The sequence below is a fragment of the Mycobacterium sp. IEC1808 genome (assembly GCF_002101935.1).
In the GTDB taxonomy this organism is placed as follows: domain Bacteria; phylum Actinomycetota; class Actinomycetes; order Mycobacteriales; family Mycobacteriaceae; genus Mycobacterium.
Genome location: NZ_LQPV01000044.1, coordinates 57,012 through 113,995, shown reverse-complemented (window position 1 = coordinate 113,995; position 56,984 = coordinate 57,012). Strand labels below are relative to the sequence as shown.

General features: G+C 69.5%; 54 protein-coding genes (2 of these 54 cut by a window edge). 18 read left to right on the top strand and 36 right to left on the bottom strand.

Going from position 1 to position 56,984, the window contains the following annotated elements; genetic code table 11:
• From ribD to fmt, 4 genes are all read right to left on the bottom strand, one after another.
• On the bottom strand, positions 1–767 hold the 5' portion of the coding sequence (gene ribD / locus AWB92_RS22320) for a bifunctional diaminohydroxyphosphoribosylaminopyrimidine deaminase/5-amino-6-(5-phosphoribosylamino)uracil reductase RibD (protein WP_085189533.1). The gene continues 265 nt to the left of window position 1, outside the view; the window shows 767 of its 1,032 coding nt (coding positions 1–767); its start codon is at positions 765–767; its stop codon lies off the left edge, out of view.
• Positions 764–1,462 carry a ribulose-phosphate 3-epimerase gene (gene rpe / locus AWB92_RS22315; RefSeq protein ID WP_142282244.1) on the bottom strand — a complete coding sequence of 233 codons (699 nt, stop codon included), beginning with the start codon at positions 1,460–1,462 and terminating at the stop codon, positions 764–766. Before rpe ends, ribD begins: the two co-directional genes overlap by 4 nt.
• 79 nt (positions 1,463–1,541) lie before the next feature.
• Complete coding sequence (locus tag AWB92_RS22310) at positions 1,542–2,915, bottom strand: rRNA small subunit methyltransferase B (protein WP_173817469.1); 1,374 nt, start codon at positions 2,913–2,915, stop codon at positions 1,542–1,544.
• Complete coding sequence (gene fmt, locus AWB92_RS22305) at positions 2,912–3,841, bottom strand: methionyl-tRNA formyltransferase (protein WP_085189531.1); 930 nt, start codon at positions 3,839–3,841, stop codon at positions 2,912–2,914. The genes AWB92_RS22310 and fmt overlap by 4 nt, the downstream gene beginning before the upstream one ends.
• 100 nt (positions 3,842–3,941) lie before the next feature.
• Between fmt and AWB92_RS22300 the strand changes: the two genes are divergently transcribed.
• Positions 3,942–4,769 carry a class I SAM-dependent methyltransferase gene (locus AWB92_RS22300; RefSeq protein WP_085189529.1) on the top strand — a complete coding sequence of 276 codons (828 nt, stop codon included), beginning with the start codon at positions 3,942–3,944 and terminating at the stop codon, positions 4,767–4,769.
• Positions 4,770–4,784: 15 nt separating this feature from the next.
• Here the strand turns inward: AWB92_RS22300 and AWB92_RS22295 are convergent, their stop codons facing one another.
• From AWB92_RS22295 to AWB92_RS22285, 3 genes are all read right to left on the bottom strand, one after another.
• Positions 4,785–5,273: a MarR family transcriptional regulator gene (locus tag AWB92_RS22295; protein ID WP_068100593.1), complete on the bottom strand. Its 489-nt coding sequence runs from the start codon at positions 5,271–5,273 to the stop codon at positions 4,785–4,787.
• 122 nt (positions 5,274–5,395) lie between these two features.
• Positions 5,396–7,360 (bottom strand): primosomal protein N', encoded by a 1,965-nt coding sequence (locus AWB92_RS22290; RefSeq protein WP_085189541.1) that lies wholly within the window; start codon positions 7,358–7,360, stop codon positions 5,396–5,398.
• Between the two features lie 63 nt (positions 7,361–7,423).
• Entirely contained in the window at positions 7,424–8,206 is a 783-nt protein-coding gene (locus tag AWB92_RS22285) for a lysoplasmalogenase (RefSeq protein ID WP_085189527.1), read from the bottom strand.
• Between AWB92_RS22285 and AWB92_RS22280 the strand changes: the two genes are divergently transcribed.
• Both AWB92_RS22280 and AWB92_RS22275 read left to right on the top strand, forming a co-directional pair.
• A complete protein-coding gene (locus AWB92_RS22280) occupies positions 8,205–9,158 on the top strand; it encodes an alpha/beta hydrolase (protein ID WP_085189525.1) in 954 nt (317 codons plus the stop codon). The two genes, AWB92_RS22285 and AWB92_RS22280, sit on opposite strands and share 2 nt — an antisense overlap.
• Positions 9,159–9,183: 25 nt before the next feature.
• Complete coding sequence (locus AWB92_RS22275) at positions 9,184–10,146, top strand: alpha/beta hydrolase (protein ID WP_085189522.1); 963 nt, start codon at positions 9,184–9,186, stop codon at positions 10,144–10,146.
• Here AWB92_RS22275 and AWB92_RS22270 read toward each other — a convergent pair.
• Entirely contained in the window at positions 10,143–11,222 is a 1,080-nt protein-coding gene (locus AWB92_RS22270) for an AraC family transcriptional regulator (protein ID WP_142282243.1), read from the bottom strand. The genes AWB92_RS22275 and AWB92_RS22270 overlap by 4 nt on opposite strands.
• A gap of 15 nt (positions 11,223–11,237) precedes the next feature.
• Between AWB92_RS22270 and AWB92_RS22265 the strand changes: the two genes are divergently transcribed.
• Both AWB92_RS22265 and AWB92_RS22260 read left to right on the top strand, forming a co-directional pair.
• On the top strand, positions 11,238–12,623 hold the full coding sequence (locus AWB92_RS22265; RefSeq protein WP_085189518.1) for a cytochrome P450: 1,386 nt from the start codon (positions 11,238–11,240) through the stop codon (positions 12,621–12,623).
• The gene (locus AWB92_RS22260) at positions 12,620–14,116 is read left to right on the top strand and encodes an NAD(P)/FAD-dependent oxidoreductase (RefSeq protein ID WP_085189516.1); all 1,497 of its coding nucleotides are present in this window, start codon (positions 12,620–12,622) and stop codon (positions 14,114–14,116) included. The genes AWB92_RS22265 and AWB92_RS22260 overlap by 4 nt, the downstream gene beginning before the upstream one ends.
• Before the next feature lie 4 nt (positions 14,117–14,120).
• Here the strand turns inward: AWB92_RS22260 and AWB92_RS22255 are convergent, their stop codons facing one another.
• Complete coding sequence (locus AWB92_RS22255) at positions 14,121–15,746, bottom strand: GMC oxidoreductase (protein ID WP_085189514.1); 1,626 nt, start codon at positions 15,744–15,746, stop codon at positions 14,121–14,123.
• Between the two features lie 157 nt (positions 15,747–15,903).
• On the opposite strand from AWB92_RS22255, the gene AWB92_RS22250 reads away from it, so the two are divergent.
• From AWB92_RS22250 to AWB92_RS31125, 3 genes are read left to right on the top strand one after another with little or no spacing between them, the layout of a single operon-like run.
• Complete coding sequence (locus AWB92_RS22250) at positions 15,904–17,094, top strand: alkane 1-monooxygenase (RefSeq protein ID WP_241523546.1); 1,191 nt, start codon at positions 15,904–15,906, stop codon at positions 17,092–17,094.
• Positions 17,058–17,624, top strand: a complete 567-nt coding sequence (locus tag AWB92_RS22245) for a pyridoxamine 5'-phosphate oxidase family protein (protein WP_085189510.1) — start codon at positions 17,058–17,060, stop codon at positions 17,622–17,624. Before AWB92_RS22250 ends, AWB92_RS22245 begins: the two co-directional genes overlap by 37 nt.
• Before the next feature lie 57 nt (positions 17,625–17,681).
• Positions 17,682–19,409 carry a PE family protein gene (locus AWB92_RS31125; protein WP_085189508.1) on the top strand — a complete coding sequence of 576 codons (1,728 nt, stop codon included), beginning with the start codon at positions 17,682–17,684 and terminating at the stop codon, positions 19,407–19,409.
• 8 nt (positions 19,410–19,417) lie between these two features.
• Here the strand turns inward: AWB92_RS31125 and metK are convergent, their stop codons facing one another.
• From metK to mihF, 5 genes are all read right to left on the bottom strand, one after another.
• Complete coding sequence (gene metK, locus AWB92_RS22235; RefSeq protein ID WP_085189506.1) at positions 19,418–20,629, bottom strand: methionine adenosyltransferase; 1,212 nt, start codon at positions 20,627–20,629, stop codon at positions 19,418–19,420.
• Positions 20,630–20,719: 90 nt separating this feature from the next.
• A complete protein-coding gene (gene coaBC / locus AWB92_RS22230) occupies positions 20,720–21,967 on the bottom strand; it encodes a bifunctional phosphopantothenoylcysteine decarboxylase/phosphopantothenate--cysteine ligase CoaBC (RefSeq protein ID WP_085189504.1) in 1,248 nt (415 codons plus the stop codon).
• A 13-nt stretch (positions 21,968–21,980) separates the two neighbouring features.
• Entirely contained in the window at positions 21,981–22,304 is a 324-nt protein-coding gene (rpoZ, locus tag AWB92_RS22225; protein WP_067114083.1) for a DNA-directed RNA polymerase subunit omega, read from the bottom strand.
• Positions 22,305–22,384: 80 nt separating this feature from the next.
• A complete protein-coding gene (gene gmk, locus AWB92_RS22220; protein ID WP_193791420.1) occupies positions 22,385–23,011 on the bottom strand; it encodes a guanylate kinase in 627 nt (208 codons plus the stop codon).
• A gap of 60 nt (positions 23,012–23,071) precedes the next feature.
• Complete coding sequence (gene mihF / locus AWB92_RS22215) at positions 23,072–23,386, bottom strand: integration host factor, actinobacterial type (protein ID WP_036355303.1); 315 nt, start codon at positions 23,384–23,386, stop codon at positions 23,072–23,074.
• A gap of 459 nt (positions 23,387–23,845) precedes the next feature.
• Between mihF and AWB92_RS22210 the strand changes: the two genes are divergently transcribed.
• Positions 23,846–24,268 carry a TOBE domain-containing protein gene (locus tag AWB92_RS22210; protein WP_085189502.1) on the top strand — a complete coding sequence of 141 codons (423 nt, stop codon included), beginning with the start codon at positions 23,846–23,848 and terminating at the stop codon, positions 24,266–24,268.
• Between the two features lie 154 nt (positions 24,269–24,422).
• Here the strand turns inward: AWB92_RS22210 and pyrF are convergent, their stop codons facing one another.
• The 8 genes from pyrF to AWB92_RS30110 all read right to left on the bottom strand — a co-directional run bounded on the left by pyrF (position 24,423) and on the right by AWB92_RS30110 (position 33,433).
• Complete coding sequence (gene pyrF, locus AWB92_RS22205; protein WP_085189500.1) at positions 24,423–25,250, bottom strand: orotidine-5'-phosphate decarboxylase; 828 nt, start codon at positions 25,248–25,250, stop codon at positions 24,423–24,425.
• The gene (gene carB, locus AWB92_RS22200) at positions 25,247–28,600 is read right to left on the bottom strand and encodes a carbamoyl-phosphate synthase large subunit (protein ID WP_085189498.1); all 3,354 of its coding nucleotides are present in this window, start codon (positions 28,598–28,600) and stop codon (positions 25,247–25,249) included. Before carB ends, pyrF begins: the two co-directional genes overlap by 4 nt.
• Positions 28,600–29,718 carry a glutamine-hydrolyzing carbamoyl-phosphate synthase small subunit gene (gene carA, locus AWB92_RS22195; protein ID WP_085189495.1) on the bottom strand — a complete coding sequence of 373 codons (1,119 nt, stop codon included), beginning with the start codon at positions 29,716–29,718 and terminating at the stop codon, positions 28,600–28,602. Before carA ends, carB begins: the two co-directional genes overlap by 1 nt.
• Complete coding sequence (locus AWB92_RS22190) at positions 29,711–30,226, bottom strand: transporter (RefSeq protein WP_085189493.1); 516 nt, start codon at positions 30,224–30,226, stop codon at positions 29,711–29,713. Before AWB92_RS22190 ends, carA begins: the two co-directional genes overlap by 8 nt.
• Positions 30,223–31,515, bottom strand: a complete 1,293-nt coding sequence (locus AWB92_RS22185; RefSeq protein ID WP_085189492.1) for a dihydroorotase — start codon at positions 31,513–31,515, stop codon at positions 30,223–30,225. Before AWB92_RS22185 ends, AWB92_RS22190 begins: the two co-directional genes overlap by 4 nt.
• Entirely contained in the window at positions 31,512–32,456 is a 945-nt protein-coding gene (locus tag AWB92_RS22180) for an aspartate carbamoyltransferase catalytic subunit (protein ID WP_085189490.1), read from the bottom strand. Before AWB92_RS22180 ends, AWB92_RS22185 begins: the two co-directional genes overlap by 4 nt.
• Positions 32,453–33,010: a bifunctional pyr operon transcriptional regulator/uracil phosphoribosyltransferase PyrR gene (pyrR, locus tag AWB92_RS22175; protein ID WP_085189488.1), complete on the bottom strand. Its 558-nt coding sequence runs from the start codon at positions 33,008–33,010 to the stop codon at positions 32,453–32,455. The genes AWB92_RS22180 and pyrR overlap by 4 nt, the downstream gene beginning before the upstream one ends.
• 135 nt (positions 33,011–33,145) lie before the next feature.
• Positions 33,146–33,433, bottom strand: a complete 288-nt coding sequence (locus AWB92_RS30110) for a hypothetical protein (protein ID WP_173817467.1) — start codon at positions 33,431–33,433, stop codon at positions 33,146–33,148.
• A gap of 412 nt (positions 33,434–33,845) precedes the next feature.
• Here AWB92_RS30110 and AWB92_RS22165 point away from each other — a divergent pair, with 412 nt between their 5' ends.
• The 3 genes from AWB92_RS22165 (at position 33,846) to AWB92_RS22155 (ending at position 36,699) form a co-directional block, all read left to right on the top strand.
• A complete protein-coding gene (locus AWB92_RS22165) occupies positions 33,846–35,051 on the top strand; it encodes a serine hydrolase domain-containing protein (protein WP_085189484.1) in 1,206 nt (401 codons plus the stop codon).
• 4 nt (positions 35,052–35,055) lie between these two features.
• Entirely contained in the window at positions 35,056–35,595 is a 540-nt protein-coding gene (locus AWB92_RS22160) for a GNAT family N-acetyltransferase (protein ID WP_085189482.1), read from the top strand.
• Between the two features lie 192 nt (positions 35,596–35,787).
• Positions 35,788–36,699, top strand: coding sequence for a trypsin-like peptidase domain-containing protein (locus AWB92_RS22155; protein ID WP_142282241.1), 912 nt, complete (start codon positions 35,788–35,790; stop codon positions 36,697–36,699).
• Positions 36,700–36,706: 7 nt separating this feature from the next.
• Here the strand turns inward: AWB92_RS22155 and AWB92_RS22150 are convergent, their stop codons facing one another.
• From AWB92_RS22150 to AWB92_RS22120, 7 genes are all read right to left on the bottom strand, one after another.
• Entirely contained in the window at positions 36,707–39,388 is a 2,682-nt protein-coding gene (locus AWB92_RS22150; protein ID WP_173817468.1) for a fumarate reductase/succinate dehydrogenase flavoprotein subunit, read from the bottom strand.
• Positions 39,388–40,128 carry an ABC transporter ATP-binding protein gene (locus AWB92_RS22145; RefSeq protein ID WP_085189476.1) on the bottom strand — a complete coding sequence of 247 codons (741 nt, stop codon included), beginning with the start codon at positions 40,126–40,128 and terminating at the stop codon, positions 39,388–39,390. Before AWB92_RS22145 ends, AWB92_RS22150 begins: the two co-directional genes overlap by 1 nt.
• Complete coding sequence (locus AWB92_RS22140; protein ID WP_085189474.1) at positions 40,125–40,979, bottom strand: ABC transporter permease; 855 nt, start codon at positions 40,977–40,979, stop codon at positions 40,125–40,127. Before AWB92_RS22140 ends, AWB92_RS22145 begins: the two co-directional genes overlap by 4 nt.
• Positions 40,976–42,364 (bottom strand): ABC transporter substrate-binding protein, encoded by a 1,389-nt coding sequence (locus AWB92_RS22135; protein ID WP_085189472.1) that lies wholly within the window; start codon positions 42,362–42,364, stop codon positions 40,976–40,978. The genes AWB92_RS22140 and AWB92_RS22135 overlap by 4 nt, the downstream gene beginning before the upstream one ends.
• Complete coding sequence (locus AWB92_RS22130) at positions 42,364–42,591, bottom strand: ferredoxin family protein (protein ID WP_085189470.1); 228 nt, start codon at positions 42,589–42,591, stop codon at positions 42,364–42,366. The genes AWB92_RS22135 and AWB92_RS22130 overlap by 1 nt, the downstream gene beginning before the upstream one ends.
• On the bottom strand, positions 42,588–43,337 hold the full coding sequence (locus AWB92_RS22125; RefSeq protein WP_085189468.1) for a GntR family transcriptional regulator: 750 nt from the start codon (positions 43,335–43,337) through the stop codon (positions 42,588–42,590). The genes AWB92_RS22130 and AWB92_RS22125 overlap by 4 nt, the downstream gene beginning before the upstream one ends.
• A gap of 182 nt (positions 43,338–43,519) precedes the next feature.
• Complete coding sequence (locus tag AWB92_RS22120; RefSeq protein WP_085189466.1) at positions 43,520–44,764, bottom strand: MFS transporter; 1,245 nt, start codon at positions 44,762–44,764, stop codon at positions 43,520–43,522.
• 292 nt (positions 44,765–45,056) lie between these two features.
• Here AWB92_RS22120 and AWB92_RS22115 point away from each other — a divergent pair, with 292 nt between their 5' ends.
• The 3 genes from AWB92_RS22115 to AWB92_RS22105 all read left to right on the top strand — a co-directional run bounded on the left by AWB92_RS22115 (position 45,057) and on the right by AWB92_RS22105 (position 47,917).
• Positions 45,057–45,920: a hypothetical protein gene (locus AWB92_RS22115; RefSeq protein ID WP_085189464.1), complete on the top strand. Its 864-nt coding sequence runs from the start codon at positions 45,057–45,059 to the stop codon at positions 45,918–45,920.
• Positions 45,921–45,928: 8 nt separating this feature from the next.
• Complete coding sequence (locus tag AWB92_RS22110; RefSeq protein WP_085189462.1) at positions 45,929–46,597, top strand: response regulator transcription factor; 669 nt, start codon at positions 45,929–45,931, stop codon at positions 46,595–46,597.
• A 66-nt stretch (positions 46,598–46,663) separates the two neighbouring features.
• Complete coding sequence (locus tag AWB92_RS22105) at positions 46,664–47,917, top strand: hypothetical protein (protein ID WP_085189460.1); 1,254 nt, start codon at positions 46,664–46,666, stop codon at positions 47,915–47,917.
• 14 nt (positions 47,918–47,931) lie between these two features.
• On the opposite strand, the gene AWB92_RS22100 is transcribed toward AWB92_RS22105, so the two are convergent.
• Positions 47,932–49,281, bottom strand: coding sequence for an ATP-binding protein (locus AWB92_RS22100; protein ID WP_085189458.1), 1,350 nt, complete (start codon positions 49,279–49,281; stop codon positions 47,932–47,934).
• A 115-nt stretch (positions 49,282–49,396) separates the two neighbouring features.
• Between AWB92_RS22100 and AWB92_RS22095 the strand changes: the two genes are divergently transcribed.
• Positions 49,397–49,750 (top strand): hypothetical protein, encoded by a 354-nt coding sequence (locus AWB92_RS22095; protein ID WP_085189456.1) that lies wholly within the window; start codon positions 49,397–49,399, stop codon positions 49,748–49,750.
• A gap of 27 nt (positions 49,751–49,777) precedes the next feature.
• Here the strand turns inward: AWB92_RS22095 and AWB92_RS22090 are convergent, their stop codons facing one another.
• The 6 genes from AWB92_RS22090 to AWB92_RS31120 all read right to left on the bottom strand — a co-directional run bounded on the left by AWB92_RS22090 (position 49,778) and on the right by AWB92_RS31120 (position 55,163).
• On the bottom strand, positions 49,778–52,609 hold the full coding sequence (locus AWB92_RS22090; RefSeq protein ID WP_085189539.1) for an aminotransferase class I/II-fold pyridoxal phosphate-dependent enzyme: 2,832 nt from the start codon (positions 52,607–52,609) through the stop codon (positions 49,778–49,780).
• An 18-nt stretch (positions 52,610–52,627) separates the two neighbouring features.
• Complete coding sequence (locus AWB92_RS22085) at positions 52,628–53,062, bottom strand: DUF6636 domain-containing protein (protein ID WP_142282240.1); 435 nt, start codon at positions 53,060–53,062, stop codon at positions 52,628–52,630.
• A gap of 46 nt (positions 53,063–53,108) precedes the next feature.
• Entirely contained in the window at positions 53,109–53,498 is a 390-nt protein-coding gene (locus AWB92_RS22080; protein ID WP_085189452.1) for an antitermination protein NusB, read from the bottom strand.
• The gene (gene nusB / locus AWB92_RS22075) at positions 53,495–53,953 is read right to left on the bottom strand and encodes a transcription antitermination factor NusB (protein ID WP_085189450.1); all 459 of its coding nucleotides are present in this window, start codon (positions 53,951–53,953) and stop codon (positions 53,495–53,497) included. Before nusB ends, AWB92_RS22080 begins: the two co-directional genes overlap by 4 nt.
• A 9-nt stretch (positions 53,954–53,962) precedes the next feature.
• Positions 53,963–54,526 carry an elongation factor P gene (efp, locus tag AWB92_RS22070; RefSeq protein ID WP_068105036.1) on the bottom strand — a complete coding sequence of 188 codons (564 nt, stop codon included), beginning with the start codon at positions 54,524–54,526 and terminating at the stop codon, positions 53,963–53,965.
• 124 nt (positions 54,527–54,650) lie between these two features.
• Complete coding sequence (locus tag AWB92_RS31120) at positions 54,651–55,163, bottom strand: PE family protein (protein WP_085189448.1); 513 nt, start codon at positions 55,161–55,163, stop codon at positions 54,651–54,653.
• 174 nt (positions 55,164–55,337) lie between these two features.
• Between AWB92_RS31120 and AWB92_RS30720 the strand changes: the two genes are divergently transcribed.
• Complete coding sequence (locus AWB92_RS30720; RefSeq protein WP_085189446.1) at positions 55,338–56,567, top strand: PE family protein; 1,230 nt, start codon at positions 55,338–55,340, stop codon at positions 56,565–56,567.
• Positions 56,568–56,657: 90 nt separating this feature from the next.
• Positions 56,658–56,984: the beginning of a PE family protein gene (locus AWB92_RS30715; RefSeq protein WP_085189444.1), read on the top strand. 1,482 nt of this gene lie beyond the right edge of the window; 327 of the gene's 1,809 nt are visible here — the first part of the coding sequence; its start codon is at positions 56,658–56,660; its stop codon lies beyond the right edge, outside the window.

Here is a 56,984-nt window from a genome sequence, read left to right as displayed (position 1 = left end):
TCATGGGTGCGAATCACCATGGTGCGCGAATCGTCGTTGAGAACCCTTGCCTCCGGCGGTATTTCGCGCATGCCCACCACCACTCGCAGCGGTTGGCGGGCGGCCAGCGTGCCGTCGGCCAGCCGCGCGGTCAGCGCCGGGTCGTCGGCCAGCACCGTACCGGTGCCGACCACGATCGCGTCGGCGATTGCACGCCTGCGATGCAGGTCCAACCGGGACGCCTCGCTGGAGATCCACTGGCTGGTGCCGTCGGCGGCGGCGCTGCGGCCGTCGACGCTGCTGGCGTACTTCCACGTGACGTGCGGCAGCCCGGTGCGCACCTTGTGCAGCCACTCGCGGAGCGGCCCGGCGGCCACCTGATCCGCCAGGATCCCCGCCCGCACCTGCACACCGGCGGCCTGCAGCCGCCCCGCGCCCCCGCCGGCGATCGCGTTCGGGTCGCCAACGGCGTAGATGACCGTGCCGACCCTGGCCTCGATCAGGGCGTTGACGCACGGCGGCGTCTTGCCGTAGTGATTGCACGGCTCGAGGGTGACGAACGCGATGCCGCCCGCGGCCAGACCGCCGGCCCGCCGCAACGCCAACACCTCGGCGTGGTCGCCGCCCGCGGGCTCGGTGGCACCGACGCCGACGACGTGCCCTTCGGGGTCGACGATCACGCATCCGACCGGCGGATTCGGGTAGGTGGTGCCCTTGACCTGGTAGGAGTGTTCGATCGCCAGGCGCATGGCCGCGTCGAGGCTGTCGACCGACTGGGGCTGGTTCATGCGCGCAAGTGCGGGGATGCGGCCGCGGCCTGTCGCCGCAGCGCCTCGACCGCGGCCTCCGGGTCTTCCGCCCCGTAGACCGCCGACCCGGCGACAAAGCAGTCCACGCCGGCTTCGGCGGCCTGCTCGATGGTGTCCTCGTTGATGCCGCCGTCGATCTCGACCAGGATGGTCAGCTCCCCCGCCTCGATCAGCTTGCGCACGGCGCGGACCTTCCCGAGCACCTCGGGGATGAAGCTCTGGCCGCCGAAACCGGGCTCGACCGACATGATCAGCAGGGTGTCGAAGTGCGGCAGGATTTCGAAGTAGGGCTCCAGCGGTGTGCCCGGTTTCACGCTGATCCCGGCCTTTGCGCCGGCGGCGCGGATGTCGCGGGCCACGCCGACGGGATTGTCGGTGGCCTCGGCGTGGAACGTGACGTTGTAGGCGCCCGCCTCCGCGTAGGGCGGCGCCCAGCGGTCCGGATCCTCGATCATCAGGTGGCAATCCATCGGGATGGTGGTGGTGGCCAGCATGGCCTCCACCACGGGCAGGCCGATGGTCAGATTGGGCACGAAGTGGTTGTCCATCACGTCGACGTGCAACCAGTCGGCACCGCGCACAGCGGCCGCTTCGTCGGCGAGTCGGGCGAAATCGGCGGCGAGGATCGACGGGGCGATCAGCGGTCCCGCGCTACTGCGAGGCATGAGCGCCACATTACTGAGCCAGGGGCCCAACCTCACTTCAGGCGCGGCGCAGCGCGGCGGCAGCCGTGTCGTTTTTGTCGCCGCCGCGCTACCCCGCCACGCGGCGCAGCGCCGCGGCGAACATGGCGTCGGTGCCGTGCCGGTGCGGCCACAGCTGCACCGAATTTGCCTCCCCGAGCCCGGTGACGGGGTCGAACAGCGGCCGGGTGTCCAGCGCCGACACCGGATGACGCCGCAGCGCGTCGCCAACCACCCCGACGGTTTCCGCGAGGTGCGGCGAACAGGTCGCGTACAGCACCACGCCGCCGGGCCGGGTCAGCGCGATCGCGGCGGCCAGCAGCTCGCGTTGCAGCTTGGCCAGCGCCGGCACGTCGGCGGGCCCGCGGCGCCACCGGGCCTCCGGGCGGCGGCGCAACGCGCCCAGCCCGGTGCACGGCGCGTCGACGAGCACCCGGTCGAAGCCGGGCTCGAGGCCGCTCTCCCGCCCGTCGACCCGCAGCACGTCGACCGGCAGCCCGCGGGTGTTCTCCTCGACCATCTCGGCGCGGCGCGGCGCCGGCTCCACCGCCGTGACACGGGCGCCCGACTCCGCGCCGAGCGCGGCAAGCAGCGCGGTCTTGCCGCCCGGACCGGCGCACAGGTCCAGCCACCGCCCGTTGTCGCCGTCGACCGGCGCCAGCGTCAGCGCGCGGGCCACCAGCTGGCTACCTTCGTCCTGGACCAGCGCGGTGCCGTCGCGCAGGGGCGCCAGCCGCCCGGGATCCCCGCCCGGCAGGTACACCGCGTACGGCGAATACCGGCCGACGGAGCCACCGACGGCCTCGGCCAGCTCGGCGGCGGCCAGCACGCCGGGGCGGGCGGCCAGGTGCACCTGGGGCCGCGCGTCGTCGCTTTCCAGCACCGCGTCGAGCTCGGCGGCGGCCGCGCCCAGCGCGTCGGCGAAGGCCTGGGCGACCCAGCGCGGATGCGCGTGCACGAACGCGGCGTGCCCGATCGGATCCCGCGACGGGTCGGGGGCCAGCTCGTCGACCCAGGACTTCTCGTCCCGCCTCGCGATGGTGCGCAGCACACCGTTGACGAAACCCGCTCGGCCCGAATCGAATTCGATCCCGGCCTGCTCGACCGTGGTGGACACCGCGGCGTGTGCGTCGACCCGGGTGCGCAGCAGCTGGTAGGCGCCGAGCCGGAGCAGGTCGAGCAGCACCGGGTCGATGGCTTCCGGCGGTCGCCCCGCGGCCGCGCCGATGATCGCGTCGAGCAGGCCGCGGGCGCGGCAGGTGCCGTAGGTGAGCTCGGTGGCGAAAGCGGCGTCGCGGCCGGTGATTCCGCGTTGGCGGAGCACCGCGGGCAGGGCCAGGTTGGCGTACGCGTCGCGCTCGCTGACGGCCCGCAGCACCTCGAACGCGGCGGCGCGCGCCGGGTCCAGCGGCCGGCGCCTCCTGGGGCGCCCCCGGTTGTTCACGACGCCCGGGCTGCGGCGTCGAGGCGGGCGCCGCGCGCCCAGTCGACGGCGTTCATGAACTTCTTGCCCGGCGGCTGAATCTGGCCCAGCCGCACCGCTTCCGAGCCCGTGCCGATCCACACGTTCTTGCGGTCCGCGTGAATGACGCCGGGCTCCAACGGCATTGGGCCCGAGTCGATCTGCACGGGCCCGACCTTGATGCGCAGGTCGCCGATCAGCGTCCAGGCGCCCGGGTTGGGCGTGACGGCGCGGATCCGGCGCTCCACCACGGGCGCGGGCAGCTCCCAGCGCACCCGGGCCGCTTCCACCGTGATCTTCGGCGCCATACTGACCCCATCGGCCGGTTGCGGCCGCGGCGTCAGCGTCCCGTCGGCGATGCCGTCCAGCGTGGCCGACAACAGCGCCGCCCCCGAAAGGGCAAGGCGCTCAAGCAGATCGCCCGCGGTGTCGGTGGGCCGGATCGTCTCGGTGACGACGCCGTACACCGGTCCCGAGTCCAGGCTCGGCTCGATCCGGAAGGTGGTCGCCCCGGTGATGGCGTCGCCCGCGGCGATCGCGGCCTGCACGGGCGCCGCGCCGCGCCAGGCAGGCAGCAGCGAGAAGTGCAGGTTGATCCAGCCGTGCGGTGGCACCGCGAGCAGGCCGTCGCGCAGCAGTGCGCCGTAGGCCACCACCGGGCAGCAGTCCGGCGCCAGCTCCGACAGCTCGGCGACGAACTCCGGTGAGTTGGGTCGCGCCGGGCGCAGCACCGGGATGCCGCGCTCGAGCGCCTCGCGGGCCACCGGTGACGGCTCCGGCTTGCCGCGCCGCCCGGATGCGGCGTCGGGCCGGGTCAGCACCGCGACCACGTCGTGCCGGGGCGAGTCGATGAGGGTGCGCAGCGCGGGCAGCGCGGGTTCGGGGGTGCCGGCGAAGACGAGGCGCACCGCACAAGTGTAGGAAGCACCGGATCTCCGCAGGACATGGCCAGGTTCCACACAGTTGCATCCGTATATTGTTTCTTATGACTACTATTCAGGAGGCTCGATGACGCTCGACACCGTGGACGCCAACACCCCAGACGACCTTGCGGCAACACATCGCGCCATGTGGGCGCTCGGGGACTACGCCCTGATGGCCGAGGAGGTGATGGCGCCGCTGGGCCCGGTCCTGGTCGCCGCGGCGAGTATCGGGCCGGGAACCCGGGTGCTCGACGTGGCCGCCGGCTCGGGCAACATCTCGCTGCCCGCCGCCGCGACGGGCGCCGACGTCGTTTCCACCGACCTCACGCCCGAGTTGCTGCGGCGGTCCCAGGCGCGCGCGGCGGCGCTGGGGCTGACTCTTGACTACCGCGAGGCCAATGCGCACGCACTGCCGTTCGGCGACGGCGAGTTCGACGCCGTCATCTCGGCGATCGGCGTGCAGTTCGCGCCCGATCACCGGCGCGCCGCCGACGAACTGGTGCGGGTTTGCCGGCCGGGCGGGACAATCGGCGTGATCAGCTGGACCCCCGAGGGCTTCTTCGGCCGGATGCTGGCCACCATCAGGCCGTACCGGCCGAGCCTGTCGCCCGCCGTGTTCCCCGCGGCGCTCTGGGGCCGCGAGGGCTACGTCGCCGGGCTGCTGGGCGACCGGGTCGGTCGCGTCACGACGCTGCGACGCGACCTGATGGTGACCCGGTTCGACAGCCCCGAGGACGTACACGAGTACTTCAAGCACCACTACGGCCCGACGATCGAGGCGTACGCCAACATCGGCCACAACCGGGTGCTGGCCGCCGAGCTCGACGCCCAACTGGTCGAACTCGCGCGCCGGTACCTGCGTGACGGCGGCATGCGGTGGGAGTACCTGCTGGTCACCGCCGAGCGGCGGTGAACTGCTAGAGGTCTGCTAGAGGTCGAGGTCGGCGTCCAGGTGGACGTCGGGCTCGCCGCCGGCGGCGGTGAACGCGGTCAGGGCCCGTACCAGCCCGTGACGCTCCGGCGGCGGCATCTTCTCCACGATGGTCGCGATCTCGGCGCGCCGGTAGGCGGTGACCCGGCGCACGACCTCGCGTCCGCGCTTGGTCAGCGCGGCGAGCAGCTCGCGACGGGAGGTGGGATGCGGCAGGCGGTCGATCAGCCCGGCGGCGACCAGCCGGTCGACCATCCGGCCGGTGGCCGACGGCTGCACACCCAGCAGGCTGGCCAGCGTGGCCAGGTTGACCGGCCCCCGATTGGACAGGATCACCAGCGTCCGGAACTGCGGAATGGTGATGGTCTCGTCGACCTGGCTGATCGAGCGCGCCGAAATGGCCACCAGCAAACGCGAGGCGGTCAGCAGCGCGTCAGTGATCACGTCCAGAGACTCGTCCGCTGCCGTCGAGTTGTCCGCCACCATCGAGCCCCTCCTCCGGACATGCTCCCGGTCCACCAGCAAAGCGTTGGAAGTGTAACAGCCTTCCAATGTCGAGCTCAGAGATTGTTTCCCACGAATACTATCGCCACAACGCAGATTCGGCGCTATCCGATGTGCAGCGGATCGATCTGCACCCGCACCGGCTCATGGTCTCCCCGCGCGCTGAGCACGCCGACGGCGCTGCGCAGGGCGGCCGCGAGCGCCAGGCCCTGCGCCCGCTGGACGCGCACCAGCATGCGGGTCACCGGCGCGCCGGCGGGGGTGCCGGCCGGGCGGCGCACGCCCGGCGGCAGGTCCACCGGGCCCAGCAGGTCGGCGCGGAAATCCTCCCGCCCGGGCAGCCGAGCCTGTTCGAGCAGCGCCGCGACGGCGCCCGCCGTTCCGTCGACGGCGGCGATGTGCACACTGGGCGGCAGCCCGACCTCGGCGCGCGCCGTCAGTTCGGCTTCCGCGTGCCCCACCGGATCCCAGCGGATCAGCGATTGCGCTGTGGGAATGGAGGATTCGGCGACCAGCATCACCACGCCGCCCTCGCCGCGGGCGCGCACCAGCGCGGCCGCGCTCATCCAGCGCCACAGGGCGTCCTCGGCGGCGCGCAGGTCTTGCCGGCCCAGCAGCGCCCAGCTGTCCAGCAGCAGCGCCGCCCCGTACCCGTCGGTCGCGCGGGGCTCGGCGCCGGGGGTGGCGACCACCAGGGCCGGGCGGGCGGCGACCTCCGCCACGACGGCGTCGCCCGCCGAGGTGACGACCGGCGTGCCGGCGAAGGCGCGGCCGAGTTCCTCGGCGGTGCGGCGGGCCCCCACGACGACGGCGCGCACCGCGTCCGATCCGCATCGTGCACACCGCAGCGCCGGTTCGGCGCGGCCGCACCACCGGCATACGGCGCCGGGTCCCCTCTCCTGCAACGCCAGCGGTCCGGTGCACTGGCGGCATCGGGCGATCGCGCGGCAGCGCCCGCAGGCCAGCGACGGGATATACCCGCGCCGGGGCACCTGCACCAGCACCGGCGCCCCGGCCTGAAGCGACGAGCGGGCGGCGCGCAGCGCGATGGACGGAATGCGCGCGGTGCGCGCCGCCGGGTCGCGTTCGTCGGCGTAGCCCGTGTCGTCCAGGGCGATCACCCGCGGGGTGCGGGCCCGCACCACCGGGCGCGCGGCCACGATGTCGTGCGCCCATCCGCTGCGCACCAGCGCCTGGGCCTCGGCGGTCCGCGCGTAACCGCCGATGAGCGCCGCGCAGCGGGCCTGGTGCGCGCGCAGCATCGCCACCTCCCGAGCGTGCGGGTACGGCGCCCGCGGCTCGGCGAGGGTGTCGTCCGCGTCGGCCCACACCATGACCAGGCCCAGATCGCTCAGCGGCGCGAACACCGCGCTGCGGGTGCCGATCACGAGGCGCGCTCTGCCGCGCAGCGCCGCCAGCCACCGCCGGTAGCGCGCGGCCGGGCCCAGCCCCGCCGACAGCGCCACCACGCACTCCTTGTCGATCCGGGTCGTCGCCGCCGCCCACAGCGTGTCCAGGTCGCGCTGGTCGGGCACGATCGCCAGCGCCGCCCGTCCCGTCCGGATGGTCTGGGCGGCGGCCTCGGCGAAGCGGTCCGCCCAGGACTCGCCGGGCAGCGCCTGCCAGACGGCCCGCGCGGCACGGGATTCGGCAAGCGCCCCCAGGAACTGCCCGCCGCGGCCGTAGGCCTGCCACGCCGACGGGTCGACGGCCGCCGGAAGCGGCGGCGCGGGCAACGGGAGCGTCGCCGCGGGCTCCCGCTCCACCCGGGCATGCCGGGCCGGCACCGCCAGGCGCAGCACGTCGGGCCGGGTGCCGGCGTAGCGCGCGGCGACCGCGTCGACCAGGCGCCGGATCTCCCGCGTCAGCACCGGTTCGGGCGACACGACGCGATCCAGCCAGCCCAGCTTGCCGGTGTGATCGGTGTCGTTGCGGCGCTCCAGCAGGAACCCGTCGACCAGCCGGCCGTGGAACCGCACCCGCACCCGGACCCCCGGCTGGGCGTCGTCGGACTGCTCGGCCGACACCAGGTAGTCGAACTCGCGGTCCAGGTGCGGCACCGAGAGCATGGGCAGCACTCGGGCGATCGGCTCGACCTCGGGAGTTGCCTTGTCAGCCAACGGGATCGACAACTAGCCTTCGTCGGGCTCGGACTCGTAATCCGACTCATACCCGGTCTCGTACTCGTACTCGTACTCGTAGTCGGTTTCGTAATCCGGTTCCTCGCGCCCAAAGAAGAACCCGGCCGTGATCAAGACCTGGGCGGCGGCGTACAACCACCAGATCGGGACCGCCAGCGCGTCGTTGTACAGGATGAACCGGCCGATGGCGATCATCGTGTCCGACGCTGCAAAACACACTGCCCCCACCGCGGTCCAGATCGTCGGCAGGTCGGCCAACAGCGCCATGCAGACCATCGCGGTCAGCACGATCATGTAGAGCGTCACTGGAATGGTGAGCTTGTCGCGGGCCAGGTGCGGCCAGAACCACGTCAGCAACGACAGCGAGACCAGACACATGAAGGCGACGGCGGCGAGGCGCACCCGGGAGGTGCGGGCCAGCGGAATCAGGGCACCCAGGAAACACAAGTGCGCCAACAGGAATGCGGCCAGCCCCAGCCCGAACGACATCGACCACCACGGGATCGCCAACAGCCAGTCGCCGACGGCCGACATCAGCAGCGCGGGCATCAGCCAGCGTCGCTCGCGGACGATGGGGTGCGCCGCCGCGGCGACGGTGAGCAGCAACGCCATCGACGCCTTGAACGGCGGCTGCAGCACCCAGTGCCCCGTCAAACCCGTTCCCGGCGGCGACCGCAACGCGACCACGGTCAGGTAGACCCCGTAGGCGAGGCCCGCCCAGCCGGCCACCACCCAACCGCCGGACACCAGGCGAGGTGCGTACGGTACTTCCATGCCCAGCTTGGACACCACCGACGAGAACCCGGGTATCGACCCCATTCTGCTGAAGGTACTGGATGCGGTTCCGTTCCGGTTAACAACCGACGATGGTGTCGCGGCGGCGCGGCAACGGTTCCGCGATCTGCCGCGCCGGCAGCTGCATCCCGAGCTGCGGGTCGAGGACCGGTCCATTCCGGGTCCCGCGGGCCCCATCGGCATCCGGATCTACTGGCCCTCGGCCGATCCCGGGCACGCCGCGCCCGTGGTGCTGTTCTTCCACGGCGGCGGCTGGGTTGTGGGCGACCTCGATACCTACGACGGCACGGCTCGCCAGCACACGGTGGGCGCCAACGCGATCGTGGTGTCCGTCGACTACCGCCTGGCGCCTGAGCACCGCTACCCCGCCGCTGTCGAAGACGGTTGGGCCGCAACGTTGTGGGTGGCCGAGCACGGCGCCGAGCTCGGCGCCGACACCACGCGGATGGCGGTCGCCGGGGATTCGGCCGGCGGGAACATGGCCGCAGTGCTCGCGCAACGGAGCCGCGACGAGGGCGGCCCACCGATCGCGTTCCAGTTGTTGTGGTATCCCGCCACGATGTGGGACGCGTCGCTGCCGTCCTTCGCCGAGAACGCCACCGCGCCGATCCTGGACGCGAAGGGAGTCGCCGCGTTCTCGCGTTGGTACGCAGGCGAAGTCGACCTGGCCGACCCGCCGCCGGCCATGGCGCCCGGGCGGGCGAAGAACCTGGCCGACCTGCCGCCGGCCTACATCGGCGTCGCCGGTCACGACCCGCTGCGCGACGACGGCATCCGCTACGGCGAGCTGCTGGCCGCGGCCGGCGTCCCGGTCGAGGTGCACAACGCGGAGACGATGGTGCACGGCTTCCTGGGCTACGCCGGGGTGGTGCCCGCGGCCACCGCCGCGCAGGACAAGGGGCTCGCGGCATTGCGGAATGCGCTGCATTAACGGCCGGGAAGCGTACGGTGAACGCATGATTGAGCCGACCGTCGCCCGACCGGGCATCGATCCGACTTTGAAGGCGCTGCTCGACATGTTCCCGATGACCTTCAACGCCGCCGACGGCGTCGAGGTCGCGCGATCGAGGCTGCGGCAGCTCAAGGTGCCCCCGGAACTGCTGCCGGACATCAGGACCGAGGAGCGGATGATCGGTTACGGCGACCTGACCGACATTCCGGTGCGGATCTACTGGCCGGACGGCGACGCCGAGGCCCTGCCCGTAGTCGTCTTCTACCACGGCGGCGGGTTCTCGCTCGGCGACCTGGAGACCCACGACCCGGTCGCGCGCGCCCACGCCGTCGGCGCCGAGGCCATCGTGGTGTCGGTCGACTACCGGCTGGCCCCCGAGCATCCCTTCCCCGCCGGCGTGAACGACTGCTGGGCCGCGCTGCAATGGGTCGCCGAGTACGCGGCCGGATTGGGGGGCGACCCGGATCGCATTGCGGTGGCCGGGGATTCGGCGGGCGGCAACCTCGCCGCGGTGATGGCCCATCTGGCCCGGGACAATGGCGGCCCGAACCTGGCCTTCCAGTTGCTGTGGTACCCGACCGTCACCGCCGACCTGTCGCTGCCGTCGCACACCGAGAACGCCTACGCGCCCATCCTGGACCGCGACGTCATCGAGGCCTTCCTGTCCTGGTACCTGCCCGACCTCGACATCACCGACCCGAAGGCGCTGCCGGTCACGCTGGCCCCGGCCAACGCCGACGATCTTTCCGGTCTGCCGCCCGCCTTCATCGGGACCGCCGAACATGATCCGCTGCGCGACGACGGCTTCCGCTACGCCGAACTGCTCAACGCCGCCGGCGTGCCCGCCGAACACAGCAACGAGCCCGACCTGGTGCACGGCTACGCCAGCTTCTCCCTGGTCATCCCGGCCGCCGCCGAGGCCACCAACCGCGGGCTGGTGGCGCTGCGCAAGGCGCTGCACGGCTAGCGCGAATACTCGCTGGGCGCAACGCCGTACCAACGCCTGAAGGCGTGCGAGAACGTCGACACCTCCGTGTAGCCCAGCCTCGTCGACACCTCCTCCACCGTCAGCCCGACGTTGCGCAGCAGGTCCACCGCCACGGTGGAGCGAGCCTCGTTCAGCAGGGCCCGAAACGACGTGCCCTCCTCGGCCAGCCGCCGGCGCAGCGTGCGCGGGTGGATGTCGAGTTCGCCGGCGACCTCGGGAAGCGTTGGGAACACGCCGGAATCGCGGAACAGCTTGCTGCGCACCAGCGCAGTGATGCCGCGGCGGCTCTCGCTGCTCTGCATCAGCACGTCGCACTGCGCCATGCACATCTCCAGCGTGTGGCGGTCCGCCTGCGGCAGCGGCTCGTCGAACATGGCCCGCGGGAAGTGCAACCGGTTGTGCGCTCGGCCGAACCTGACGTCGTGCACCGGCACCAGCTCGAGCAGCGGCCGCAGCAGCTCCTCGTCGACTGCCAGCTCCGCCGTCACCTCCTCGGCATATTTCTCGGCCACCGCCATCGCGAAACTTGCTGTGGTCGTGATGATTCCGGCGATGTCGCGCTCGATGAAGAAGCCCCGCACGTCGGCGGGCAGGTGGCTGGCGTCCAGTTCGATCACGCAGTCCTTGGCAGTTTCGAACAGCGTCAGGCGGATGTGCATGGTGGTGAGCGCGAAGTAGCGCATCGAGATGGAAAACAGTTCGCGAAGGGTGCCACAAGACATCACGGCAAACCCGAACAGCCCCAAGTGGGTCAGCGTGGACCGGCTGCCGACGTCCACGCCGATGCCCCGGTGATCCGGAACGCGGGCCAGCAACCGGCGCACCGCCGCGATCTCGTCGACCGCGCTCACCATGGCGTCCGGCTTGTCGAGGTCGGCCGGCTCGATCGCGGTGCCCGCCAACACGTCGGCCGTCGAAACCCCGCGCTCGTTGGCCACCTCGCACAACACCCGGGTCGCGTGCACCGGGTGGCTCAGCGTTGGAGGGTGTGCCATCGCGTGTCCTAAAATCCCAACTCCCTGTCCGATAATCTCATTACTAGCCGCCCGCGTCATCCATACAGTTGAGGCATGGCGACCCTCAGCGCGCAGCGCCCGGCCGCGGGACCGGCCACCCGGCTGAACTCCTGGACGATGACCCGCGAGGCCCTCACCATCGGATTCGACGTGAGCAACGGGTTCATGGGCCGGGTACGCGGCAGCGACATCGCCCGATTCCGTTGCGCCGGAAGGCGATTCGTCTCGATCAGCCACCCCGACTACGTCGATCACGTGCTGCACGGCGCCCGCCTGAAATACGTCAAGTCGAACGAATACGAGCCAATCCGGGCCACCGCGGGCATCAACCTGCTCACCGACGAGGGCGATTCCTGGGCGGCCCACCGCGGCGTGTTGAACCCGACCTTCGCCCGGCGCCACCTGAACGGCATCGTCGACCTGATGATCGACCCGATCACCGCCGTCACCGACGCGCTGGAACCCGGCGCGCAGTTCGACATCCACCACACGATGGTCGAGGCGACGCTGCGCGTGGTCGCCAATTCCCTGTTCAGCCAGGACTTCGGGCCCCTGGTGCAGAGCATGAACGACCTCGCGACGCGCGGCCTGCGGCACGCCGAGCGGCTGCAGCGACTGGGGTTGTGGGGGCTGATGCCGCCCCCGGTCTACGACGTGCTGCACCGGTTGGCGTTCTCGGGGGTCCGCCTGCCACCGCCGTTGCGCGACATGCAGGACATCACGCTGACCCTCGACCGCGCGGTCAACGACGTGATCGACCACCGACTGCGCCACCCGAGCGAGTCCCCCGACCTGCTCAACGTGCTGCTGCGCGCCGACGGCGGAAGTTGGCCGCGCCAGCGGGTGCGCGACGAGGCCCTGACGTTCATGCTCGCCGGGCACGAAACCACGGCGAACGCGATGTCGTGGTTCTGGTACCTGATGGCGCTGCACGCCGACGCCCGCGACCGGATGCTCGCCGAGATCGACGAGGTACTGGGCGCGCGCCGCCCCTGCGCCGAGGACCTGGGCCGGCTGCCCTGGACCACCGCCTGCCTGCAGGAGTCGCAGCGCTACTTCTCAGCGGTGTGGATCATCGCGCGCCGGGCCATCGAGGACGACGTCATTGCGGGACATCGCATCCGGCGCGGCACCACCGTCGTCATCCCGATCCACCACATCCATCGCGACCCGCGCTGGTGGCCCGACCCGGAAACGTTCGACCCCGACCGGTTTTACCGGCCGACGGACCGGCCGCGCTCCGCGTATCTGCCGTTCGGCGGCGGTCGGCGCATCTGCATCGGGCAGAGCTTCGCGCTGATGGAGATGGTGCTGATGGCGGCCATCATGAGTCAGCGCTTCACCTTTGACCTCGCGCCCGGCGCCGCGATAGAACTCGAGGCAACGCTGACCCTGCGGCCCAAGCGCGGGGTACCCGTCATCGGAAGCAGGCGCGCATGAGCTCAGCACGTATGAAGAGGCCGGACTACGAGACCCTGATCGTCGGCGCCGGATTCTCCGGCATCGGCGCCGCGATCAAGCTGGACAAGGCGGGCATGTCCAACTACCTCGTGATCGAGGCCGGCGACGGGGTCGGCGGCACCTGGTACTGGAACACCTATCCCGGCATCGCCGTGGACATTCCGTCGTTCTCCTATCAGTACTCGTTCGAGCAGAGCCCGCGCTGGTCGCGAACCTACGCACCGGGCAACGAGCTCAAGGCGTACGCCGAACACTGCGTCGACAAATACGGCATCCGGTCGCGAATCCGGTTCAACACCAAGGTTCTTGCCGCCGAATTCGACGACGAAAACCATCTGTGGCGGGTGCAGACCGATCCGGGCGGGGAACTGACGGCCCGGTTCCTGATCAGCGCCTGCGGGGTGCTGACCGTGCCGAAGCTGCCCGACATCGACGGCGTGGACTCCTTCGCCGGCACCACCATGCACACCGCGCGCTGGGACCACCACCAGGACCTCACCGGCAAGCGGGTCGCGATCATCGGCACCGGCGCGTCGGCCGTGCAGGTCATCCCCGAGATCGCGCCGATAGTCTCGCAGCTCACCGTGTTTCAGCGCACCCCGATCTGGTGCTTTCCCAAGTTCGACGTCCCGCTGCCCGCCGCGGCGCGCTGGGCGATGCGGATGCCCGGGGGCAAGGTCGTGCAGCGGCTGCTGAGCCAGGTTTTCGTCGAGCTGACGTTCTCGCTCGCGGCGCAGTACTTCACGGTGTTCCCGCTCGCGCGCAGGATGGGGTCGGCCGGCAAGCGCTATCTGCGCCAGCAGGTCAACGACCCCGTGGTGCGCGACAAACTCACCCCGCGCTACGCCGTCGGCTGCAAGCGGCCCGGCTTCCACAACGACTACCTGGCCACGTTCAACCGCGACAACGTGCGGCTGGTCACCGAGCCGATCGACAAGATCACGCCGGACGCGGTGGCCACCACCGACGGTGAACACCACGAGGTCGACGTCCTGATCCTGGCCACCGGCTTCAAGGTGATGGACACCGACAACGTGCCCACCTTCTCGGTGACCGGGAGCGGCGGGGTGTCCCTGAGCCGGTTCTGGGACGAAAACCGCCTGCAGGCCTACGAGGGCGTCAGCGTCCCCGGATTCCCCAACCTGTTCACCGTTTTCGGCCCCTACGGCTACGTCGGCTCGTCGTATTTCGCCCTCATCGAGACGCAGACGCACCACATCATGCGCTGCCTCAAGCGGGCCGGCCGCGACGGCGCGACCCGCGTCGAGGTGACCGAGGAGGCCAACGCCCGGTACTTCTCCGAGATGATGCGCAAGCGCCACCGGCAGATCTTCTGGCAGGACAGCTGCAAGCTGGCCAACAGCTACTACTTCGACAAGAACGGCGACGTCCCGCTGCGTCCGGCGACCACGTTGGAAACCCAATGGCGCAGCCGGCATTTCGACCTCGACGACTATCGCTTCACCGCGTGAAGGGTCAGGCGCGCCCCTGCAGGATCCCTTCGATGTTGCGCTCCGCGAGCGCGGTGATGGACATGAACGGGTTGCAGCCCAGGTAGCCGGGCAGCAGCGACGCGTCGTTGACGTACAGCTTGTCGTAGCCCTTCACCCGGCCATATCCGTCGGTGGCCCTGCCCCGGACCACGCCACCCATCGGGTGAACGGTGTTGGGCGCGAACGCCGTTCCCTCGAAGAGATCGTCGCGGTAGTCCACGCCGTTGGCCTGCGTCACCTTGTCGAAGACGAACCGGGCCTTCTCACGCAGGTGATCCGTGTGACCCTGCGGCCAGTCGATCGAGATCGAGTCCTTCGTCCGGTCGTAGCTGATCTCCGCGCGGTCCCCGGTCCGCACCATGACGTAGTAGCCCAGTGCGAGCGTCTCCACGGGAAGCGGAAGCGAGAACATGCTCGCGTACACCGGGTTGTCGGGATCGTCGCGGCCGTCGAGGTTGATCATCCCCAGCAGGGACTGCTGGGTGCCGGCCGGATCGCCGGGTTGCAGCATGTGGGAGACCATGATGTCCCCGTTGTTCCCGTATCCGCGGCCGATCTCGTCGTTCAGGTGGGGCAGCGTCCCCCTCTCGCGGGCGCGCAGCAACAGCTCGGTGGTGCCGAGCACGCCGGCGCCCAGATGCAGCTGGTCGCAGCCGATTTCCGCGCGAGCGAGCTCCTTGCCGAATCGGTCGATCTCGCGGGTGGACACCACGTATTCGCCAGAGCGCTCGCGGCGGATGCCGGTCACCTCGGTGAGGGGCTTGAGGGTGGCCTTGCCCGTCGCCAGCGCGGCCGCGATGTAGGTCGCATCGACGCTGCCGACCCGCCCGTAGTTGTTGCCGTACTGTTGCTCGAAGTTCAACGCCGAGCGCGGAACTTGGTCGGCCTCTTCGGATTTCATGTAGTCGAACGAATACGCGCTGCCGTTGTAGTCCACCTTGTAGCCGGCCGCTTCGGCGTACCGCCGTCCGACCCTGGCGTACTGGAACCACGGCGTCTGCTCGAACCAGTCCATGTCGCGGTAGCTGATCCGCAGCATGGACTTGGCGCGTTCGATGTAGGTGCCCAGGAACGCGTCGGGGTCGATGTCCGGGAAGGCGGTGCGGACCTGGTCCGGCGTCGGGATCGCGGCGATCGCGGCGTTGACCATCGAGCCACCGCCGACGGCCGTCCCGCGGAACACCGTGTGCGCGCCGTGGACCGCCTTGTCGCAGATTCCGGCCTGGACCGGTTGCGTGGACGGCGTGTGCTCGGCCACCTGGGCGATCGACACGCCCCGATACGACGGCACCAGGCTGGGCGGGACCGACGTGAACCACCCCGCGCGGTTGTCCGCGGGCACCATCCGCGAAAAGCGCTTGCCGTCCGCGTCCGGGGTGTTCCACCACCTACCCTTCTCCAGGATCAGTGTTTGGACGCCGGCCTGGGCGAGCCGCAGGGCCGACACCCCGCCGCCGTACCCGCTGCCGACCACAATGGCCTGGTAGTGGGGTCGCAGGGCGGCGGTTGCGTAGGCGTTCCGGATGCCGAACTCCACCGCCCCCGCGCCGAGGGCGCCGGCCGTGACGCCCGCGGCGGCACCCAGGAAGCGTCTCCGCGAGAAAGCCATTTACTAGGCCGCCTCTCCGATCGTGCGGATTTATAACGAACTGTGATTTAACTAACCCGGGTCTAAGCATACCTTCGGTACGTGAAATGCGCTACTGTACGTATCCATGACAGGTTTTCCGCTGCGAATTGGACTTCCTGCATGTATTGGTACGGATGTGCCATTTCGGGCCGCGGGCTGGACGAGGCCCAAGCGCTACCTCTGGCTGCTCGCGGCGGCCGTCCCGGCGCTTCTATTCCCGTCCTGGCTGGCGGTGCGCGTCACCGGGCTCGGCGTGTTCTGGTGGACCGTTCCCATCCTGGCGTTCGTGATCATTCCCATCGTCGACCATCTGGTCGGGCCCGACTCGCAGACCCCCGGCGAGAGCGTGCTGGCCTGGCTGGCGACCGACCGGTTTTACCGCTGGGCCACCTACCTCTACCTGCCCAACCAATACCTCTCACTGGTCTTCGCCTGCTGGCTGTGGAGCGGCGGCGGTTGGCTCACAATGGGTTTCGTCGACAAGCTGGGGCTGATGACGACCGTCGGCCTCATCGGCGGACTGGCCATCAACGCCGCCCACGAATTGGGGCACACGCGCGAGCGATCCGAACGACGGTTGAGCAAGGTCGCGCTCGCACAGACCTGCTACGGGCATTTCTACGTCGAACACAACCGCGGACACCACGTCCGGGTGGCGACCGCCGAGGACCCCGCCAGCGCCCGATTCGGCGAGGGCCTCTACGCGTTCCTGCCCCGGTCGGTGACCGGGGGCCTGCGCTCCGCCTGGCGCCTCGAGGCGGCTCGGCTGGCCGGGATCGGCAAAACTCGCTGGACGCTGAACAACGACATACTCAATGCGTGGCTGATCAGCGCCGCGCTGTTCACGGTGCTTTCGGTCTGGTTCGGTCCCGTCGTGCTGCCGTGGCTGATCGTCCAGGCGATCGTCGGCTTCAGCCTGCTCGAGACGGTCAACTACATGGAGCATTACGGGCTGCGACGCCAGCTGCTGCCCAACGGCCGCTACGAACGGGTGCGCCCGGCGCACAGCTGGAACAGCAGCACGGTGATCACCAACGTCCTGCTCTTCCACCTACAGCGACATTCCGACCATCACGCGAACCCGCTGCGTCCCTACCAGGTGCTTCGCCACGTCGATGACGCACCGCAGCTGCCCAGCGGCTACAGCGCCATGCTGCTGCTGGCGCTGATCCCGCCGCTGTGGCGGCGGGTGATGGATCCCCGGGTGCTCGACTTCTACGGCGGCGACATCAGTTTGGCCGCGCTAAAACCCGGCGACAGCGCGGGGCCGACGACGCTACGCTTTCCCGCGTGGCAAAAGAGTTTTCGCGCATCGATGAGTCGCTGACCGACTTCATTTCGGCTCAGGCCGTATTCTTCGTCGCCACGGCGCCCTCCGAGAGCGGCCGAATCAACCTCTCCCCCAAGGGCTATCGCGACACCTTCGCGGTGCTGGACGAGCACACCGTCGCGTACGTCGATCTGTTCGGCAGCGGCGTGGAAACGATCGCCCACCTGCGCGACAACGGGCGCATCACGATCATGTTCTGCTCGTTCACCCGCAACTCGCGGATCCTGCGGCTGTTCGGCACCGGGCGCGTCGTGCGCCCGGATGACGCCGAATTCGCGGGCCTGCTAACGCGTTTCGGCGACCAGCACGCCGGCGTCCGCGCCGTCATCGTCGTCGACGTCGAACGCATCGCCGACGCCTGCGGGTTCGCGGTGCCCTACTACGAGCTCGTCGACGAACGGCCGGTGCTCGACGCCCACCACGCGCAGGCCTCCGACGAGAAGTTCGCGCACCTGGTCAACCGCAACCGGCGCAGCATCGACGGGCTGCCCGCACTCGAGGCCGACCATCCGCTGCCCCGACCGTAACGCTTTTCCCGCTCCTGCCGATGTTGAGCAGGCGGGGGTGACGGAAAGGGACCGACGATGTCGTTTGTGTTCGTCACACCGGAGCTCGTCAGCGCGGCCGCGACGGACATTGCCGGCATCGGGTCGACGATCAGCGCCGCCAACGCCGCCGCGGCCGCTACGACCACTCAGGTGCTGGCCGCCGGCGCGGACGCGGTGTCGGCGGCCGTCGCATCGGTGTTCTCCGGCCATGCCCAGGCCTATCAGGCGCTCAGCGCACAGGTGGCGGCGTTTCATCAGGGGTTCGTCCAGAACCTGGCCGCGAACTCCGCGGCGTACGCCGGCGCCGAGACCCAGGGCCTGTCGGGGCTCGGCAACAGCAACCTGGGCGGCGGCAACAACGGCAACAACAACGTGGGCGGCGGCAACGTCGGCGACGGCAACCTCGGCGCCGGGAACCTCGGTGGCGGCAACGTCGGCAACGGCAACTGGGGCAGCTCCAACGTGGGCATGGGGAACCTGGGCAACAACAACCTCGGGGTGGGCAACTACGGCAACAACAACATCGGCATCGGGCTCAACGGCAACAACCTGGTCGGCCTCGGCGGCCTCAACGCCAATGGCAGCGTCGGAAACCTCGGCTGGGGCAACGCCGGCGACAACAACATCGGCCTGGGCAACACCGGCAACAACAACATCGGCCTGGGGCTCACCGGCAACAACCAAATCGGCGTCGGCGGCACCTATTACGACACCGCGACGGGTCAGTTCACGTTCGGTGGGCTCAACTCCGGCAGCGGCAACGTCGGGCTGTTCAACTCCGGCACCGGCAACGTCGGCGTGTTCAACTCGGGCAGCGGCAACACCGGCCTGTTCAACAGCGGCGCCCACAACTGGGGCCTGTTCAACTCGGGCCACGCCAACACCGGCATCGGCAACACCGGCAACACCAACACCGGGCTGTGGAACGCCGGCTACTCCAACGCGGGCGTGTTCAACTCCGGCCTGCAGAACGTGGGCGTCGGAAACCCCGGCGACAGCAACGTCGGCTCGTGGAACGCCGGCCAAAACAACATCGGCGACCTCAACGGGTCGAACGGCAGCATCGGCTACCTCAACGGCGGTTACAACAACATCGGCGTCGGCAACTCCGGCGCGTACAACATGGGCAGCTTCAACGGTGGCGACCAGAACGTCGGCGACTTCAACACGGGCTGCGACAACACCGGATCGTTCAATTCGGGCAACACCAACACCGGGTTCTTCAACGCGGGCAACACCAACACCGGGCTGTTCAACAGCGGCAACCTGGACACCGGCTGGGGCCACACCGATGACCTGACCGGCGTGGTGAGCAACTCGGGCTTCGGCAACACCGGCACGGGCAATTCGGGCTTCTTCAACACCAGCGATTTCAACTCGGGCTTTTACAACACGGCCAGCGGCGGCCTCAACTCGGGCTTCGGCAACAGCGGCGCGGGCGGCAACGATATGGGCTTCTTCAACTCCGGCACCGGCCAATTCGCCGTGGGCTTCGAAAACTCGGGCAGCGGCAGCTTCTACACCGGCATCGCCAACGCCGGCACGGGCGACTACAACACCGGCATCGGCAATTCCGGCGTCAACGGCAACCACACGGGCTTCTGGAACACCGACTCGGGCGTCGGCGGCAACACCGGGTTTTTCAACTCCGGTCTGGGCAACAACACCGGCTTCTTCAACACCGGCGGCGGCTACCCCTTCGACCAGGGCAACACCGGTTTCGCCAACTTGGGCGTCGGCGAATCCGGTTTCCTGCGCCTCTGACGGGCCGTCTAGATCGCGCGCTTGAGCTCGTCGACCATGTTGAGCTGCTCCCACGGCAGCTCGATGTCGGTGCGCCCGAAGTGCCCGTAGGCGGCGGTCTGCGCGTAGATCGGGCGCAGCAGGTCCAGGTCGCGGATGATGGCGCCGGGCCGCAGGTCGAACACCTCGGGCACGATCTTCTCGATCTTGACCGGGTCGACGGTCGCGGTGCCGAACGTCTCGATGAACAGCCCGACCGGGGCCGCCTTGCCGATGGCGTAGGCCACCTGCACCTCGACCCGCTCCGCCAGCCCGGCGGCCACGATGTTCTTGGCCACCCAGCGCATCGCGTACGCCGCCGACCGGTCCACCTTGGACGGATCCTTACCGGAGAATGCGCCGCCACCGTGGCGGGCCCACCCGCCGTAGGTGTCGACGATGATCTTGCGACCGGTCAGGCCCGCGTCGCCCATCGGGCCGCCGACGACGAACTTGCCGGTCGGGTTCACCAGCACCCGGGTCGCCGACGAGTCCAGGGTGTCGTGTGCCAGCTCGTCGAGCACGGCGTTGAGCACGTGCGTGCGGATGTCGGGGTCCAGCGTCTGCTCCAGGTCGATGCCGTCGGCGTGCTGGGTGGAGACCACCACGGTGTCCAGCCGCACCGGGACGTCGTCCTCGTAGGCGATGGTGACCTGGGTCTTGCCGTCGGGGCGCAGGTATCCGAGCGTGCCGTTCTTGCGGACTTCGGTCAGTTTGCGTGACAGGCGGTGCGCCAGCGCGATGGGAAGGGGCATCAGCTCCGGGGTGTCGTTGATCGCGTAGCCGAACATCAGGCCCTGGTCACCGGCGCCCTGGGCGTCCAGCGGGTCGGCGGCGCCCTCGACGCGCGTCTCGTGCGCGGTGTCGACGCCCTGGGCGATGTCGGGCGACTGACGGCCGATGCCGATGTTCACCCCGCAGGACGCCCCGTCGAAGCCCTTCTCCGACGAGTCGTAGCCGATGTCGAGGATGCGGGCGCGCACCGTGTTGGTGATGTCGGCGAACGCCTCCTTGGCCGACGTCGTCACCTCACCCACCACGTGCACCTGCCCGGTGGTCACGAGCGTTTCCACCGCCACCCGCGAGCGAGGGTCCCCCGCCAGAAGCGCGTCGAGGACCGAGTCGCTGATCGCGTCACAGATCTTGTCGGGATGCCCTTCGGTCACCGACTCACTGGTAAACAGACGACCCTTTTCGCTCACAGTCCCGATCCTTCCAATAATTAGTTAGTCGAATTATATCTTCTGGCATCATCCGGCACCCGTGCGGGCGCCGTAGCGAAGTAAACCCTGCTACCCGCTGTGGCCGTGCAGGAACGCGACGATTGCGTCCACGATACGACTGGCCATCAGCGTCTTGGAGCCGTGTGGCAGCGCCGACTCGGCGCCGTCGGATGCCAGCAGCCAGCCGTCGTTGCTGTCCACCTCGAACGCCTTGTTGTCACCGACGGCGTTGACGACCAGCAGGTCACAACCCTTGCGCCGCAGCTTTTCTCGCGCGTGGAACAAAACGTCGCCGTTGGCGTCGCCGGTCTCGGCGGCAAAACCCACGATGGCCCGCATGTTGGGCAGCTGCCCGTGTGTGCGGGCCCGCACCGCGCCGGCGAGCACGTCGTCGTTGCGGACCAGCTCGATCGTCGGCTCCTCGGCGACGTCCGGGCCCTTTTTGATCTTCGCGGTGGCAACCCGCGCGGGCCGGAAGTCGGCGACGGCCGCCGCCATGACCAGCACGTCCGCCTCGGGGGCGTGCTTGGACACCGCCTCGCCGAGCTGCTCGGCCGAGCTGACGTGCACCACGTTGACGCCGGCGGGGTCGATCAGCCCGGCGGTGTGCCCGGCGATCAGGGTGACCTCGGCGCCGCGTTGGGCGGCCACCCGCGCCACCGCGTAGCCCTGCTTTCCCGAGCTGCGGTTGCCGATGAAGCGCACCGGGTCGATCGGCTCGCGGGTGCCGCCGGCGGTGACCAGCACCCGGCGGCCGGCGAGGTCGTAGGGCAGGGCGTCGTGGCGTTCCAGCAGCAGCTGGGCCAGCGTGGTGATCTCCTCGGCCTCGGGCAGCCGTCCGGCGCCGCTGTCGGTGCCCGTGAGCCGTCCGTAGGCGGGTTCCAGCACGACGGCCCCGCGGCGCCGCAATGTGGCCACGTTGTCGACGGTGGCCGGGTGCAACCACATCTCGGTGTGCATCGCCGGGGCGAACAGCACCGGGCACCGGGCGGTCAGCAGGGTCGCGGTCAGCAGGTCGTCGGCGCGGCCGGAGACGGCCCTGGCCAGTAGGTCGGCGGTGGCGGGCGCCACGACGACCAGGTCGGCCTCCTTGCCGAGCTGGACGTGCGGCACCTCGGGCACGTCGTCGAAGACGCCGGTGCGCACCGGCTGGCCGGACAGCGCCTCGAAGGTGGCGGCGCCCACGAAGCGCAGCGCGGATTCGGTGGGGATGACGCGGACCTGGTGGCCGGCTTCGGCGAGCTGCCGTACGACGGTGCATGCCTTGTAGGCGGCGATGCCCCCGGAAACTCCTACGACGACCCGCTTGCTCTCCACCGCGCCCGGCCCGTTACTCGCCCTCGGTGTGCTCGAGCAGGTCGGCGTGGATCTCGCGCAGCGCGATGGACAACGGCTTTTCCTGCAGACCCGGCTCGACGAGCGGGCCGACATACTCGAGGATGCCCTCGCCGAGCTGGTTGTAGTAATCGTTGATCTGACGGGCCCGCTTGGCCGCGTAGATGACCAGGGCGTACTTGCTGGACACGCGGTCCAGCAGCTCGTCGATGGGAGGGTTGGTGATGCCCAGCGGGGTGTCGTAGGCGCCCTGGCCGCCTGCCGACGGGTCGAACTGGTCCACGGCGGTCAGCGACGCGTCGGACTGCGGAATGCTCACGTAAGTCAGTCTCCTGGCGGATAGAGCCGTGCGGTACGGCTAGAGAACTTCGATGCTTGAATCTGGTCTGGTCAGGCGGTTCATGCCGGGCCCGGCGCAGTTCCCACCAGCAAGGATACCAATTCGGCGCACGCAGACTCCAATCGACTGTTGACGACCACCTCGTCGAAGTCGTTTTGCGCCGCCATCTCGGTGCGGGCGGTGTCGAGGCGGCGCCGGATGGCCTCCGGTGTCTCGGTGCCCCGGCCGATCAGCCTGGCCTCCAGGTCCTCCCAGCTGGGCGGCGCCAGGAACACCGTGAGCGCCTCGGGCATCGCCTTCTTGACCGCCCTGGCGCCGGCCAGGTCGACCTCGATGAGCACGGGCAGCCCGGACGCGGTGGCGGCCCGCACTGGCTCGGCCAGCGTGCCCGACCGGTGCAGCCCGCCGTGGATCTCGGCCCACTCGAGCAGGGCGCCCTCGTCGATCAGCTGTTGGAAGCGGGCGGGGGTGACGAAGTGATAGTCGACGCCGTCGACCTCGCCGGGCCGCGGGGCCCGGGTGGTGGCCGAGACGCTGAACTGCAGGTTGGGGATCCGCTCACGCAGACACCGGACCACCGTCGACTTGCCGACCGCGGAGGGACCGGACAGCACGACCACACGCCCCCTGCCTGGCGGCTCAGGGCGTGCCCCCCGTGCGACGTCCGGCCCCCCGCCGGCGCTCACTGGCGCTCCCGGGTCGGTACCCCCAACAGGCCGTTCGGCCTGCATGGTCGCGGTATCGGGTTAGGAGCCGAACTTTTCCAGCAGGGCCTTGCGCTGCCGGTCCCCGAGGCCGCGCAGGCGGCGGGTGGGGGCGATCTCCAGCTCGGTCATGATCTCCTGCGCCTTGACCTTGCCCACCTTCGGCAAGGCCTCGAGCAGCGCAGACACCTTCATCTTGCCGAGGACTTCATCGCTTTCGGCGTCCTTGAGCACCTGGGTGAGGTTGGTGCCACCGCGCTTGAGGCGATCCTTGAGCTCTGCTCGCGCTCGACGTGCGGCGGCCGCCTTCTCCAACGCGGCCGCGCGCTGCTCGTCGGTCAACTGGGGAAGGGCCACGATTCCTCCGTATCTGATCAATCGCTAATCGATCTCGTTTTGTCTCTGCCGGGTACTTCAGCCAGCGGAGATGACCGTACTCAGCCTTCCTGACGAAATCTAACCCGACCCCCTCGTTAATTGTGCAAATGTGCAGCGTGAGCCGCCCGGGCGAGCCCCGAGGGGCCTCGCCGGGGCGGGCCCGACCGCGCCCCGATCCGGTCGCGAGGACGCCCCTACGACCCCCCGAATAGGGCACTCTACCTGCGGTTTTGCGCCATACAGCCGGCCGGGGCCGCGGCGGCCGCGGACGATACCGACGGCGAGGGCCGACGTCCGCGAGCCGGGGTGCCGGGGATCACCAGATTTTTCGTGGCGTGTCGCGCGTGTCGCGGCCCACTGGCCCAGCCGCAGGTCGGCGGCGGCTACGCAGCGATATGCCAGCTAACACCCAGCCAAATATCAGTTACGATCGAAATCGTGCCGAACCTGCGCATCCGTCAGGCGGCTGAACTGCTGGGAGTCAGCGACGACACCGTCCGTCGCTGGATCAACCAGGGCACGTTGTCGGTCACCCACGACTCGGCGGGACGCAAGGTCATCGCCAGCGAGGACTTGGCCGAATTCTCCCGGGCAAACGCGCCCGCCCCGCCTCCCGACCCGCTGAGCATCGGCAGCTCGGCCCGCAACCGGTTCGTCGGCCTGGTCACCAGCGTCCTCAGCGACACTGTGATGACGCAGGTCGAGATGCAGTGCGGTCCCCACACCGTGGTCTCACTGATGAGCACCGCGGCGGCCGAGGAGCTGAAACTGCGCCCCGGCAGCGTCGCGGTGGCCGTCGTCAAGGCCACCGCCGTGATTGTGGAAACCGCCCGGCCCAGCGCGGCCGTGGCGTCGGAGTGAGTGTGCACTGACGGCTTTTGGTGTGCGCTCAGGGCTTTTGGCACTGAGGGCTTTGAGTGTGCACTGAGGGCTTTTGGTGTGCGCACAGGGCGGAAAACCGGCCGGATTCGCGCCCTCAGCTCACACCGAAAGCCAAGGATTCACACCCAAGCGCCTACAGCGCCGCGAGGTACGCGACAGCGTCCAGCATCCGTTCGCCGGCCGCGCGCAGGTCCGAGACGCTGGGGCCGGCCCGCAGCACCTCACGCGCCACCGCGGGCAGCAGCTGGCCCGGTGCGGCCTTGCCCAGGCCGGCGAGCGCCTCGGGCCGTCCCCCCTGCGCCCCGACGCCGGGCACCAGCACGGGTCCGCCCAGCTCGCTTACGTCGGGCGCCTCGAAGACGGTCGCGCCGAGCACCACGCCGACGTATCCGGGCTCGGTCGGGTTGGCGGAACGGTTGACCACCGCCGCCTGGTCGGTGATCAGCTGGGACACCGTGCGGCCGTCGAATTCGGCGCGCTGCACGGTGCCGCCCTCCGGGTTGGACGTCGCCGCGAGCACGAACACCCCCCGGTCGTTGGCGGCGGCGGCCTCCAGCAGCGGCCGCAGCGAACCGAACCCCAGATAGGGCGAGGCGGTCACCGCGTCCGCCGCCAGGGGCGAGTCGCCGGCCCAGGCCGCGGCGTAGGCGGCCATCGTCGTCCCGATGTCGCCCCGTTTGGCGTCGGCGAGCACCAGCACCCCGGCCGAGCGCAGGGCGGCGATGGTGCGTTCCAGCACCGCGTACCCGGCGGCGCCGTAGGCCTCGAAGAACGCCACCTGCGGCTTGACGACCGCGAATCCGGAGAACGCCTCGACGCACACGTCGCAGAACGCGGCCAGGCCATCGGCGGTGGTGGGCAGGTCCCAGGCCCGCAGCAGCTCGGGGTGCGGGTCGATCCCCAGGCACAGCGGCCCGCGGCTGAGCTTCGCCTCGGCCAGCCGGGTGCCGAACCCGGTCACTGGGCGCCACCCGCGGGCGCGATCGCGCTGTGCAGCTCCTGCAGCGAGCGCACGCCGATGTCGCCGCGGATGCCCGCCTCGATGCCCTGCACCGCGGCCGACGCGCCCTGCACCGTGGTGACGCACGGGATGTTGACCGACACCGCGGCCGAACGGATTTCGTAGCCGTCGATGCGCGGGCCCGAGTTGCCGAACGGAGTGTTGATCACCATGTTCACCTCGCCGGCCTTGATCGCGTCGACGGCCGACATCGCGGGGCGCCCGGGCTGCGGCGGCTCGAAGTGCTTGCGGACCTCGTCGCAGGGAATCCCGTTGCGGCGCAACATTTCCGCGGTGCCCTCGGTGGCCAGCACCCGGAAGCCCAAGTCGGCCAGCCGCTTGACCGGGAACACCAGCGACCGCTTGTCCCGATTGGCCACCGACACGAAGATCGTCCCGCCGGCCGGCAGCGACCCGTAGGCGGCGGTCTGGCTCTTGGCGAAGGCGCTGCCGAAGTCGCGGTCGATGCCCATCACCTCGCCCGTCGATTTCATCTCCGGGCCGAGCAGGGAATCGATTGCGGCCCCGTCGACGCGGCGGAAGCGGTGAAACGGCAGCACGGCCTCCTTGACCGCGATCGGGGCCTGCGGCGGCGCGTGCGCACCGTCCCCGTTCGCGGCCAGTAGGCCCTCGTCACGAAGCTGGGAAATGGTGGCGCCCAACATGATCCGGGCGCACGCCTTGGCGAGCGGGATCGCGGTCGCCTTGGAGACGAAGGGCACCGTGCGGCTGGCCCGCGGGTTGGCCTCGAGCACATAGAGCACGTCGTCCTTGAGGGCGTACTGGACGTTGAGCAGCCCGACGACGCCGATGCCGTGGGCGATGGCCTCGGTGGCGCGGCGGACCTTCTCGATGTCGCTGCGGCCCAGCGTGACCGGGGGCAGCGCGCAGGCCGAGTCGCCGGAGTGGATGCCGGCCTCCTCGATGTGTTCCATGATGCCGCCGATGTAGACCTCGGAGCCGTCGCACAGGGCGTCGACGTCGATCTCCACCGCGTCCTCGAGGAAGCGGTCGACGAGCACCGGGTGCTCGGGCGAGAGCGCGGTGGCGCGGGTGATGTAGCCCTCCAGCGTCTCCTCGTCGTAGACGATCTCCATGCCGCGGCCGCCCAGCACGTACGACGGCCGCACCAACACCGGGTAACCGATGTCCTCGGCGATACGGCGGGCCTGCGCGAAAGTCGTTGCCATGCCGTACTTCGGTGCCGGCAACCCGGCGGCGGCCAGCACGTCGCCGAACGCGCCGCGGTCCTCGGCCAGGTCGATGGCCTCCGGCGGCGTACCGACGATCGGGACCCCGGCGTCGAAGAGCCGTTGCGCCAACCCGAGCGGTGTCTGGCCGCCCAGCTGCACGATCACGCCCACCACTCCGGGCCCGCCGGAGGCCGACTGCTGTTCGGCGCGGAACACCTCGAGGACGTCCTCGAAGGTCAGCGGCTCGAAGTACAGCCGGTCGGCGGTGTCGTAGTCGGTGGACACCGTCTCCGGGTTGCAGTTGACCATCACGGTCTCGAAACCGGCCTGGCTCAACGTCGTTGCCGCGTGCACGCAGCTGTAGTCGAATTCGATGCCCTGGCCGATGCGGTTGGGACCCGAGCCCAGGATCAGCACCTTGGGCCGCTCGGTCTGCGGGGCCACCTCCGTCTCGGCGGCGGGGTCCAGCTCGTAGCTGCTGTAGTGGTAGGGCGTCTTGGCCTCGAACTCGGCCGCGCAGGTGTCCACCGTCTTGTAGACCGGGTGGATGCCGAGGCGCTCGCGCAGCGAGCGCACCCCGTTCTCGCCGGCCAATTCCGGCCGCAGCGCAGCGATCTGGCGGTCCGACAGCCCGCTGTGTTTGGCCCGGCGCAGCAGGTCTGCGTCGAGCACCGGGACGTCCACCAGCTCCGCGCGCAGCTTGCCCAGCTCGCCGATCTGGGCCAAAAACCACGGGTCCACGCCGCTGGCCTCGGCGACCTCCTCGATCGAGGCGCCCAGCCGCAACGCCAGTTCGATGTCGTAGAGCCGGCCCTCGGTCGGGGTGCGCAGCCGGTCGAGCACCTCGTGCATATCCCCGTCCGGGTCGGGCTTCGTCCAGAAACCCGCGCGGGTGGTCTCCAGCGAACGCATCACCTTGCCGAGCGCCTCGATGAAGTTGCGGCCCAACGACATCGCCTCGCCGACGGACTTCATGGTGGTGGTCAGGGTGGGGTCGGCGCCGGGGAACTTCTCGAACGCGAACCGCGGCGCCTTGACGACGACGTAGTCGAGCGTCGGTTCGAAGCAGGCCGGCGTCTCCTTGGTGATGTCGTTGAGGATCTCGTCGAGGGTGTAGCCGATGGCCAGCTTGGCGGCGATCTTGGCGATCGGGAAGCCGGTGGCCTTAGAGGCCAGCGCGCTGGACCGCGATACCCGCGGGTTCATCTCGATCACGATCAGCCGGCCGTCGACCGGGTTGATCGCGAACTGGATGTTGCAGCCGCCCGTGTCGACCCCGACCTCGCGCAGGATGGCGATGCCGAGGTCGCGCATGCGCTGGTATTCGCGGTCGGTGAGCGTCATGGCGGGTGCGACGGTGACCGAGTCCCCGGTGTGCACACCCATCGGGTCGAAGTTCTCGATCGAGCAGACCACGACCACGTTGTCGTTGCCGTCGCGCATCAGCTCGAGCTCGAATTCCTTCCAGCCGTATATCGATTCCTCGATCAGCACGTTGGCGCTGGGGCTTTCGGCCAGGCCGGCGCCGGCCATCCGGTCGACCTCCTCGACGGATCGCGCCATGCCCGACCCGAGCCCGCCCATGGTGAAGCTGGGCCGCACCACCACCGGGAGCCCGAGCTCCTCGACCGTCTCGCGCACCTCTTCCATCGTGAAACACACTCGGCTGCGGGCGGATTCACCACCAACCTTGGCGACGATGTCCTTGAACATCTGGCGGTCCTCGCCGCGCTGGATGGCGTCGATGTCCGCCCCGATCAGCTCGACACCGTAGCGCTCGAGCGCCCCGTTCTCGTACAGCGCAACGGCGGTGTTGAGGGCGGTCTGCCCGCCCAGCGTGGCCAGCAGCGCGTCGATCTTGTTGCCCCGCTCGGCCTGCTGGGCGATCACCCGCTCGACGAAGGCCGGGGTGATGGGCTCGACGTAGGTGTGGTCGGCGTACTCGGGGTCGGTCATGATGGTGGCCGGGTTGGAGTTGATCAGGCTGACCTCCAGCCCCTCCGCCCGCAGCACCCGGCAGGCCTGGGTGCCCGAGTAGTCGAACTCGGCGGCCTGGCCGATGACGATCGGGCCCGAGCCGATCACCAGCACGTGGCGCAAGTCGGTGCGACGCGGCACTAGCGTCCCCCTGCCATCAGGTCGACGAATTGGTCGAACAGGTACTCCGCGTCGTGCGGACCGGCGGCGGCCTCGGGGTGGTACTGCACCGAAAACGCCCTGCCGTCAGCGAGTTTGACGCCTTCCACCACCCCGTCGTTGGCGCAGGTGTGGCTGACGACCGCCGGGCCGAACGGCGTGTCGAAGGACTGGCCCGCCTCGCCTTCGAGCGCGAAGCCGTGGTTCTGCGCGGTCACAGCGACCCGTCCGGTGGCGTGGTCGATGACCGGGACGTTGATGCCGCGGTGCCCGAAGACCATCTTGTAGGTGGACAGGCCCAGCGCCCGGCCGAGTATCTGGTTGCCGAAACAGATGCCGAACAACGGGATTCCGGCGTCCAGCACCTCGCGGGTGAGCCCGACCACGTGGTCGGCGGTGGCGGGGTCGCCCGGGCCGTTGGAGAGGAAAACGCCGTTGGGGTTGATGTCGGCGATCTGCTCGAAGGTCGCCGACGCCGGCAGCACGTGGCTGCGGATGCCGCGCCGGGAGAAATTGCGGGGAGTGTTGGTCTTAATCCCCAGGTCGAGGGCGGCCACCGTGAACCGGTGCGGCCCTTCGGGTTCCACGACGTAGGCGCCGTCGGTGCTGACCTCGCCGGCCAGGTCGGCGCCCAGCATCGACTGCTGGCCCCGCACCCGCTCCACCAGCTCGGCCGGTTCGGCGAGCGCGTCGCCGGAAAACACCCCCGCCTTCATCGAGCCGCGGCTGCGCAGGTGGCGCACCACCGCACGGGTGTCGATGCCGGCGATGCCGACGATGCCCTGGCGGGCCAGTTCGTCCTCCAGCGTGCCGGTGGCGCGCCAGTTGGAGGCGCGCGGCGACGGGTCGCGCACCGCGTAGCCGGCGACCCAGATCTTGTCGCCGCGGCTTTCGGCGTCCTCGTCGTTCCAACCGGTGTTGCCGATCTGTGGCGCGGTGGCCACGACGATCTGGCGGTGATAACTGGGGTCGGTCAGCGTTTCTTGGTAGCCGGACATGCCGGTGGAGAACACTGCCTCCCCGAGCGTCTGGCCGACCTTGCCGAACGGCGTTCCGGTGAAGACGCGCCCATCTTCCAGAACCAACACAGCCTTAGTCATGCGCGGCCCCCTCCTCCCGGCCCTCCAGCCAGGCGTCGTACTCGTCGCGGTGGTTCGCGCGAAACGCGGTGTCGATCTCGGTACCCGAAGGCAGGCGCCACCGGATCGCCAGTATCCCGATCCGAGGCGCGACCCTGCCCGCCATTCGGCGCTCCATGCGGATGCCCTCGATCGCCTGTTGTGGAATCCAAATAGGTTGGGCCCTAACCCTTTCCACCATGATCCCCTCGTTGTAGCGGGTCAGCACCGCCTTGCTGCGAAAGCCCAGATCGCCGGCCGCGATCCGCTCGCTCCAGTCGGGCGCCATCATGGAACCGCAGTAGTGGCCGCGGGTGGTGATGGTCGCGGCCCCCACCTGGTCGGGCAGGTCGGGCAGCTCGCCGATCAACTGCTGCTGCCGCTGCGCGCGCCGCTGCCAGGAACGTATTATCAGCTGGATGAGCACCGTTATCACGATCACCAGCACGGCCGCGAAGATCAGCGACCCCACCAGCGTGCCGGAATTCATGCCGGGCTCTTCCCGTCCCGCGCGGTGACCTTTCCGCGCAGCAGGGTCGCGGTCACGGTGGCGGGCAAGGTCATTGACTCATAAGGCGTGTTGGCCGACCGGCTGGCCAGGTCCGACCCGGCGACCGTCCACGTGGCTTCTGGGTCCACGACGGTGAGGTTGGCCGGCTCCCCCACCTCCAGCGGGCGGCCCTGATCGGGCAACCCGACGATGCGCGCCGGGTTCTCGCTCATCACCCGCGCGACGTCGCGCCAGGTCAACAGCCCGGGCGCCACCATCGTCTGCGCCACCACAGACAGCGCGGTCTGCAGCCCCAGCATGCCGGGGCGCGCGGCCGAGAACTCGACACACTTCTCGTGTTCGGCGTGCGGGGCATGGTCGGTGGCCACACAGTCGATTACCCCGTCGGCCAGCGCCTGACGCAGCGCGACCGCGTCGGCCGCCTCGCGCAGCGGCGGGTTGACCCGGTTCACCCCCTCGTAGTTGGCCAGCCTGCTGTCGTCGAGCAGCAAGTGGTGCGGGGTGACCTCGGCGGTGATCGAAATGGCTTGTTCCTTGGCCCATCTCACGATCTCGACGGTGCCCGCGGTGGAGGCGTGGCAGATGTGCACCCGGGCGCCGGCGTCGCGGGCCAGCAGCGCGTCGCGGGCGACGATCGATTCCTCGGCGGCCCGGGGCCACCCGGCGAGTCCCAGGCGCGCGGCCGTCGGGCCCTCGTGGGCGACGGCGCCGACGGTCAGCCTCGGCTCCTCGGCGTGCTGGGCGATCAGCACTCCCAGCCCCGTGGCGTACTCGAGCGCGCGGCGCATGATCAGCGGGTCATGCACGCAGATGCCGTCGTCGGAGAACATTCGCACCTGCGCGGCGCCGGCGGCCATCATGCCCATCTCGGTGAGCTCGGCCCCGGCCAGCCCGACAGTGACCGCGCCGACGGGATGCACGTCGACGAGCCCGACCTGCCGGCCGCGATGCCAGACATGGTCGGTGACCACCGGGCTGTCGGCGACGGGATTAGTGTTGGCCATCGCGAACACCGCCGTGTAACCACCCAAAGCGGCAGCCGCCGAACCGGTTTCGATGTCCTCGGCGTATTCGCGGCCGGGCTCGCGCAGGTGGGTGTGCAGGTCGACGAACCCGGGCAGCAACACCTGGCCCGTCGCGTCGATGACGTCGGCCGTATCCGGGATGCCAAGGCCCGGTCCGATTTCGGCGATCTGCCCGTCATCGACGAGGACGTCGACCCGGTCGCCCTCGCCGTACAGATGCACCCCGCGGATCAGCACGCTCATGCCGCGATGTCCTCCGCCCCGACCAGCAAATGGAACAGCACCGCCATCCGCACGTGCACTCCATTCGAAACCTGTTGCAGCACCGCAGATTGCGACGAGTCCGCCACCGACGACGAGATCTCCATGCCGCGTACCATGGGCCCCGGGTGCAGCACCACCGCGTGGCCCGGCAGCATCGCCTGGCGCCGCTCGGAAAGCCCGTAGCGGACCGAGTATTCGCGCACCGACGGGAAGAAGCCGCCGTTCATCCGCTCGGCCTGCACCCGCAGCATCAGCACCGCGTCGGCGGCGGGCAACTCGGCATCGAAGTCACAGGAGACGGTGGCCGGCCACCCCTCGACCCCGACCGGCAGCAGCGTCGGCGGCGCGACCAGCACCACCTCCGCGCCGAGGGTGGCCAGCAGCATGACGTTGGAGCGGGCGACCCGGCTGTGCAGGATGTCGCCGACGATCACGACGCGCCGGCCCTCGATACCCCCGAGCCGCTGGCGGACGGTCAACGCGTCCAGCAGCGCCTGCGTGGGGTGCTCGTGGGTGCCGTCGCCGGCGTTGATGACCGACGGCCCGTCACCGTTACTGCACGTCCAGTCCGCGAGCAGGTGCGCGGCGCCGGACGCGGGGTGGCGGATGATCAGCGCGTCGGCGCCGGCCGCCCGCAGCGTCAGCGCGGTGTCGCGCAGCGATTCCCCCTTGCCCACCGACGATCCGGCCGCGCTGACGTTGATCACGTCGGCGCTCATCCACTTGCCGGCCACCTCGAAGGAGACCCGGGTGCGGGTCGAGTTCTCGTAGAACATCGTGACGACGGTGCGGCCGCGCAGCGTCGGCAGCTTCTTGATCTCGCGGCCGACCAACGCCTGCGCGAACCGGTCCGCGTCGTCGAGGATGGCGGTGGCGTCGTCGCGGCTCAGGTCGCCGGCAGCCAGCAGGTGGCGCGTCATCGCGAGATCACCACCCCGTCGCGGCCGTCGTGCTCGGTGAGCAGGACGTGCACGCTCTCGGCGCGCGAGGTCGGGACGTTCTTGCCGACGTAGTCGGCGCGCAGTGGCAGTTCGCGGTGGCCGCGGTCGACCAGCACCGCCAGTTGCACCGCCCGCGGACGGCCCACGTCGCGCAGCGCGTCCAGGGCCGACCGCACCGAGCGGCCGGAGTAGAGCACGTCGTCGACGAGGATCACCAGCGCGTCGTCGACGCCGCCGGCCGGGATGGACGTGGCCGCCAGCGGTCGCGGCGGCTTTTGCATGAGGTCGTCGCGGTAGAGGGTGATGTCCAGGGCGCCGTGGGCGACGTCGACCCCGCTGAACTCGCCGATGTTGGTGGCGAGCCGGCTGGCCAGGATCACGCCGCGGGTCGGGATGCCCAGCAGCACCACACGCGGTCCGTCGGGACCATCCAGCGCGGTCTTTTCGATGATCTGATGCGCGATGCGGGAAATGGTGCGACCCACGTCGGCCGCCGACATCAATTCGCGGCCGGTGTCATCCGCGGCGCACATACGAGACTTGACCTCCTTCTCCGCCTCTCTGGACGGATCGTTAAAGGATGTCGACTGCCAGGCAGCGTAGCACTTGCGCCGAGCGCGCCGGCGTGCGGCGTGCGGCGGCGCGTTGGGCGTCAGGCGCCCGGGGGCCTACGGCGGCGGTGGGGGCGGCGGCGGCGCGGGCAAGGTCCGCTGTGGGCGAATGGGCCCGCAGTTCAGGCCGATCTTGCAATTCCAGCTGGCCGACGCTTGGGGTTGGGGCGAGTCGCAGCACTGGTCGTCCGGTGATCCGGGCGTCGGGGCCACGGTCGTCGGGGGGTCCGCGATGGTCTTGGGGACAACGGCGTCGCCGACTTCGCCGACACCGCCGAGCGCCAGGGCCAGCACGGCAGCACCACCGCAAACCGCGGCTATTGTCCTGCCTGCTTTATTTGGCATGAGCCTAAGTCTTGACCTATGCGCGCGAAATGTACAGAGCCGCAAACGCGCCATTTTGCGGCCGTTAACCCCGCATCAAATCCATTCCGGCTGTCGGCCGATGCGCACCGGCTGGTTGCGATGCGCGCAATTTGGAGTTTCAGAGCCGGAGTCGTCTGTTGCCAACCCATTTCGGCGTGAGAAAGCACGGGAAGTATGACCGTCGTTCGCGCCGAATTGGCTCGGCGGTTTTACTTTGGCGACGACGCGGTCTTGGTTCGTGCGCAAGGGCAGGGAACATCACGGCTACAGAGCGACGGCACGGTTCACGATTTCCTCATTGAGCCCGGCGCCGCCGACATCGAACTGCGCGGTGACCGCGTTATATGGCGTCTCGATCACAGTTCAGCACGGCGCCCATTACCCTGAACCGGTGAATCTGGACGTCAATCAGGCCTCCGTCCGCGAGGTGTGCGACGCCGGCGTGCTGGCCGGTGCGGTGACGATGGTGTGGCAGCGCGGAGAACTGCTGCAGGTCAACGAGATCGGATATCGCGACATCGACGCGGGCCTGCCGATGCAGCGGGACACGCTTTTTCGCATCGCGTCGATGACCAAGCCGGTCACGGTCGCGGCGGTGATGAGCCTCGTCGACGAGGGCAAGCTGGCGCTGAAGGATCCGGTCGTGCGCTGGGCGCCGGAACTGGCCGACGTGCGGGTGCTCGACGACCCGCACGGCCCGCTGGAGCGGACGCATCCGATCCGCCGCGCCATCCTGATCGAGGACCTGCTCACCCACACCAGCGGCCTGGCCTACGCGTTCTCGGTGTCCGGGCCGATCTCGAAGGCCTACATGCGGCTGCCGTTCAACCAGGGTCCCGACGCGTGGCTCTCCGAGCTGGCCAAGCTGCCGCTGGTGCATCAGCCCGGCGAGCGCGTCACCTACAGCCACGCCATAGACTTGTTGGGCGTCATCGCGTCCCGCATCGACGGCAAGCCGTTCCATGAGGTGCTTGACGACCGGGTCCTGGGCCCGGCGGGCATGCCCGACACCGGGTTCTTCGTGTCGGCCGAGGCGCGCCGGCGCGCCGCCACCATGTACCGGCTCACCGACGACCACCAGCTGCAGCACGGCGTCATGGGTCCGCCACACATCACCCCGCCCTCGTTTTGCAACGCCGGCGGCGGGTTGTGGTCCACCGCCGACGATTACCTGCGGTTCGTGCGGATGCTGCTCGACGACGGGAGCATCGACGGCGTGCGGGTGCTCTCGCCGGAGTCGGCCCGGCTCATGCGGACCGACCGGCTCACCGACGAACACAAGCGGCACAACTTCCTCGGCGCGCCGTACTGGGTGGGCCGCGGGTTCGGGTTGAATCTGTCGGTGGTGACCGATCCGGCGAAGTCCACGCCGCTGTTCGGGCCCGGCGGACTCGGGACGTTCAGCTGGCCCGGCGCCTACGGCACCTGGTGGCAGGCCGACCCGTCGGCCGACCTGATCCTGCTGTATCTGATTCAAAACCTGCCCGACCTGACCGTGGACGCGGCCACCGCCGTCGCGGGCAACACGTCGCTGGCGAAACTCCGCACCGCGCAACCGAAATTCGTCCGCCGCACCTATCAGGCGCTCGGGCTGTAGCGCGATGGTCGACTACCCGCCCGTCCGCATCACCGGGCCACGGCTCGAGCTGCGCCCGCCGGTTCTCGACGACGCGGGCGCGCTGTTCCAGCGGATCGCCCGCGATCCCGAGGTCACCAAGTATCTGTTGTGGGCGCCGCATCCGGACGTGGCGGCGACGCGGCGGGTCATCACCGAAAAGCTCAACGTCAGCGACGAAGAGCGGACCTGGGCGATCGCGCTGAAACACAGCGGCGAACTCATCGGGCTGACCAGCTGCCGGCGCGCGGTGCCGCACTCGGTCGAGATCGGTTACTGCATGGGACGGCGGTGGTGGGGCAAGGGCTACATGTCCGAGGCGCTCGACCTGTTGCTGACCGCGCTAGAGGCCGATCGCGGGGTGTATCGCGTCTGGGCATCGTGCAGCGTCGAAAACGAGCGCTCGGCACGACTATTGGAGCGCGCGGGTTTCGTCCTGGAGGGCCGGCTCGGCCGCTATGCGGTCTTCCCTACCATGGGCCCCGAGCCGCAGGACAGCCTGCTCTACGCCAAGATCCTGCGGTAGCGCGACGCGACGGCTTTTCCAGTGTGTGTGTCCTGGGCCACCCTGAGCGCACAATCGAAGCCGCCACGCAACTCTCAACGCTGTTCGCGACTCGCCGACGATGTTTCCCCGCATGGTAAACGGGAATTCGGTGTGGGACACGGGTGCGCCGGGGCACACACGCGAGTAGCCACAGGGAGAAGGTGCCCACCCATGACCACCGTCACGCGTAGCGGGCCTTTCCCGCCCTCCCACGGCCGGGGACGGCACGAATTGCCCGGCGGCCGCCACGAACTTCTGCGATCCCGGTTGGGAATCATGCTCGGCGCCGCCGCGCTTGCGCTGCTTTCGGGCGCCGCGGGCGCCCTCGGCGCCGTCGAACTTCGCCCGGCCACCGCAACCGTCCACGGGCCGACGAACCCGCCGGCCACTACCCAGCCCGCCGCGAACATCGAGCAGGCCGCGGCCAGGGCGATACCCAGTGTGGTCAAACTCGAGACGGCGGCCGCCACGCAGTCCGAAGAGGGCTCGGGAGTGGTGCTGAGCGCCGACGGGCTCATCCTCACCAACAATCACGTCGTATCGATGCCGGCCGGCGCCGACCCGGCGGTGGCCACCAGGGCGACCCTCCCCGACGGGCGCGCCGCCCCGTTCACCATCGTCGGCGCCGACCCCGTCGCCGACATCGCGGTCGTTCGCGTGCAAGGGATTTCGGGCCTGCACCCGATAACCATGGGCGCGTCGGGTGGCCTGCATGTGGGCCAAAACGTGGTGGCCATCGGCGCGCCCCTCGGGTTGGACAGCACGGTAACCACCGGGGTGATCAGCGCGCTGCACCGTCCGGTGTCGGGCATCACCGGTCCCGCCGGCAGCAGCGCCGTGTTCGACGCCATCCAGACGGACGCCACGATGAGTCCCGGCAGCTCCGGCGGCGCGTTGGTCGACACTTCCGGTGAAATGATCGGGCTCAATTCGGCCATCGCGACGATGGGAGCGACTTCCCCCGGGGGCCCGGCCGGCTGGGTCGGCGTGGGCTTCGCCATCCCCGTCGACCAGGCCAAGCGCGTCGCGAACCAATTGATCAGCAGCGCCAACGCGACGAACGCGTCGCTGGGCCACCGCTGAACCGCGGCTAGGTGTCCCGCTCCAGCGCCCGCCGCGCGTAGGCGCGCACGTCGGCGTCGCCGTCCTTGAGCGCAATGCCCAGCGCGTCGCGGGCGGGGGGCTCGGCGGCCCAGCGGGTCAGGCTCAGCACCGCCGCCTTGCGCACGTCGAGGTGCGCATCGGTTAGCGCCTCGGACAGCAGGGGCACCGCGACCGCCGCCGCCGCGCCGGCCAGCGCCCGCGCCGCGCCCTCGCGCACCTGCCAGGCCGGCGCCCGCAACGCCTTTTCGACGGCGCCCAGATCCGCCTCGCCGCAGCCCAATTCGCCCAGAGCGGCGAGCGCGGCCGCGCGCACCAGCGGGTCGGGATCGGCGACCAGCACGCTCACCGCTCGCGCGCCGTCCCGCAGCGTCGCCAGGCCCCCGGCCGCCGCGATGCGGACCTCCCGGCTCTCGTCCCCAGTGGCCGCGACGACGCCGGCCACGTCGTCGACCGACACCAGCGCCCGCACCGCCTCGATGCGCACCCGGTGGTCGGGATCGTCTAGAGCGCGGCGGTATTGGCCCGCATCACCGGTCCGGCGCGCGGCGAGCAGGTAGACGGCGGCCGCGCGCACCACCGAATCCCCGGACAGCAGATGCGGTTCGGCGCCGGCCGGGTCGGGCAGCACCTCCACCAGCTCCCGGATCCCCTCGGCGGCGCTGCGGCGCACCGCGGCGTCGGCGTCGTCGAGCGCCGCGAACAGGGCGGGCGCGTACCCGTCGGGGATGTGCTCGGTCAGGGTGGCCACCGCGGTGCGGCGCACCCCGGGGTCGGCGTCGGCCAGATACGGCGCCAGCTCGGCGATCGTGGGCTCCTCCAGGGCAAGGACCTCGGCGATGCGGGGCGACGGCGGCTCGAACGTCGTTGCGGGCGAGGCGATCCGCGAGCCCACGGCGGCCGGGGCCTGGCCGCCGATCAGCGGCGGCTGCTCGACCTCGCGCACGGTCTGGTCCACCGGCGGCAGGCCGTCCAGCTCCGGGACGGGCACGAAGTACGGCGCCACGGGCCGCTTGAGGAATGTCATGTCCCCGTCCGGGCCTTGGCGGAGGTTGAGGTGATAGCCCCATTGGTTGTCGTCGCGGCCGGGCAGGTCGGCGCGGTCGTGGTAGAGGCCCCAGCGCGATTCGGTCCGGGTCAGCGAGGAGCGGGCGGCCATCTCGGCGCAGTCCCGGATGAACGACACCTCCACCGCCCGCATCAGCTCGTGCGGGTTGCGGGCGCCCATCTCGGCGATCTCGTCGCGCATCCGGTCGAAGGTGCGCACCGCGATGGACAGCTTGGCCGCAGTCTTCGGCGGCGCCACATAGTCGTTGACGAACCGGCGCAGCTTGTATTCGACCTGCGGTTGCGGCGGCCCGTCCGGGTGCCGCAGCGGACGGTAGATCAGCTCGTGCGCCTCGCGCAGCTGGTCCTCCGGGAGCGCCCGCGGCGCAGCCACATCGGCCAGCGATGCGGCGGCGTCGGTGCCGGCGAGGTCGCCGAAGACGAACGCCCCGATCATGTAGTTGTGCGGGACGCAGGCCAGGTCGCCCGCGGCGTACAGGCCGGGCACCGTGGTGCGGGCGTGTTCGTCGACCCACACCCCGGACGCGGAATGGCCGCTGCACAGGCCGATCTCGGAGATGTGCATCTCCACGTCGTGGGTGCGGTAGTCGTGGCCGCGGTTGGCGTGGAAGGTGCCGCGGGTTGGGCGTTCGGTGGTGTGCAGGATGTTTTCCAGCGCCGTCAGCGTCTCGTCGGGCAGGTGCGACACCTTGAGGTAGATGGGGCCGCGGGCCGAGTCGATCTCGCTTTTGACCTCGGCCATCATCTGCCCCGACCAGTAGTCGGAGTCCACGAACCGCTCGCCGTGCGCGTTGACCTGGTAGCCGCCGAACGGGTTGGCCACGTAGGCGCAGGCCGGCCCGTTGTAATCCTTGATCAGCGGATTGACCTGGAAACACTCGATTCCCGACAGCTCCGCGCCCGCGTGGTAGGCCATCGCGTACCCGTCGCCCGCATTCGTCGGGTTCTCGTAGGTGCCGTACAGGTATCCCGACGCGGGCAGGCCCAGCCGCCCGCACGCGCCGGTGGCCAGGATCACCGCCTTGGCGCCGACGGCGACGAATTCGCCGGTGCGCGTGTGCAATGCGGCGGCGCCCACCGCGCGACCACCGGACGTCAGCACCCGCACCGGCATCAGCCGGTTCTCGATGCGGATCCTCTCCCGCATCGAGCGTTGCCGCAGCACCCGGTACAGCGCCTTCTTGACGTCCTTGCCCTCGGGCATGGGCAGCACGTAGGAGCCCGAGCGGTGCACCCGGCGCACCGCGTATTCGCCGTGCTCGTCCTTCTCGAACTTCACGCCGTAGCGCTCCAGCCGCTGCACCATCGCGAAGCCGCGGGAGGCGGTCTGATAAACGGTGCGCTGGTTGACGATTCCGTCGTTGGCGCGGGTGATCTCCGCGACGTAGTCCTCGGGTTCGGCCTTGCCGGGGATGACGGCGTTGTTCACCCCGTCCATGCCCATCGCCAGCGCGCCGGAGTGCCGGACGTGGGCCTTCTCCAGCAGCAGCACCTGCGCGCCGTGTTCTGCGGCGGACAGCGCCGCCATGGTGCCGGCGGTGCCACCGCCGATGACCAGCACGTCGCAGTCTAGGCGGAGCGGGGCCAGGTCGGGGATCTGCATCACGCCGCCACCGAATGATCCAGCGCGGCAATGATTTCCGCGCGCAGCGGGGCGCGCGGCTGGTCGGCGCGCGGTTCCGGCACGTCAAGCACCGCGCGCACCGGTTCGCCGGCCCGGCCCAGCACGACGATCCGGTCCCCCAGCGTCAGCGCCTCGTCGACGTCGTGGGTGACGAACACGATCGTCGTCGGATGGGTGCGCCAGGTGTCGATGAGCAGCCGCTGCATGGCGGCGCGGGTCTGGGTGTCCAGCGCCCCGAACGGCTCGTCCATCATCACCGCGCGCGGCGCCCCGGCCAGGCCGCGGGCCAGCTGGACGCGCTGGCGCATCCCGCCGGACAGGCTCTTGGGCAGGTAGTCGCCGAAGCCGGTGAGCCCGAGCTCGTCGATCCAGCGCTCGGCCGCCGCGCGCCGAGTAGCGCGGGGCTCGCCGCGCAGCCGCAGCGCCAGCTCGATGTTGGACCGCACGGTGCGCCACGGCAGCAGCGCGTTGTCCTGGAAGACCATGCCGCGGTCGCCCGAGGTGGTGGTCACGGGCACGCCGTCGGCCAGCACCCGGCCGTCGTCGGGCGCCAGCAGCCCGGCGAGCGCCCGCAGCACCGTCGACTTGCCGCAGCCCGACGGCCCGGTAAGCACCAGGATCTCCCCCGGGCGCACCGCCAGGCTCAACCCGGCAATGACCGGGGAACCGGTGTAGGACAACGTGACTCGATCCAGCTCGAGACGAATTCCCGCGGTCACTTGGCACCCTCCTGCGCCCGCGGCAGCCACCGCGTCACCCGGCGGCCCACCAGTTCGACGGCGGCGGCCGTCGCGAAGCCGAGCACGCCGATGGTGATGATGCCGACGAACACCTTCGGGTAGGCCAGCACCGTGTAGTCCTGCCAGGTGCGGTAGCCGACCCCGAGCCGGCCGGAGATCATCTCCGCGGAGATCACGCAGATCCACGCCACCCCCATGCCCACCGACAGCCCGCCGAACACGCCGGGCAGGATGCCTGGCAGCACCACCTGGCTCAGCACCGCCCACCGGCCGCCGCCCAGCGTGCGCACCGAGTCCTCCCACAGCGTGGGCAGCGCCCGTACGGCGTGCCGGGTGCTGACCATGATCGGGAAGTAGGCCGCGAGGAAGGTGATGAACACGATCCCCGCCTCGTCGGTCGGGAACAGCAGGATCGCCACCGGCACCAGCGCGATCGCCGGAATGGGCCGCGCCAGCTCCGTCAGCGGGCCGAAGACGTCGGCGAAAAGCCTTGAGCGGCCCAGCAGCACCCCAGTCGCCACCCCCACCACGGCGGCCAGCCCGAACCCGGTGAGGATGCGCAGCAGCGACTGCGCCAGGTCGAGCCAGTACTCGTAGGCGCCCAGCCGGCGGTGCAGCGCGGTCACGATCTGGGTGACCGTCGGCAGGGTGTCGAACCGCAGCAACAACCGCACCTTGCCCGCGGTGAGCAGCTGCCACAGCCCGACGGCGGCGGCCACCGACGCCACCCGCACCAGCCACGACCGCCACGGCCGGGCCAACGGGCGCGGGGTGGGGATGGCGGGCAGCGGGACGGCCCCGACGAACCGTTCGCTCAATTCGGCGGTCATACCGAACCTCCCAGTGCTTGTTGGTAATTCACGGCGACGCTGCCCGGATGGGCAGCGGTGTAGCGACGGGCCCCCGCGACGGTGCCGAAGGGCAGGTAGGTCTGGCCGTCCCGAACCCACTCCGCCTTGTCGGCGAACCAGCGCGTGCCCAGCTCCGCGTCGGGAACGTAGGCCGCGCGGACCTTGGCGCCGCGGGCGGCGGCATCCCTGATCGCCTGGAGCAGGCCGGTGGGGTTGGCGACGGTCTGGGTCGTCTCGGAGCCGTCCAGCCACAGCTCGCTCGCCAGCGCGGGGTCGCCGGTGAGCAGCGACGGGTTGGCGGTGCGGCCCCGCGCCGCGTCGTAGTCGAGCCCGCGGGCGGCGAACACGGCGCGCAGCGGCTCGTCGACGACGAACTTTCCGACGTCGAGGTCGGCGAAGTCACCGATCGACTTCAGGTACGGCACATCGCTTTTCAGCGTGTCGACGAGCGACGGTTTCAGCGTGGCGTCGAACGAGGTGCCGCCGGGTCCGTTGTAGAGGTACACCACCTCCTGCGGCAGCCCGCTGCCCTGGGCGACGATGCGCGCGGCCTCCAGCGGCTTGGAGTTGAGGAAGTCGGTCGAGTCCAGCTGCGCCTGTAGGAACGCCCCCAGCACCTCCGGGTGCGCCGACGCGTACGAGCGCCGCACCACCACGCCGTGCAGGGTGGGCAGGTTCAGCTCGGCGCCGTCGTAGAGCAGCTTGGCCTTGCCCTGGTAGACCAGCAGCCCCGGCCACGCCACGAACTGCGAAAGCGCCTGCACCTGGCCGGATTCCAGCGCCGACGCGCCAATCTGCGGCTGCTGGTTGAGCACCTCCACACCGCCGACGCCGGCCTTGGCCAGGGCCCGGACCAAAGTGCCGTGGCCCGCCGAGCCCACGCTGGCGGACACCTTGGTCCCGGTGAGGTCGGCCAGGGCGGTGGCCGGCGAATCCGGCGCCACCAAAACCATGTTCAGCGCCCCCCGCGGGTTGTAGCCGGTGACGGACACCATCTCCGTGCGGGCCAGCGGGTTGCTCTGCGTCTTCGAACCGTTGATCAGCATCGGGTAATCGCCCATCGAGCCGATGTCGATCTTCTCGGCGAGCATCTGCGCGGTAATCGGGGCGCCGGTGTCGTAGTCCTGCCAGCGCACCGCGTACTTCGTCCCGGTCCGGGCGGTGATGTCGGCGAGCCGGTGCTCCAGGTAGCCCTGCGCGCGCATCAGCGTGCCCGCGGTGACGGTGTTGATGGTCTTGGACTGGTATCCCACCACCACGTTGACCACACCGGAGGACTGCGACAGCGATTCCAGCGAGCAGCCGGACAGTAGGCCGACGATGACGACGGCAACCGAGATCAGCCGTGCGGCTTGGCTTTTCATCAGCGGAGCAGATACGGCATGTTGACGGTGACGGCGCCGGTCGGGCAGCGGGCCGCGCAGGGGCCGCAGTACCAGCATTCGTCGACGTGCATGTAGGCCTTGCCGGTGGCAGGGTCGATGGCCAGCGCGTCGAGCGGGCAGACCTCCACGCACAGCGTGCAGCCGTCGATGCACAGCGACTCGTCGATCGTGACCGGCACGTCGGCGCGGTTGTTGACCAGCGTCATGGGTTGCTCCTAATCAGGCTGCCGCGCATGGTGATTCGATCCCCGCGCATCCGGATGTATTCCAGGTCGACGGGCCTGCCGTCGTCGAGGCTGGTGAGCCGCTCCAGCATGAGCAGCGCCGCCCCGTCGGGCACCTGCAGCGTGGCCGCCGAGTGCGCGTCGGCGGAGATGGCCTCCAGCGCCAGCGACGCCGAACCCAGCCGCTGCCCGCTCACCTCCTCGATGAGCGCAAAGATGTCGTTGGTCTCCAACGGATAGTCCAGGATCCGGGTTCCGATGTCGGGGGCCAGATAGGTCAGGTCGAGGCTGAGCGGCAGGTCGCCGAGGTAGCGCAACCGCTCGACGAACACCGCCTGATCGCCCGGGTCCAGGCCCAGCCGGCGCGCCACCGACGGCGGGGCGGTCACCGGCATCGCGGCGCGCACCTCGTTGCGCACCTCGCCGACGTGTTTCAACGTTTCCTTGAGCCCCAGCAGCGCGTCGAGCCCGTGCTCATACTTGCGCTGGGCGACGTGCGTCCCGACCTTGGGCCCGCGGTCGATCAGCCCCTCGTTCTTCAGGACCGTGAGCGCCTCGCGAACGGTGTTGCGGGACACCGCGAATTCGGCCGCCAGCTGGTTCTCGGCCGGCAGCGCGTCCGGGTAGGCGCCGGCGTGGATCTGCTGGCGCAACACGTCGGCGACCCGCCGGGCCCGGTCGGATCGGGAACCCTCGAAGGGCCCGCGAATCGGCACTGGTTGCGTCACGCCGTCACGCTAACGCGGTCCGACGGGGCGTCCGGGGCGGCGAAACGGGGGCAGCCGGGGCGGCTCCCGGCATTGCGCCGGGCGCGATTCGGCGGCGACCAGCCAAAAACCCCACCCGCCGCCCTATTGCGCCACCTGGGGAAAGGCGATGTCTTTGCGATCCCGGTGAGTTAAAAACGCCGCTACGGTCGCGAGGCGCCGACCATTTCTCGGCTGCTTTCCGGCGGTGGCCCCTCTTCGATTTCGTCGGTGGGCACCAGGGGCACCGCCGCCAGCGGAAACAGCCCGCACAGCGCCCACGCCGCCGGGTATTCGGCCGCCATGATCAGCACGCCGAACACCGGCGGCCCGGCCGCGGCCATCAGCCGCTGCGTGGTGTTCTGCAGGCCCAGCGCGCGTCCGCTCCAGAACGGCCCGGCGAACTCCGTGATCGCGGTGGCCTCCAACCCGTTGTCGAGGACGGCGAGCACCGAGACGGCGAGCATCAGCAACACGTCGTATCCCGAACCCGTGCCGTCGGTGAGGGCGAGCACGAACAGGGCCACGGCGGCGGCGATGGCGATGGTGCGGACCGGGCGCATTCGCGAGCCGACGCGATCGGACCAGCGGCCCACCGCGATTCGGCCCGCGGCGCCCAGCACCTGGGAGAGAGTGACCAGGGCGCCGGCGGCCGCCACCGACCAGCCGTGGCGACCCATCAGCCACACGAGCGTGAACGTCACGGTCACCGTCTGCGGGATCATCAGCAGCCCCGCCACCGCGTGGATGCGCCACAACACGGACGAGCCGCGATACGGGCTGGCCAGTTCCTCCGCGGCCGCCGCCTTGCGGGATTTCCTTGGCGGATCGGCGATTCCGATCGCGCTGGCCACCGCCGCCAGGGTGCACATCACCGCGAGGAACATCAGTCCCCGGTGCGGCCCGCTCTCGGCCAGCTCGGGAATGATCAACGCCCCCAAGGCGATTCCCAACGGCTGCGCGGTTTGGCGGATACCCATCGCCAGGCCGCGTTGCCGCGGCGGGAACCAGGCGGACACCAGCCGGCCGCCGGCGGTGTTGCAGCTCGCCGCGGCCATCCCGCCCATGAACAAGAAGACACCGATCATCAGCGCCGAGTGGGCCGACGCGGCGGCGTAGGCCGCGGCCGCGGTGAGCACCGAGCCCGCCGTCAGCACGGCGCGCTCGCCGACCCGGTCCAGCACGTAGCCCCAGAAGACCAGCGTGACCACCATGCCCCAACTGGGCATCGACGACAGCAGGACGGCCACGGTCAGCGACATGCCGCGGCGCACCTCGAACGAGGGAATCAGGAACGCCACCCCGTTGATGAAAAGGAACGACGTCGCCGTTACCCCCAACGAGACGGCCATGATTGACCACCGCGCACCCGCCGCGTGCAGCGATGCGATGCTCGTTTCCCCCGACATGCAGCAATGTTGCCACAGCGCTCGGTGGGCACCGGGCCTGCGGCTGTCCAAACTTATTGAAAACTAAGGTGATTCATAACTATTATCTACCGTCGACGCCAGTACGCCGCTCTCGTGTGACTATGAAATCTGTTGCGCCCATTATGTTTCGCAGAACGATGAAAGTACGGAACCGCCCATCGGGCACGACAAAACTCATAGGCTACGCATAGCCATTTCGATCGATCTCAGCGATTTCTCAGCGTGGGTGCCATAGACATATACGACAACCACACCGGAAGATCACAACGTGATGAATGACGCGACAAAACAAGCATTGACGAAAGTACCCGCGGTTACCCTGGGCTTTTGGGTGATCAAGGTCTTCGCGACGACGCTGGGCGAGACGGGTGGCGACGCCCTCACGATGACCGTCTTCCACGCTGATACGCACAAGAATTGGGGGTATCTGATTGGCACCGCGCTCTTCGGCGTCACGCTGATAGCGCTGGTCGTCGCGCAGATCCTCGCCAAGCGTTTCCACGCGAGCTTGTACTGGGCGACCATCGTGGCATCGACGACGTTCGGCACCGCGATGGCCGATTTCGCCGACCGATCGCTGGGGATCGGCTATACGGGCGGATCGCTGCTGCTGTTGTGTCTCCTTTTGGCCACCTTGGGGCTTTGGCGCTGGTCTGAGGGAACGGTATCGGTGAGCACCGTGTCCACACCGAAGGTCGAGGCGTTCTACTGGGCCACCATCACCTTCTCGCAGACGCTGGGCACCGCGCTGGGCGATTGGCTCGCCGACACTCGCGGGTTCGGTTACGAACGCGGCGCGCTGGTATTTGCGGCGGGCCTTGCCGTGGTCGCGGCCCTGTACTACTGGACCGATGTGTCGCGGGTCGCACTGTTCTGGGTCGCATTCATCCTGACGCGGCCGCTGGGAGCAACTTTGGGCGACCTCCTCGACAAGCCGGTCGATGACGGCGGCCTGGCGTTGAGCCGCCCGTTGGCCTCGGCGGTCATCGCGGTCATCATCGTGGCCTTGATCATCGTCCTGCCGCAACGCCCGGGAGTACACCCCGGTCACGTTGACGAGAAAGCGGCAGAAGCCAGATCACCCGGCACCGACGCGAAGCGCCCGGCCGGGGACAGCGGCGACCCGCACTCATAGCATTCGATATGCGAGTCCTGCTTGTCGAGGACGAGCCACGACTGTCGGCGACGCTGTCGATGGGGCTACGGGCTGAGGGCTTCGTCGTGGTGGTCGTCGGCAACGGCGTTGAGGGACTACATGAGGCCACTACGAGCAGCTTCGACGTCGTGGTGCTCGACATCATGCTTCCGGGCCGCAGCGGATATGAGGTGTTGCGTCAAATGCGGGCCCAGAATGTCTGGACGCCGGTGCTCATGCTGACCGCCAAGGACGGCGAGTACGACGAGACCGATGCGTTCGATTTAGGGGCGGATGACTATCTCACGAAACCGTTTTCGTTTCGGGTGCTCCTCGCGCGCCTACGCGCGCTGGTGCGTCGCGGCGCCCCCGAGCGACCCGTGGTGTTGAATGCGGGTTCGCTGTCATTGGACCCAGCCCGCCACACAGTCGAGCGCGATTCGACCCCGATCGCGCTTACGCCCCGCGAGTACGGGGTGCTGGAGTTCCTCATGCGCAACAAGGGCATGGTGGTGACTAAGGCAGAGATCTTGCGCAACGTGTGGGACGCGCACCACGAGGGTCCCGACAACGTCGTCGAGGTCTACGTGGGATACGTGCGCCGCAAGATCGATGTTCCGTTCGGTACCAACACCATTGAGACGCTCCGGGGCGTCGGCTATCGGTTATTGGGCTGAGGCCGGGCCGCGTCGCCTCAAGGCTTCTCAGCGCCGTCTCAGCGAAGGCCTTGTACGGTCTGCGGCGTGACCGAGGCAACGAGATCTGGGCCGCGTGAAACGCGGCTGGCGCTGAGCAAAGTGCCCGCGGTGACGGTGTGGTTCTGGATCATCAAAATCCTTTGCACCACCGTCGGCGAGAGCTTCGCGGACTGGATCAACGTCACGATGGGCGTGGGCCTGCACAGGACCGCGCTGATCTTCACGGTGGTGCTTGCCGCGGTCATGGCGTGGCAGTTGCGACTGAACCGCTATGTGCCGTTGGTGTATTGGCTGTGCGTCGTCGTCTTCAGCGTAACCGGGACCCTCTACACCGACATCCTCACCGATGATCTGCACATTCCTCTCGCGGTCAGCACGAGCGCGTTCGCGGTCGCTTTGGCGGTCGTGTTCGGTGTGTGGTTCAGGCGGGAGCGCACTCTGTCGATCCACAGCATCGTCACTCTGCGCAGGGAGTTGTTCTACTGGCTCGCTGTGCTCGTCACTTTCGCGCTGGGCACCGCCGCCGGCGATTGGACGCTGCAGCTCACCGGCTGGGGCCCGGGGATCTCGGTGCTGCTGCCGGCCGGGCTTATCGCGGCCATCGTGATCGGGTGGCGGATGGGCGCCAACACCGTGCTTTCCTTCTGGCTTGCCTACATCTTGACTCGGCCGCTCGGCGCGAATCTCGGTGACTGGCTCGCCTCCCCGCGCTCCGCTCATGGCCTCGGACTCGGGACCGCGACCACCAGCGCGATCTTCCTGATCGCGATCCTGGCCACGGTCGGCTACCTAACCGGCACCCGCTCCGACGTCATGGAACGTTACGGCCGGGGCCGCACGCGGGTCGCCCCAACAAATCCGGCACGCGAACGGATCATGCTCGGCTACTACGTCGTCGTCGCCGCGGCCGCGGTCGCACTTCTCGTCTTTTCGGCCGCCCGCCCGCATTCCGTCGCGGCGGGTGAGGAGGAGGCCGGCCCGCCGGCACCACCCGTCGCGGCTGCGCCGGGACAGCTCACCGCCCACTTCCCGCCGGCCGAGACCGCGAAGTTCCGCGCCATCGTCCAGGCCACACTCGAAAAGGTGCGGGCGGGCGATCAAAGCGGTGCCAAGGCCCGGATCACCGATCTCGAACGCGGCTGGGACGACGACGAGTCCTCGCTGCGGCCGATGGACCCCACCGCCTGGAAGGCGATCGACGGCCAGATCGACGCCGCCCTGAAGGCTGTGCGGGCACGGCATCCTGACCCCGCGGCGGAGACCCAGTCGCTGAACGCACTGCTGGGCGCCCTCAGCTGAGATAGCGACCCCCGCTACGGGTTCGCGTCCAAAGGGAATGCCACGATCACCGTGGTCCCGCCGCCCGGGCGGTCGTCGATGGTGACGGTGCCGCCGTGAGCGGCGACGACCTCGGCGACGATCGCCAGACCGAGGCCGGTACCCCCGCCGCTGCGGGAGCGGTCCGAATCCAGACGCACGAATCGTTCAAACACCCGGACCCGTTCGCCTGCAGGTACGCCCGGGCCGTCGTCACTGACGGTGAGCACCGCGGTACCGGCCCGGCACCCGACATGCACGTCGACGCGTGACTTTGCATGGCGGACAGCGTTATCCAGGATGTTGCGGACAACCCGCGACACCGCCACCGCGTCACCGGTCAACCGCGCCGAGGCGATGTCGGTGTCAATGGCGCATCCTGACTCGTTGCGCCGCACGCGCGCCACCTCGACCTCGGCGAGATCGCCGAGGAATAGCTGCTCTTTGCGCAACGTCAGACTTCGCTCATCGACGCGGGCCAGAAGAAGCAAATCTTCAATCAGCGCGTGCATGCGGTGCGCCTCGGGCAGCAGGATCGCAAACTCCGCATCCAGCAGCTCGGGATGAGCCTCGGCAACTTCCAACCCGGAGATGATGGTGGCCAGCGGGCTGCGCAGTTCATGGGAGGCGTCGGCAACGAAGCGTTGTTGCGCGCGGTGGCCTTGCTCGATGCGGGCCAGCATTTCGTTCATCGTGACCGCGAGGGCCGAAATCGCGTCACGGCCGGCCGGTACGGGCACCCGCTCCGCCAAGTCAGACGTGGAGATTTCAGCCACCCTGCTGCGGATCGCATCCACTGATTGCAGTGACCGGCGGACGAGCCAGTAGGTCGCGGCCGCCGCCACCGCGATGATGATCGGTGCGCCGCCGCCCAACAGCAGCGCGACGGTCCGCGCCGTCGCCTCGACCCCTTCGCTGCCGCCGCCGACAACGACCGTGTAATCGCCGTACGGAGTTGCGACCCGTTGACCGCTCAGACGCATGTCGTCCCCTGGGACCGCGTCGTCGGGCATGCCGCGGCGCAGGTTGGGGCCGAACTCGGTGATGGCGACCAATGGTCTGTCGGGGGCGGACCCCGACCGACGTATCACCTTGCCATCCGGGCCGATCAATTGGACCGCGACCACGCGCTGGTCGGTCGAGAAAAGATCGCTCTCCAGGCCGTCGATAGGCTCGGCCTGCAGCGACTCGGCGATATTGCGAACCCGGCTGCTGGCGGCATCGTCCACTCCGGCCAACAACGACCGGTACAGGATCGCCTCGAGGCCCGCGCCGGCGAGAGCGAGCGCAACCAACACGACGACCGCGGATACCGCGGCCGAGCGGGCGGATATACCCAGATTCAAGACGGCAGATACCCGCACGCCTTCGATTCTGCAGGTCGGCGGATCGGCCGGGAACACCGCGGCTTGGCGGGCTTCTCAGCGGCCTCTCAGCGACCCGCTCGTAGGTTGGCGACCGATGAACGTCGAGGAATTGCGCCGGGCGCTCGCCCATCTTCCGGGCGAAATGCCAATTGCCATCGAGGATTCCCACATGGGCTGGATGGAGAACACCTCGCTCTACGTCGCACCCGCGCACGTTGACCGGCGCGCCTCCGGCAACTATCTCTACGCGTGGCATCGGGATGACGCCGCCAACTGTCACGCGCTGCTTATCAGCGGCCTTCACCAATCCGACGGGCGCGTCGTCGATATCACTCCCGACCCCGCTCGACCGGAGGCGATGGACGCAGGCGATGCGGTCCATCAGACGACGCCCAGGGCAGCGCGGCGCAGCGATGGAGTCGCCCGCAGCAGAGGGCGCCACGCCTGACGTCGCGGCGCTGGGCCGTGGGCCCGGTCAGGCGCCCCCGGTCACCGGCTGCGCGACGCTGTCGCCGTTGCGCGCCGAGGCGTCGGCCGGCAGCTCGAAGACGGGGTACGCCGAACCGACCGCGGCCGTCGCCGCGTTGCGCTGGGCCTCCATCCGGGCCAGCGCCTCCGCGGTGAACACCGACAACCCGAGTTCGGGGTTGTAGCCGTGGATTTCCTTCACGTCGAGCTGGGCGAGGAAATAGACGATCTCCTTCGAGACCACCTGGCCGGGCACCAGCACCGGGAAGCCGGGCGGGTAGGGCACCACGAACGTGGTGGACACCAACTTCCGGCCCTCCGCGAGCCGCCGACCCGCCATGCCGATCAGCACGTGCTCGCGGTCGGCCTCCTCGTATCCGGCATAGAAGGCCGACCGGGTGTCGCCGAACTTGCAGGCGTCGACGGGGCGGAACGCCACGTCGAATTCGCTGAAGTCGGGCAGGTGCGGCAGGTCCTCGGTGATCTCCTCGATCCGGCGCTGCTGCAGGGCGCGGTCCTCCTTGCCACTGATGGCCTGACTGCGCTCGAAGTCGGTCGCGATGCGCCGCAGCACGTCGAGCAGGTAGTGCACGCTCGACCACGTGACGCCGATGGTGAAGATCAGCAAGACGCTGTTGATGGACGTCTTGTTGATCTGAATTCCGAAGCGGTCCATCAGGATCTTCTCGCGGAAGTCGTACCCGTTCATGCCGGTCTTGCCGACGAACAGGGTGACCCGGGTCGCGTCGAGCACGAACTGGTCGGAGCGCCACGCCTCGTTCCACTCGGCCAGGGCGCCCTGCCGGACCTCGCGGTAGGAGCTGACGGCCGACGCCCGGAACTCGTCGGGCACCAGGTCGGACTCGTCGAGGATGCGAAACCACTTGCCGATCAACCGGTCCCGCCGCACCCGGTGGCGGAAGACCAACGACATGTTGTAGACGTTGCGGACCAGCTCGAAGCCCTCGATATCGACCTGCCGGCGCGCCAGGTCCAGCGATGCGAGCAGCTGCTGGTTCGGCGACGTCGAGGTGTGGGTGAGAAACGCCTCGTCGAACGAGTCGCGGGTCAGCGCCCGGAAGTCCTGGTCGCGGACGTGGATCATCGACGCCTGCCGCAGCGCCGACAGCGACTTGTGCGTCGAGTGCGTCGCATAGACCCGCACCCGCGCACGGGCGGGGTCGGGAAGCAGCCGCCGATCGACCCACTCCGCCCGGTCGACACCCTCCATGGACGCGGCCCAATCCCGGTATTCCGCAGCGTATTCCGGGGACGCCAGCATCTGCTCGAGGCGATCGGCGGACACCATCGCGGTCCGCTGCCGGGCCCACGGCACGGCCGTCGCGAACGCGTACCAGGCCTCGTCCCACAAAAAGCAGATGTCCGGCTTGATCGCGAGCACCTCCTCCATCACCCGGCGCGGGTTGTAGACGACGCCGTCGAAGGTGCAGTTGGTCAGCAGCAGCATGCGGACCCGGTGCAGCTGCCCGGCGGCCTCGAGGTCCAGCAGCGCCCGCTTGATCGTGCTCAGCGACACGGCCCCGTAGATCGCGTACTCCGGCAGCGGGTAGGCGTCCAGGTACAGTGGGTAGGCCCCGGCCAGCACCAGGCCGTAGTGATGCGACTTGTGGCAGTTGCGGTCGATCAGCACGATATCGCCGGGGCGGGTCAGCGCCTGCACCACGATCTTGTTGGCGGTCGACGTCCCGTTGGTGACGAAATAGGTGCGCCTCGAATTCCAGGTCCGGGCGGCCTTGTCCATCGCCTTCTTGATGTTGCCGTGCGGGTCCAGCAGGGAGTCCAGCCCGCCGGAGGTGGTCGACGTCTCGGCCATGAAGATGTTGCGGCCGTAGAACTCGCCCATGTCCTGCAGGGACTTCGAGTTGAAGATGCTGGCGCCGCGCGCGACGGGAAGCGCGTGGAACTGGCCGACGGGGGCCGCCGCATAAGCCCGCAGGGCGTCGAAAAACGGTGTGGCATAACGGTTTCGCAGGCCCGCGAGCACCGTGCTGTTCAGGTCGGTGACGTCGTTGAGCCGGTAGAACGTGCGGTCGTAGACGTCGGGTTCGTCCTCGGTCTCCGCGGCGATCGACTCGTCGGTCAGCAGATACAGGTCGATGTGCGGCCGCAGCTCGCGAATCCATTCGGCGCATTCCACCCAGTCGTGCGCTCCGCTCGCCACCACGTCGTCGCAGGCGCCCAACAGGGTGTTCATCAGCGGCACCCGGTCGCGCGAGCGCAGCGGCAGGTCGTGCCGGATGATCGCGGCCTGGATCTCGCCGTTCAGCGCGACCGCGGTGATGGCGTCCTCGATGCTGGGCACCACCAACAGCTCGTACTGCACGTCGTCGGACGGGTTGCGCAGCGCCCGCAGGCACTCGGCCAGGCTGTCGGGCGCCGTCGCCGGCGCGTCGTCGGCGAGCAGCACCGTGTAGAACTGCTGCTGCTTGGCCTGGGCGACCAGCTCCTGCTCGCTCAGCGACGCGCTGGTGTCGAACAGCCCCGCCCGGTCGCCGTACTCCGAGAGCAACCGCACGGCCAGCGACACCTCCTCGGCGAGCCGGACCGTCGACAGGCTTTCGAGGTGGGCGCGGAAGGTCGCCAGATTGGCCGCGCCGGGATACAGCCAGTACCGCTCGTAGGCCCCGATGCGGTCCATCAGCCGCTTGACCTTGGCGATCTCGTGGTCCTTGTCCAGCCCGGCGAGATCGACCTCGGCGAGGTGACGGCAGGCGTCGTCGAGCAGGTTCCAGGTGTCCAGGCGCGTGTACGACGGGTTGGCGACCGCCGCGAGCGCGGACACGCGAAGTCGCCGCGGCCGGGCGCTGTCTCGATCCATGTCCATCACCTTCCGAGTTCAGTGCAGCTCGTAATTATCCCGCGAAAGGCGGAAATAATGGCCGCTACTGGTGTCCGTGCATGTCATACCCGAGGCCTCGCTGTCGCATTCCAGTGAATTGAGCGACCGCGTCTGGCCGTACTCCAGCACCGGGGATGACGGGTCCTTGAGAGTGTCCGTGTGGCAAGACATTTGGGGCGCGCCGCCCTGCCGCATGCTGATGCGATCGCCCCAGCCGCCCATGCACGGATTCGGGCGCGGCGGCGCGGGCCAGGTGTGGTCGCGGATCTCGCACGCCGCGAAGGTCGTCGCGTCCGACTGGCCCAGGCCGCAGTAGACGTTTCCCGACGGTGACTGGAACGCGTAGTACGGCTCGGCGTGCGCGGTCGGCGCGAATGGCGACAACACCATCGCGGCCAGCGTCAGCGAGACCGCCGCGGTCGGTTTCCTCATAGCCAGCAGCATCCCATCGGTAGCCGCTATTGTCGCCCGTCCGAGGTCAGGGATCCAGATCGTCGTCGGCATCCACGACGCGCCGATTTGCCCGCGTACCCTCCATCCACCGCAGCACCGGGAGCTCGCGGCTCCGCGCGGGCAGCTCGGTGACGTCGCTCAGCGAGCGCACCACGGCCTGCGTCAGGCCCATGATGGCGGCCATCACCGGCAGCAGCGGCTGCAGCGGCCGGGCGGCCGAGCGGACCGTGCTGATGCGGCGGGCCACGATCAGCCGTTCGATCGAGTGGTAGAGCCAGGCGCCGACGCCCAGCGCGTAAATCGAGAGGACCGACGCGACGATGGTCCACCCGTAGGCCGCGCACACGACGGCGCCCAGCACCACCGTCGCGGCCAGGAAGGCCGCGACGGCGACACGCAGCTCCAACCGGGTCATTGCTGTTCGCGGACCGCCTTGGCGGCCGCGCGGATCTGCGGCGTCACCAGCATGACCTGGCCCAGCACCCCGTTGATGAAGCCCGGCGACTCGTCGGTGGACAGCTCCTTGGCCAGCTGCACGGCCTCGTCGACGGCGACCGGCTCCGGCACGTCGTCGGCGTAGAGCAGCTCCCACACCGCGACCCGCAGGATGGCCCGGTCGACCGCGGGCAGCCGGTCCAGCGTCCAGCCCTGCAGGTGGGAGCTGATCAGGTCGTCGATGTGGGCGAGGTGCTCACCGACACCCCTCGCCGCGGCGGCGGTGTACGGGTACAGCGGCGACACGTCGGGATTCGCGTCGGCGAGCGCGGTGCGGACGTCGACCACTTCGGCCGGGGTCAGCTCCCGGGCCTCGGCCTCGAACAACAGGTCGACGGCGCGTTTGCGCGCCTGATGGCGTCCCTTAGCAGCCATGCGGCCCGCTCACGCGTTGACGCGGCCCAGGTAGCTACCGTCGCGCGAGTCCACCTTCAGCTTGTCCCCGGTGTTGATGAACAGCGGCACCTGGATCTCCGCGCCGGTCTCCAGCGTGGCCGGCTTGGTCCCGGCGCTGGACCGGTCGCCCTGCAGGCCCGGTTCGGTGTGGGTGACCTCGAGCTCGACCGACACCGGCAGCTCGATGTAGAGCGGCGCCCCGTTGTGGAACGCGATCTGCACGGGCAGACCCTCCAGCAGGAACCGCGAGGCGTCGCCGACCAGGGACTCGGGCAGCGGGTGCTGCTCGTAGTCCTGGCTGTCCATGAACACGAAGTCCGAGCCGTCGTGGTACAGGTAGGTCGCGTCGCGGCGGTCGACGGTGGCCGTCTCCACCTTGACGCCCGCGTTGTAGGTCTTGTCGACCACCTTGCCGGACAGCACGTTCTTCAGCTTGGTGCGCACGAAGGCCGGCCCCTTGCCGGGTTTGACGTGCTGGAACTCGACGATCTGCCATAGCTGGCCGTCGATCTCCAGCACCAGTCCGTTTTTGAAGTCGGCAGTCGTCGCCACGGTCGGTGTATCTCCTATGGGATGGCAGTTCTCCGCGAACATCGCTGTCGGTTCGCCCCATGCAGATTACCCGCGCCGCGGCACCGGCCCGAACCGTGCGCCCGTGATCGCGCGCACCCTTGGACTAGAGGGCGACCAGGATGTTTAGCGCGATCTCGATCGTCGGCAGCACGAACACGAAGAAGAACGCGGTCGAAAAGGCGATGGCTTCGCGAATCAGCGGCAGCAGAAATCCCGCTAATTGATTGAGCATCTGCTCGAACGTGGTGAGGGCGCCGGCGAAGAAATTCTGCACGTCGCCCCACAGGGCCGATATCGCGCCGGTGATCGATTCCGCGGGCGGCAGCATCGCGGCGTTGGCGGCCTCGGCTGCCGCATACAATCCCGCGCCGTTGGCCAGCTGCTGCACGAACTGCTCCTGAGCCGCCGCCGCCTGCCCGGCCTGCGCCTGGTAATGCTGGGCGTGCCGCGAGAAGAAGTTCGCGATGGTCACCGACACCTCGTCGGCGGCCGCGGGCAGCACCGCGAGGGTCTGGGCGGCCGCCACGGCGTGCGCGGCACTGAGATTCGAGCCGATGCCCGCCAAATCCGTTGCCGCGGAGGCGATTACCCCAGGCGCCGCGGTCAAATACGGCATGTCGGCTCTCGCATCCGGTCAGCCTAGCCTGCGGGAACGCGCGCAGAAACCTAACAACGGGCCAACTTTGGGCGTCGAGTACGGCCAAATTTGTAGGGAAATCCCTAATTGAACGCCCAGTCCCCTTATCACTAGCGTCGCCGCCGACGGGTTTGAAACAACGGGGAGGTAGGCATGTCGTTTGTTGTTGCAGCGCCGGAGTTGATGTCGTCGGCGGCTTCGGATCTGGCGAACATCGGCTCAGCGCTGCGCTCCGCCCACGCCGCGGCAGCGGTCCCGATGTCCAACGTGCTGGCGGCGGCCAGCGACGAAGTGTCCACGGCCATCGCGTCGCTGTTCGGGGCGCACGGGCAGGCCTATCAGGCGCTCAGTGCCGAGGCCGCACAGTTCCACCAGCAATTCGTCGGGCTGATGAACGCCGGTGCGGCACAGTACGCCGCCGCCGAGGCCGCCAACGCCAACCCGCTGCAGACCCTCGAAGACGACGTACTCGCGGTGATCAACGCGCCCACCAACGCGCTCATCGGGCGCCCGCTGATCGGCAACGGCGCCGACGGGATAACCAACGCCCAGGGCGTCGGCACGCCGGGCCAGGCGGGCGGAATCCTGTGGGGCAACGGAGGCAATGGCGGCCGAAGCACAAACGTTGACGTGCCGGGCGGCGCGGGTGGACCGGCCGGGCTGTTCGGCAACGGGGGCACCGGCGGTGAAGGCGGCACCGGCGCGGCCGGTGGTGCCGGCGGGGCCGGTGGCCTCATCTACGGCAATGGCGGCAACGGAGGCCTGGGCGGAAGCTCCACCCTCTTTGGCGGAGTCGGCGGCGCCGGCGGCTCGGCCTTCCTGTTCGGCAACGGCGGATTCGGGGGCACCGGTGGCGCAGGCACTACCGCCTTCGGCGGCGCCGGCGGCGCCGGCGGCAACGGCGGCTTGATCTACGGCAACGGCGGCGGCGGCGGTCTCGGCGGCACCACCGCTGGCTTCAACGGCGGCGACGGCGGCGCCGGAGGGCACGGCGGCGTCCTCTTCGGCGACGGCGGCGCCGGCGGTGGAGGCGGACAGGACACCAACCACAACGGCGCTCCCGTCGGCGGCAGGGGCGGCGACGGTGGCACGGCCGGCGCGCTGTTCGGCAACGGCGGGGTCGGCGGTCCCGGCGGCGCCGCCGACAACGGCGGGGACGGCGGCAATGGCGGCGGTGCTGGGCTCATCGGCAACGGGGGTGGCGGCGGCAGAGGCAACGGCGGATTCAGCGGCGGCAACGGCGGCAACGGCGGCAACGCGATCCTGGTCGGCAACGGCGGCAACGGCGGCAACGCCGGTACCGGCCTCACCGATGGTCATGGCGGCGCCGGCGGGACCGGCGGCGCGCTGTTCGGCGCGCACGGCACCACCGGCACCAGCTGAGCCGAAAACCATAGGGAAATCCCTGATTCGCGCCGAAGCTCGCGATCACTAGCGTCACCGACGTAGGGCCCGAGGGATAGGTGGGGTGACATGTCGTTTGTCATTGCGGCGCCGGAGTTCATGTCGTCGGCGGCTTCGGATCTGGCCAACATCGAGTCGGCGCTGCGCTCCGCCCACGCCGCGGCCGCGGGGCCGACGTCCAACGTGCTGGCGGCCGCCGGCGACGAGGTATCGGCGGCCATCGCGTCGCTGTTCGGGGCGCACGGTCAGGCCTACCAGGCGCTGAGTGCCCAGGCGGCGGCCTTCCACGAGCAATTCGTCGCGCTGATGAACGCCGGCGCGGCGCAGTACGCCGGCGCCGAGGCCGCCAATACCGGCCCGCTGCAGACCCTCGAGCAAGACGTCCTCGGAGTCATC

What these genes read in the sequence shown, in the direction of transcription:
- AWB92_RS22300 (WP_085189529.1), top strand. Translation starts at nt 3,942, where the DNA reads ATGACGCTCGACACCGTGGACGCCAACACCCCAGACGACCTTGCGGCA.
- AWB92_RS22295 (WP_068100593.1), bottom strand. Translation starts at nt 5,273, where the DNA reads ATGGTGGCGGACAACTCGACGGCAGCGGACGAGTCTCTGGACGTGATC.
- AWB92_RS22290 (WP_085189541.1), bottom strand. Translation starts at nt 7,360, where the DNA reads ATGCTCTCGGTGCCGCACCTGGACCGCGAGTTCGACTACCTGGTGTCG.
- AWB92_RS22280 (WP_085189525.1), top strand. Translation starts at nt 8,205, where the DNA reads ATGCCCAGCTTGGACACCACCGACGAGAACCCGGGTATCGACCCCATT.
- AWB92_RS22285 (WP_085189527.1), bottom strand. Translation starts at nt 8,206, where the DNA reads ATGGAAGTACCGTACGCACCTCGCCTGGTGTCCGGCGGTTGGGTGGTG.
- AWB92_RS22275 (WP_085189522.1), top strand. Translation starts at nt 9,184, where the DNA reads ATGATTGAGCCGACCGTCGCCCGACCGGGCATCGATCCGACTTTGAAG.
- AWB92_RS22270 (WP_142282243.1), bottom strand. Translation starts at nt 11,222, where the DNA reads ATGACGCGGGCGGCTAGTAATGAGATTATCGGACAGGGAGTTGGGATT.
- AWB92_RS22265 (WP_085189518.1), top strand. Translation starts at nt 11,238, where the DNA reads ATGGCGACCCTCAGCGCGCAGCGCCCGGCCGCGGGACCGGCCACCCGG.
- AWB92_RS22260 (WP_085189516.1), top strand. Translation starts at nt 12,620, where the DNA reads ATGAGCTCAGCACGTATGAAGAGGCCGGACTACGAGACCCTGATCGTC.
- AWB92_RS22255 (WP_085189514.1), bottom strand. Translation starts at nt 15,746, where the DNA reads ATGGCTTTCTCGCGGAGACGCTTCCTGGGTGCCGCCGCGGGCGTCACG.
- AWB92_RS31125 (WP_085189508.1), top strand. Translation starts at nt 17,682, where the DNA reads ATGTCGTTTGTGTTCGTCACACCGGAGCTCGTCAGCGCGGCCGCGACG.
- carA (WP_085189495.1), bottom strand. Translation starts at nt 29,718, where the DNA reads ATGACTAAGGCTGTGTTGGTTCTGGAAGATGGGCGCGTCTTCACCGGA.
- AWB92_RS22190 (WP_085189493.1), bottom strand. Translation starts at nt 30,226, where the DNA reads ATGAATTCCGGCACGCTGGTGGGGTCGCTGATCTTCGCGGCCGTGCTG.
- AWB92_RS22185 (WP_085189492.1), bottom strand. Translation starts at nt 31,515, where the DNA reads ATGAGCGTGCTGATCCGCGGGGTGCATCTGTACGGCGAGGGCGACCGG.
- AWB92_RS22180 (WP_085189490.1), bottom strand. Translation starts at nt 32,456, where the DNA reads ATGACGCGCCACCTGCTGGCTGCCGGCGACCTGAGCCGCGACGACGCC.
- pyrR (WP_085189488.1), bottom strand. Translation starts at nt 33,010, where the DNA reads ATGTGCGCCGCGGATGACACCGGCCGCGAATTGATGTCGGCGGCCGAC.
- AWB92_RS30110 (WP_173817467.1), bottom strand. Translation starts at nt 33,433, where the DNA reads ATGCCAAATAAAGCAGGCAGGACAATAGCCGCGGTTTGCGGTGGTGCT.
- AWB92_RS22160 (WP_085189482.1), top strand. Translation starts at nt 35,056, where the DNA reads ATGGTCGACTACCCGCCCGTCCGCATCACCGGGCCACGGCTCGAGCTG.
- AWB92_RS22155 (WP_142282241.1), top strand. Translation starts at nt 35,788, where the DNA reads ATGACCACCGTCACGCGTAGCGGGCCTTTCCCGCCCTCCCACGGCCGG.
- AWB92_RS22150 (WP_173817468.1), bottom strand. Translation starts at nt 39,388, where the DNA reads ATGCAGATCCCCGACCTGGCCCCGCTCCGCCTAGACTGCGACGTGCTG.
- AWB92_RS22140 (WP_085189474.1), bottom strand. Translation starts at nt 40,979, where the DNA reads ATGACCGCCGAATTGAGCGAACGGTTCGTCGGGGCCGTCCCGCTGCCC.
- AWB92_RS22135 (WP_085189472.1), bottom strand. Translation starts at nt 42,364, where the DNA reads ATGAAAAGCCAAGCCGCACGGCTGATCTCGGTTGCCGTCGTCATCGTC.
- AWB92_RS22130 (WP_085189470.1), bottom strand. Translation starts at nt 42,591, where the DNA reads ATGACGCTGGTCAACAACCGCGCCGACGTGCCGGTCACGATCGACGAG.
- AWB92_RS22120 (WP_085189466.1), bottom strand. Translation starts at nt 44,764, where the DNA reads ATGTCGGGGGAAACGAGCATCGCATCGCTGCACGCGGCGGGTGCGCGG.
- AWB92_RS22115 (WP_085189464.1), top strand. Translation starts at nt 45,057, where the DNA reads ATGAATGACGCGACAAAACAAGCATTGACGAAAGTACCCGCGGTTACC.
- AWB92_RS22110 (WP_085189462.1), top strand. Translation starts at nt 45,929, where the DNA reads ATGCGAGTCCTGCTTGTCGAGGACGAGCCACGACTGTCGGCGACGCTG.
- AWB92_RS22095 (WP_085189456.1), top strand. Translation starts at nt 49,397, where the DNA reads ATGAACGTCGAGGAATTGCGCCGGGCGCTCGCCCATCTTCCGGGCGAA.
- AWB92_RS22090 (WP_085189539.1), bottom strand. Translation starts at nt 52,609, where the DNA reads ATGGATCGAGACAGCGCCCGGCCGCGGCGACTTCGCGTGTCCGCGCTC.
- AWB92_RS22085 (WP_142282240.1), bottom strand. Translation starts at nt 53,062, where the DNA reads ATGAGGAAACCGACCGCGGCGGTCTCGCTGACGCTGGCCGCGATGGTG.
- AWB92_RS22080 (WP_085189452.1), bottom strand. Translation starts at nt 53,498, where the DNA reads ATGACCCGGTTGGAGCTGCGTGTCGCCGTCGCGGCCTTCCTGGCCGCG.
- nusB (WP_085189450.1), bottom strand. Translation starts at nt 53,953, where the DNA reads ATGGCTGCTAAGGGACGCCATCAGGCGCGCAAACGCGCCGTCGACCTG.
- AWB92_RS31120 (WP_085189448.1), bottom strand. Translation starts at nt 55,163, where the DNA reads ATGCCGTATTTGACCGCGGCGCCTGGGGTAATCGCCTCCGCGGCAACG.
- AWB92_RS30720 (WP_085189446.1), top strand. Translation starts at nt 55,338, where the DNA reads ATGTCGTTTGTTGTTGCAGCGCCGGAGTTGATGTCGTCGGCGGCTTCG.